This window comes from Xanthomonas sontii (genome assembly GCF_040529055.1).
GTDB classification, from domain to species: domain Bacteria; phylum Pseudomonadota; class Gammaproteobacteria; order Xanthomonadales; family Xanthomonadaceae; genus Xanthomonas_A; species Xanthomonas_A sontii.
The window spans coordinates 4,165,150-4,221,082 of sequence record NZ_CP132342.1 but is presented as its reverse complement, the minus strand read 5'-3'; the positions used below and the strand labels follow the sequence as shown (position 1 = coordinate 4,221,082).

The following is a 55,933-nucleotide window of genomic DNA, read 5'->3' as shown; positions in this document are numbered from 1 at the left end:
ACAGGTACGTGTAGAGAGCGTGAGGTCCGTTTCACGTTTCTTGACCGTAGCATGAACAAATCGGAAAAGTAACGAAAAATTTGCGTTACATGACATGTTTTTGAAGTGGGCTTGCTGTAAAGGCGGTCGCTGCGGCAGGCGCACCTGGACGCCACGTGATGCAAGCCCTTGTAGCCGCGGCGTTTGCGCCAGGGCGAGCCCGTTTCGCTCCGCGCTCGCCCTGCGGCCGGGGTGTGCGGCGGCGGCTGGCGGCAGCCACCGCGCATGCGCGCGAATGCTGCGCTGCAGTCATAATCGGAGACCGCCGCGTCCGCCTGCGTGCCGCCGCGGCCAGCCTTCCAGGGGAGATCGGGCGCATCCATGAGCGAACAGGTTCAGCTCTACAACCAGGCCATCGCGGCGCTCAATCGCAGCGACTGGCCGCACGCGCTGCGGATCGCGCAGCATCTGCTGCAGGACTTGCCGCAGCATCCGGGCGTGCATTTCGTCGCCGGCGTGGCGGCGCTGGAGTTGCAGCAGATGCAGGTCGCCGCGGTGCATCTGCACCAGGCCGCGACCCTCAATCCCGAACGCGCCGACTACGCGGCGCAACTGGCGCGGGTGCTGGCGATGGGCCGGTTCCTGCAGGATGCGCACCGTTTCGCCGATCAGGCGATGGCGCTGCAGCCCACCGATGCACATACCCTGGACACGCTGGGCGTGGTCTACAGCCAGGTCAACGAACACGCTGCGTCGTTGCAGGCGTTCACGCGTGCGGTGCAGGCGGCGCCGCAGCAGGCCAGCTTCCGCTACAACCTGGGCACCTCGCTGCTGTTCTCCGGCAGGCTGCAGGAGGCCGAGGCCGAATACCGCGCCTGCCTGGCCCTGGAGCCGCGCTACTGGAAGGTGTATCTGTCGCTGTCGCAGCTGCGCAAGTGGACGCCGGAAGAGAACAACCTGGCCCTGCTCGAGGCCGCGTTGGCGTCGGCCGGCGACGATCCGGACGCGGTGCTGCACCTGAACCTGGCGCTGGCCAAAGAGCACGAAGACCTTGGCGACTACCGCGCGGCGTTCCGCGGTTATGTGCAGGGCAAGTCGGTGCACAAGCGTGCGCGCGGCTACACCTCCGAGCGCGATGCGCGCCTGTTCGAGGCCCTGCATCGGAGCTTCCGCGTCGACGATGCGCCGGTGGCGGGCTTCGAGAGCGAGGAGCCGATCTTCGTGATCGGCATGCCGCGCAGCGGCACCACGCTGGTGGACCGGATCCTGTCCAGCCATCCGCAGGTGCACTCGGCGGGGGAACTGCAGAACTTCTCGGTGGTGCTCAAGCGCCTGACCGGCACGCCGTCGCCGGAGATCCTCGACGAAGCCACGCTGAGCCAGGTGCAGGGGCTGGACTGGCGCGCGCTCGGCCGCGGCTATGTCGAGTCCACGCGGCCCGGCACGGCGCTGAAGCCGCGCTTCGTGGACAAGCTGCCGCACAACTTCCTCTACGCCGGCCACATCGCGCGCGCCTTGCCGAAGGCGAAGATCGTGTGCCTGCGGCGCGACCCGATGGATACCTGCCTGAGCAACTTCCGCCAGTTGTTCGCGCTGTCCTCGCCGTACTACGACTATTCCTTCGACCTGATGGACGTCGGCCGCTACTTCCTGATGTTCGACCGGCTGATGGCGCACTGGAACGCGGTGCTGCCGCAGCGCATCCTGCAGGTCGACTACGAGGATCTGGTGAACGCGCAGGAGCCGACCACGCGCCGCCTGCTGGAGTTCTGCGGCCTGCCGTGGGACGACGCCTGCCTGCATTTCGAGCAGAACCAGGCGCCGGTGGCCACCGCCAGTGTGGTGCAGGTGCGCACGTCGATGACGCGTTCCTACATGGGGCGTTGGCAGCGCTACGGCGAGGATCTGCAGGAACTGAAGGCGCTGTTGTCGGCGTTCTATCCGTAACCACTGGGCCGGCCACGCGGCCGGTCTCTACCGCTCCGTGATCGGTCGCTGTGGTATCCGGCGCGCACGCTGGCGCGTGGCGCGTGGCGCAGGCGTGGTGCGGAGCGGTGAGCGCTGCGCACTTCTTGCGTGGCGCTCCTGTGTGCCGCGGCATTGCCGCACTGCGCGTGGCTGGCCTCGCCTAGTCCAGATCGGTCTGGATCCAGGTCGGCGAATGATGGATGTCCAGCGTCTGCAGACGGCCAGGACCCAGGTTCTCGAACCGGTGCGGCACGCCGGCGGGACCGAAGACCACGTCTCCGGCCGCCGCCTCGAGCGTGCTGTCGCCGACGAAGAACCGCGCGCGTCCGACCTGGACCACGAAGGTTTCGTCGTACGGATGGACGTGGCGCGGCGGGCCGTCGCCGATCGCATCGGTGCCGTAGGTCAGGACGGTGACCGCACCACCCAGGGCTGCGCCGGCGACGACGCCGTGCCACGGCGGCGGCGTGTCCGCATCGAACAGCCGTGCCTGGGTTGCCGGCCGCCCATCCGCGGTGAAGGTGGCAGGATCGAAGTCGCGACGCGGCATGTCGGGTATCTCCACTGGATGCATTGCGGCATGCGGCGACGAGGAGGGGCGTGTCGGCGGCGACGGATGCGCTGGGCGCGATTACAGCATGGGCTGACGGCGCCAACGGCCACGGCGGCGGAACGCTGTCGTGCGCAAATCATGTGTGCTTGACCAATCTCGCCGACGCGCAGCGCGGGCAGACGCCTGCAATGGATGGAATGACCGGGCAGGCCGCGAATGCGAGGCCAAAAAAAAGCCCACCCTTGCGGGTGGGCTCTGTGAGGACCTGCGTGTCGGCTTACTTGCCGAACGAGTAACGCATTTCCAGGTAGTACGCACGGCCGTACACATCGAAGTTGTATTCGTTGTACGCCCACTGCGCGCTGCCCGGGTAGGACTTGTCCAGCGGCGGCATCTTGTTGAACACGTTGGTCATCATCAGCGACAGCTCCATGCCCTCGAACGCCTTGTAGGTGACGCTGGCGTTGTGGGTGATGTGCGACGGCAGCTTGCCGGCGCGCGGTGAGGCATAGCCGGCCGGTGCGACGGTCGCCGCGTAGTTCGGGGTCTTGTCGAACCAGCTCGCGTACCAGGTGGTCGAGAACTTGCCGATGTCCCAGGTCAGCGACGCGTCGGCCTTGCGCTTCGGGTCGGTGCTCCAGTACGGATCGTTCAGTAGATCCACCGGCGTATCGCCCGTGTAGCGCACGTACTTGTGGCGCAGGTTCTCGCTGTAGCTGGCGATGGTGCTCAGGTCGCCCCAGCGACCGAAGTCGTAGCCATAGCGGAACGAGGCGGTGACCGCTTCCAGCTTCTGGTTGGAGACGTTGATCTTCGGCGTGTAGATGTTGGTGATCTGGCCGGCCGCATTGCGTGTCACCTGCGACGCTGTCTGCTTGCACAGTGCAGAGTTGGCGTCGTCGATGCCGGCGCGGCAGCGGTAGTCCTGCAGACTCAGGCCGTCGGCGCTCTGCTGGGTGACCTCATCGCTGATGTCCCAGTTGAGGTAGTCGACGGTCAGCGCCATGCGGTCCACCGGCGACCACACGAAGCCCGCGCTCCACACGTCGGCGTTGATCGGCTTCAGGTCCAGGCTGCCGGACTGCGTGCCGCGGAACTGACGGCTCGAGTAGGCCTGCGGGCAGTTGTCGGTATTGCCCGGCAGATAGCCGCGCTGCGCGCACTGGTAGTAATCGACAACGCTGCTGTAGTAGCCGCTCTGGCCCTGGTACAGGTCGGACAGGGTCGGCGCGCGGAACGCGGTGCCGTACTTACCGCGCAGCAGCAGGGTTTCGAAAGGACGGTACTCCAGCGAGATGCTGTAGGTCGGCTTGTCGATGGTGCGGCCGCTGGCCTTGAACGCGTCGTAGCGGCCGGCCAGGGTGATGGTCAGCGGGTCGAACACCGGCATGCGCAGTTCCGAGGTCAGCGCGTAGCGGTCGCGCTGGCCGCCGCCGGCCACCGAGGTCAGACCCCAGACTTCGCCGTTGAGGATCACCGGATCCGGATCGTAGTCCCACTTCTGCTTGCCGTACTCGCCGACCACGGCCAGGCCCGCGTCGCCGCCAGGCAGGCTGAACAGCTTGCCGTTGGTGGCCTGCACGCGAATCATGCCGTCGGAGGTCTTGCTCTTGTTGGTGGCCTGGCCGGTGAAGCTGGCGAAGTCCGCCTGGCTGATCGGCGAGTAGAACGCCGCGTAGTTCGGCGAATACACCGGGTAAGCGCCGTAGTTCGGGTCCAGGCCGAGCTGCGGGCCCAGCACGCGGTTCACGAAGAACTGGTCGATCGCGTTTTTGTAGCGGACCAGCTGGCGCTCTTCCAGCTTGTACTGGGTGTAGGTGACGCCGGCATCGTAGTCCCAGCTCGACTGGCCGAGCTGGCCCTGGGCGCCGAAGGTCACGCGCACCGAGTCGCTCTTGTTGCGGCTCATCGTGTCCTTGATGCCGTTGATGCCCATTTCTTCCGGGGCGAACGAGCGCTGCAGGTTCAGCAGGTCGCCCACCTGCGGATCGTAGTAGTAGCCGAAGTCGGCGGCGGTACCCCACCAGATGTAGTTGGAGCCGGCGTTGTACTTGACCTCGTCGTGGCTGTAGAGCACGTCGCCGTACAGCTGCACGTTGTCGTTCAGGTCATGGGTACCGTGCAGGTAGGCCTGCAGCGACTTGGTGCCGCTGTCCAGGGTGCGGTAGCCCGGGGTGTACTTGGAGCCGCAGTAGTACTCGTCGCCGAAGCCGCGGCGCTGCTGCTTGGCGATGGTGCCGCCGAACAGGCCGGACACGTTGTTGCAGTTGTTCGGGTCGAGGAACTTGTAGCTGGTGAACGGGCTGTAGACCAGGAAGTCGCGGCTCGGCAGCTGGGCGTTGTAGCCCTGCGTGTTGAACTGCTTGGTCTGGCTGCGCTGGTAGGCCCAGATCGGATCCTTTTCTTCGTACTGCAAGCCGCCCAGGATGCTGGTGCGGCCATCGGCCGAGGTCCAGCCGTCGGCGAAGGTGGTGCGGAAGTTGCTGCCGCCGCCCTCGGAGTAGCCGCCGCCGCGGATGCTGAACACCGCGCCGTCCATCTTCTTCTTCAGGATGACGTTGATCACGCCGGCGATCGCATCGGAGCCGTACAGCGACGACTGGCCGCCCGGCAGGATTTCGATGCGGTCGACCAGGTCGATCGGAATGCCGCTGATGTTGTTGAACGTGTCGCTGCCGTTGTACAGCGCCGGGTAGTTCGACATCGGACGGCCGTCGATCAGGTACTTCACGTAGCCCGGCGGCAGGCCGAACAGGCTCACCGTCTTCGCGCCCTGGGTGAAGGTACCCGAGCTCTGCCCGCCCTGCACGCCGCCGGTGGCGAACGAGCTCTTCTGCAGCACGTCGGCGACGGTGCTGAAGCCGCGCGCCTTGATTTCTTCGGCGTTGATCGTGGTGACCGGGGTGGCGGTCTCGATCTCGGTCTGCGGGATCAGCGAGCCGGTGACGGTGATCTTGTCGAGATTCGTCGCTTTATCGGTCTTGTCGTCGGTCGTGGCGTCCTGCGCGAAGGCGGCGAACGCGGCCGGGACAAGCATGGCGGAGGCCAGCGCGGCACTCAGGTGGCTGTGCTTGAAACTACGAGTATGACGGACAGTCATCTTTCTCTTCCCCGAAAATCAATCGATAAGGCGAGGGGCCTCGTGCCGCGACGTGTGCCTTGAAAGTGGGATCGCATCCTGCGATCAACCCAAACGTAACACGGACTTAACGCGGTTTGTACATGGGTGTCACTTTTTTCGTCTACCAACAAAAACTGCGCCGATCAGGCGGGAAATGTCGGCGAACGCCGGGCCGCGGCACCGGTGTAGACAAGTTTCGCGTTGCTTTGCACCATTGCGGGGCATTCGTTGTATAGGTTGCTGAACGGATGTGGGGCGTGGCGGGCCGTGCCCCTGAAGGCCTGCGACGACTGGGCGATCCCGATACCGCCGGCAGCGCGGCCCGGCTAACGACGCACCATTTCGGTGAGCGCGACTCGCCATCGTGGGGCGTGCAAGTGCGGGTGATCGCCGCATCGGCATGGCGCGCCGCGATCCCGGCGTCTGCGCGGGCCGGTGCCGAGGCGCGCGATGACGGAGCTGAAAGGTCGGTCGCAGGCCGTGCCACGCGGCATTTGCGCAAAATCCGCCAGCGCTCGCGCCGCCCGCGGCGCGGGACCGTGCGTCGGTGCACTTGTATAGTCATGTGTCTGTGCGGCCCGCGCCGCTGCCGCTGCCCGCGGCGCCGTGTGCGGTCCATGGTTTCCTTTCCGTCGCGCGCATGCCTGGCCTGCGTCGCCGACGCTTTCTTGTTGAGTTTTCCGATGACCGATCGCCCGCGTCTCCCCGCCCACGCCGTCCAGCCCAAGCTCGCCCCGCACCCGCGCATCCGCAACGTCATCGCCGTGGGCTCCGGCAAGGGCGGGGTGGGCAAGTCCACCACTGCCGTGAACCTGGCCCTGGCCCTGCAGCGCCAGGGCGCGCGTGTCGGCGTGCTGGATGCCGACGTCTACGGCCCCAGTGTGCCGGCCATGCTCGGCCTGAGCGGACGCCCGGACAGCCCGGACGACAAGAGCATCGAGCCGATGCGCGCCTTCGGCATCGAGGCGATGTCGATCGGGCTGCTGGTGGACCAGGACACGCCGATGATCTGGCGCGGCCCGATGGCGACCTCGGCGCTGACCCAACTGTTCGCCGACACCCTGTGGGACGACCTGGACTACCTGCTGATCGACCTGCCGCCCGGCACCGGCGACATCCAGCTGACCCTGGCGCAGAAGATCCCGGTGGCCGGTGCGGTGATCGTCACCACCCCGCAGGACATCGCCACGCTGGACGCGAAGAAGGCGCTGAAGATGTTCGAGAAGGTCGAGGTGCCGGTGCTGGGCATCGTCGAGAACATGGCGGTGCACACCTGCAGCCAGTGCGGCCATGTCGAGCACCTGTTCGGCGAGGGCGGCGGCCAGCGCATGGCGCAGCAGTACGGCGTGCCGCTGCTGGGGTCGCTGCCGCTGGCGATCGCGATCCGCGAGCAGGGCGACGCCGGCACCCCGGTGGTGGCCGCGGCACCGGACTCGGCCGCGGCGCAGGCCTACCTAGCCACCGCGCAGCGCCTGACCGAGGAACTGCGCAAGCGCCCGCGCGCGGCCATCCCGATCTCCGCGGCGTTGGGCTGAGCGGCGCGCGGCGCCTGCCGCGAACGCCCCGCGACCGGCTAGAATCGCCGGTCATTGCGGCCGGCCCCATCGGTCGGCCGCGTTCCCGGCGCGCAGGCTGCGGCCGCCGCCACCGGCATCAGGAACCCCCATGAGCATCAAGAGCGACCGCTGGATCCGCCGCATGTCCGAACAGCACGGCATGATCGCGCCCTACGAGCCGGGCCAGGTCAAGCAGGTCGACGGCCAGCGCATCGTCAGCTACGGCACCTCCAGCTACGGCTACGACGTGCGCTGCTCGCGCGAGTTCAAGGTGTTCACCAACATCAACTCGACCATCGTCGACCCCAAGCACTTCGACCCCAAGAGCTTCGTCGACATCGAGGCCGACGAGTGCATCATCCCGCCCAACAGCTTCGCGCTGGCGCGCACGGTGGAATTCTTCCGCATCCCGCGCGACACCCTGGTGGTGTGCCTGGGCAAGAGCACCTATGCGCGCTGCGGCATCATCGTCAACGTCACCCCGCTGGAGCCGGAGTGGGAGGGACACGTGACCCTGGAGTTCAGCAACACCACGCCGTTGCCGGCGCGCATCTACGCCAATGAAGGCGTGGCGCAGATGCTGTTCTTCCAGTCCGATGCCGACGACGTCTGCGAGACCAGCTACAAGGACCGCGGCGGCAAGTACCAGGGCCAGACCGGCGTGACCCTGCCCAAGACCTGATCTCCCACTCCCTTCTTTCCGACAGCACAAGGAGCGCGCAATGAACGACCCCAATCCCTACCAGGCCCCCGACGCGGCGTTGCCGCCCGCGCTGCCGGGCATCGCCGACGGTGAGACCCTGGCCGGACGCGGCGAGCGCCTCGGCGCGGCGCTGATCGACGGCGTGATCTCGCTGGCGACGTTCCTGCCGGTGGCGGCGCTGACCGGCTATTTCGGCAAGGTCATGGACGCCGCGCGCAGCGGCGTGCAGGTGCCGTTCCTGACCACCCTCGGCTACGGCGTGCTGGGCATGGTGATCTTCCTGCTGGTGCAGGGCTACCCGCTGGCCAAGAGCGGCCAGACCTGGGGCAAGAAGCTGCTGTGGATCCGCATCGCCGACCTGGACGGTGGGCAGCCGCCGTTCTGGCGCCTGATCGCGCTGCGCTATCTGTCGACCCAGGCGATCTCGCTGGTGCCGATCGTGGGCGGCATCTACGCCCTGGTGGACGCGCTGTTCATCTTCCGCCAGGACAAGCGCTGCCTGCACGACCTGATCGCCGGCACCCGCGTGGTCAACGTCCGCCGCTGAGCCAGCGGCCGCGACACTGCGCCCCTGCGTTTGCAGGGGCCGCTTCCGAAAGAGGCTAGCGTCACGGAGACGCAGCAACTAAGAGTGGGGGATCGCTCTAACGAATCCCCACTCCCAAATCCTCAATCCCGGCCCCACCTACTTGCCGCGGCCGAACAGCATGCCGACGCCGACCGCGACCAGGATCGCCGGCCACCAGGTGGCGATCAGCCGGCCCAGGCTCAAGTTGGTCCAGCCCAGGTTGTTGGCCAGGAACACCAGGCCGATCACGATCAGCACGATGGCGGCGATCACATTGGATTTCATGGAGGCGCGGCTTCCGTAAAAAGGGCGCCTATCGTAGCCGCTGGCGCCACGCCGCAACACGCGCCTGCAACTCCTCGGCCGGCAGCCGCTGTGCGGCGCCATTGCCCCACACCGGGCCGGGCCACGCGGCATCGCCCGGGTGCCGCCCCAGCACGTGCACGTGCAGTTGCCGCACCACGTTGCCCAGCGCGCCGATGTTGAGCTTGTGCACGCCCGGTTCGTGCCGCAGGAGTTGCGAGAGCTGGTTGATCTCGGCCAGCAGCAGGCGCTGCTGGCCGCCGTCCAGGTCGATCCACTCGCTGGCCTCGCCCACCCGTGGCACCAGCAACAGCCACGGGAAGCGTGCGTCGTCCATCAGCCGCACCTGCGACAGCGGCCCGTCGGCGACGAACGCGCTGTCGGCCTGCAGCCGCGGGTCGAGGACGAAGTCGGCCACGCCGCGGCTCAGCCCAGGTGCTCGGCGAGGAACGCCAGGCTGCGTTCCCGGGCGAGCTCGGCGCTGTCGGCGTCGTAGTGGTTCGGGTCCACGTGGCGGTCGAAGCCGTGCCCGGCCGGGTACACGAAGGTCTGCATCTGCGGCAGCTTTTCGCGGTGCTGCTGGATCGACTCGGCCGGGATGCTGCCGTCCTGCGCGCCGAAGTGGAACAGCACCGGCGCCTTCGGCGTTTCGTCCAGGAACTGGGTGTTGCGGCCGCCGTAGTAACTCACCGAGGGCAGGCCCAGGCGCAGCGCCGACAGCAGCGCGACGCTGCCGCCCCAGCAGTAGCCCAGGGTGCCGACCTTGCCGGCCGGCGCCAGCGCCTGCGCGGCCGCCTGCACGATGTCCAGGGCGCGGTCGAAGCCCAGCGCACCGACCAGCTCCAGGCCCTTGCGCACGCCGTCCTGGTCGTAGGCCAGCTGCGCGTCCTTCTCGACCGGATCGAACAGTGCCGGCGCCAGCACCTCATAGCCGTGGGCGGCGTAGCGGTCGGCGACCTCGCGGATGTAGTCGGTCACCCCGAAGATTTCCTGGATGACGACCAGGCCGCCGCGCGGCGTGCCCTCGGACAGGGCGTGCCAGGCGGAAACCTGGCCGTGAGCGGTGTCGAGCGTGGTCCAGTGGCCCATGCGGGGAATCCTGTGGAGTGGGGGAGCGGCGGATTATCCATGGCCCAGGCTAAGCCGGGGTGAGCGGGCGTACACCGGGCCGGGCCACGTCGGCGGCCCCGGCCCGGTATACTTCGCGCGCTGTTTTTCTCCCAGGCCCCCGGACCCCGGCCCCAATGTCTCTCGCGACCCCCAAAGTCGGCTTCGTCAGCCTCGGCTGCCCAAAAGCAAGTCTATTTATACCTGTTGGCGGACGGTGCTGTAAGCGTGTCGCTGAGCATTCGTAGCGCTCTGACGAGCTGATTGCCGACGGGCTTGACGGCTGTTTGTGATTGCTCAAACGCGATAAGAAATGGTGCCGCTGGTGTTGGTTTTCGCCTAGAAACCCTATCGCAGAGTAGTGGGCCTGGCGGGTCGCTTCCCTGCTAAAGGTTGCGTCGTTCTCGAACATTTCCCCATAGCCGAATCGGGCTTCCAGGGCGTTGAGGCGGGTCGTATCTTCGGAGTGGTGGCGCCCACAGGCATGCTGAAACAGTAGCCTTAGGGCTCAACCTAGAGATCAATCGCTCCCTTCAACAGTTGCGGAAGCTTGATGCCTGCGCCCTCACGAGTGCGCGAATGTCAGCCTGCAAGCCGCGAAGGTGGGCGCTCGATAGCTACGCAGACCGGCGTTTCCAGTCACGAGGGATAAGGCCCTCACCCGACGCTTTGGTCCAGCGCTCCTTCGTCGCTGACACGTAGCGAGGATCTGACGGAAAGTAGGCATGCTCCAGAAGGAGTACTTGCAAGCCGCTGCGTGCCTCAACCTCTTTGAATAGGAAGTCGATGTGTTGTCGCATGGCCAAATAGTCCTCGTCGTCAGAAATCGAGATCTCATCCGGGCGCGATTCATCTAAGTCAGCGTCGACCTCGGCGACATCCTCATCCCCGTCGTCGTCAACTTTATCGGCATCCCGATCCTGATTGGGGAAGTAGGGCCGGCTGAGCTGGTCAAGGACGATGACGCCTGGTACGGGCCTTCGCTCGGTCTCGAAGTGTCTTTGCAGTCCAAACGCCAGCGCGACGTGAACTGCCAGCCAATTTTGATCCGAACCTAGATCCGCCATCGAGAGCACCGCACGTTCAGGTACGGCCTCAATGACAGAGATGGAAGGCTCGCGAGCCGAGAAGATAAGCTCTGCATCAACACAGGGCTCAACCTTTGGCAACTTTGAGAAAACCTCGGAGGCGTACCGTGAGACGGCCGCTTCGGCCCGACGCATGCGGATTCGTCGGCTGTCAGCGTCAACCTTCGCTTCTAGTTCGGCAATTTCATCTCGCTGCTTAGTTAGGTCCTTGGATGGTTTCAGAAGCTGGTCGTCAACGGTTTCAAGGAAGTATGTCGCTTTGCCGCGGAAGAAGGATTGGAACTGAGCAAGGTCGGCAAATTGCTTGGCCTCAGCAATCTGGCTCAGCGCGGACGCGACTCCAGCATCGAGTTCCCTTAGCAGTCCGCTGAGCTCTTCAATTCGCTTCCTCAACTGATCCGACGCCTCGCCGATCTGTGGCCTGAGACGCCCGACTGCGCTCGTCTCAGCACGAATTGTCTCGAGTGATTGCCTCATGGCGACGGCGATCTCGGCGCCAGCGTCCGTTTCGGAGTCGCAGACCGGACACTTCCTGGGCACGTCCATCAGATGGAGATGCTCGGCAATCCGGAGCTTCTGGTACTGGGTTCCTACTGCAGCTTCGTAGTCCAACGATTCCTGTTCAGTGATGGCCAGCGCTCGAAGCTTGCGTTTTGTCTGGTTCAACTCCTTCAGTGTGGCTTGGCGGCGCTCCTGCAATGAGTCAAGCTGGTCAGCCCCTGGGTACTGCAGCGGTCGAGCTGCTGGCGAAGCTGCCCTACGTAACATGGTGATAAGGATGGCTTCGTCAGCTTCTTCGGGCGTGCGCTCAATGAGTCCAAGTTGCTGCGCTTCACCCAGCAGTATCCGAGATCTCTGCTTTAGCAAGCTGTCCTTTGCGACACGGGCTTCTTCACGAGCAGTGTCGATCTCCAGAGCTCTGCGTGCCTGTCGAAGGCGACGCTCGGCTGCCGCCGTTGACCCAGTCACCACGCCCAAGAAGTAGGGCATCGTCGAGATGATGGGGGGGGCTTTGCGGTTGTCGTCAAGCCCGTGAAGCAGCACCGTCTCGCTATCGATCACCTCCTTCGTGACGAACATGTATGGCGTGAACTGGCGAATTGACGGTCTGTCAAGTGAATTTCTTTCGGGCTGCTCAGAGTCTTCTGCAGGCATCGTCTCAATGCCGAAGGCCTCTCCCAATCTGGTCTTGCTGACTGCAACCAGTCCTCTGCCTTCAAACTCCTCCACAGAGTGAGGAACCTTTAGGTTTCTTCCCGTAGTCACATACATGTAGGAATTTGGTGCCTTGCCGACAAGCGGGACTTGGCGGCACGAGATCATCTCGTCGGCACCTCTTATCCACTTTACTCCCACAGCGACGCAGCGGCGCCTCACATAGACGGGAAGCTGGCACTTTGACGATCCCAGGCAATAGTCCAATGCTTTGATGATCGCCGACTTGCCCGTTCCAGATGCGCCAGTGATGATGTTCACACGGTCAGCATCCAATTCGATGATTCGGAAAGCGCCTTCCTCACCGATAAAGAAGACGCTGGCGATGTTCCATCGTTTCATACGGAAACTCCTAATACTTCCAAGACGGACCTGGGCGAGCCCATGCCGGCCATCCAAGTCCCCAGCAGGCGCGCCCGCTTAAATGAAGCACCAGTCAGGCCGGTTGTCACTGCTGCAGGTAACGTTTTCCGAGTACTCTCAACGCTGCCGTCCGCTGTGAGTTTGAAGATGCCGGCGATGCAGCCAAAGCGAATGGCGATGGTCGTGATTTCTAGCGTCGAGTTGACCTTCTTTGCCAAGTCGACTGAAATCGTAGGGTTTCGGCTCATCCATAGGGTGAGCCCTGTCTCATGGTTACAGCCATCAAAGGTTGGCGCCAAGTCTTCCGAAATTGCTAGGGGCACGACTAGGTAGACCAATGCGACTGCCGGGCGAACGTCAGGCCGTGCCGCTTGGTAGGATAAGCAAAACTGTGTTAGCACCGCGCCGCAGAATGCTGGATTTGTCTCGGCGAAGACATCGCGAGCAGCGATCATGCACAGCCCTTCAATAAAGTCACGTAGTCAGGGTGCCATCCAACGCTTTGCTCAACCGCTAACACTTGATAGCTGCCGCGCACGTAGTAGGAGGAGTTCCAGTTTTGAGCGAAAGGATCGACTTCCCTGTGGGCTTGGAAGAATGACCACTTAAAGATCCCCAACCCAGCAGCGCGCTTCTCGTTTTCCGCGGCCAAATGATGCTGCTCGGCCATCGGCTTGTGTCGGTATCTCCATTCCTGCACCAGATATTTGTCGTATCGATCGATACGTACGGCCATGTCCATTCGCTCAGTCATCCATTTGTGGCGCTGGGACCTTGCCTTCCATTCTTCGTGTTGCGCTGACTGAATCTCTGACATAGTGCAGCCCACGAGTTCTAGCTGCGTGGCGATCATTGACGGCGGATTGTGGTCATCGGGTGGGAACTGGAACTGAAAGTCGGCGAGCAGTTCTTCGCGTGCCAGTTCGCCGGCAATCTCGAGCAATCGCTGTAGGACCTCAAGTCTGGTGATGAATCGCTCCCTCTTGCCGCAGAACGAGTAAACGATCTGCAGGTCCCACCACTCCACGAGGCGCTGCGAAATTGCTTCACGCTGGTCCGGAGGGAAGTTCGTAAGCGCGCTAGTGATGTCGAGTTGAATCTTATTGATGTCGTGCGCAGCAGGTTGGATTGTCGCCCTCGATAGGAGCTTGTTGCGGGTCGTCTCCGGGAGAGCGAGAAAGGCAGAACAGCCTGGTAGTCTCTCGACGTGCGGCAAGGGGTTCTTGCCACTTGCCTCAGCTGCAGCGTGCTCATCTATCACTCGTTTGGCCTCTGCTTCCAGACATTTCAAGAGATCGCTGCGTGAGCTCTTTTCATCAAGCAGAGGCGCTAGGACGCTCCCGGGCGGCAAAGGCGCCACAGTGACGAGTTGGAAGCGCGTATCGTCAAGGCTTAGCTTTGGTAGCACGTCGATCCATGCTCTGAGTGTCTTCCAGAGGGCCACGGAGGCAAGGCTCACTCCCTTCGGCTTTTTGCTCAGGGAGTGCTTGAGCTGAACCAGTAGCGATTTTCCGTTTAGGACAATCTCCACATCGTCTAAACGCTCCAAACACACAGTGGCGTCGTCTTCAACAGCTTTGACAGCGGCTAGCAGTCCATATAGCGATTGATAGTAAAACCCCAAAGCCGCATCGATAGCGGAGTGATCATTTCCTGTGATTTTAGTCCCAGAACTCATGTCTTCCCCCTGACACGACGCCCTCTCAACGTGGGGCATGCTATTTGAGCATACCTTAATGAATCGCCCCAGGATTCCAAGAGGCTGTTTGGTTTAAGTCAGACCACGGCCTCGATGTTCTGAATGGCGAGTTGCCAGTAGCAGTTTGCCTCGGCTTCTGCTAGGGGGATACACCCGATGGCTTCGCCCTAGAAGTACTCCCACCAACCCCGAGATGGGACTGCTCGCTCGATGTCAAGACGCCTGCTGCCGTAGGAGTGGTCATGGCTGCTCCGCTCCTAGTTTTGCCTGGAGCGCTTTCTGCTCATCCTCATCAATGCTTTCCAGACGGGCATAGCGTGCCTTCCTGCGTGCTGCCATCGTCGGATACCACCCGGTAGGGCACCCCGGCGACTGGCATTAGCCATTCGTCATGGAGGTTCAGTTCCATTAAGAGTGGCTCTTGTTTCAGAGTCCTCCACCGGCAGGGTCACTCAAAGTTTGGGCGCTTCTTGATTAGTGTCCCAGAGCCAGAAAGTTTCGCCGTAGGAACTGCTTTCGATGATGGGCATGACCTCGCCTGCCTTGAAATAGCGGCGGCTGCCCATTCGGGCCGGGGTATGCCACCAGCCGGCCTGGGGGCAGGGCTGGCCGCCGGGCACACGACCCGCGCTGCCTTGGAGTCCGAAGGCCGAGGCGCCGGGCTTGAGGCGTGCAATCGAGTCATTGGCTCGCGCCCAATCCGCCAAATCCTTGGGGTAGAGGATGTGGTCACGGAAACTGCTGTCGTCGATGCCGTTGATGACGCAGACGGCGGCGGCCTCGAAGGACCAGTAACCGTAATAGGGCATGTACTGCCCCTCGACGCCCTTCAGATGGCCATCATGCCAAGGGGCACCCTCGAAGCTCTTGTACCAGCCGTCCAGGTACTCTTTGATCTTCTTGCTTGCCTCAATGGGCTCTTCGTCCAGATAAAGCGCGTCGATCAGTGGATCGTATGGCTTGGTGTGGAAGTATTCCCCGGTTTCACTGGAGTCAGGCAGCGCGGGGTCAATCAGAAATTCATAGAGCAAATCGGTGTGACGATAGCTTTGGGTCCATTTCGCAACCTTTCTTAGGGCATCGCCATCACCTAGCAAGACGCCCAGACTTACCACTTCCAGTGCAATCTGAAATTGATAAAGATCCTCGAATTCCAATGGCGTTCCTCCATCTAGGAGATCATCGCCGGATTCGATGGCTAAGATTCTGATGTATTCGTCATATGCCTCATGCCATGTGCCGAAGGCCTGGATGATGGTCGCATAGAGCGGCCTGAGTTCCTCAATAGGGCGACCTGCCGTGTAATGAAGTTTGAAGAGCTCAAGGTTTCTATCGAAAATTCCTCCCTGGCCAAGAGGTTCGAAATTGTTCTGAGCTCTTAAGCGATCTATCGCTTGAACTTGGAGCTCAAGTCCCTCAGATAGATCTTCCAGATTAAGGTGGTAATACTGGATGTCTAGGAATTTTTGTCTGCGTTTTTTGCGAAACTCTTCTGCATTCATATCGTTGGCTCAATTGGTTAAATTGTGCTATTTGTTTTTTCGTGGCGGGGGTAATCTGGTCGTTTTATTTCCCGGTTTTTGGTCGGTATTTTTATTTGTTCGGGCGCGTTCCCGGCGGGCGCGGTCGCGTGCCTTTACCACTGCATCAATGTCTGTGGCTCCCCACTCTTTTGTAATTCCGTGGGTGGGATGTGGATGTTTTTCTGATGCTGCCTTCTCTGGCAGGTAAAGATCGGCCAGAGCTTGAATGTGATCGAGGGCGCCGTCGGATTCGAGTGTGACAAATACTACTCGCCGATCTGCCGCATAACTTTGTAGGGCATTCTTGGCGGCCTGATCCATCTTTTCTCCGGTGGCCCGATTAGCTACCCATTTGCTGGACATCTGCACCATTCGGTATTCCGCACCTCGCTCGTCGTCGCTGTCACTGAGCAGGTAATGCAGCAGTTCCTGGCTGGGGTTCAATCCCGAAACCTGCAATCCCTTTCCACTGCGAGCAAAAGATCTCCCAAAACCATAAACTCTCCCCGCGCTTTCCCGCATCTTGGCCTCCGTCACGGTGTAGCTCTGGCCATGCTGCCAGACCGCATCGATGCCTGTTTCTGTGACTTTGGGCAGGTCGGCCTCGCTGAGGTTGACGGGACGCTGGTCCACATTGAGCTTTTTGACGTGCTCGGGTGACCAATGGCCTTTGGCGTTGTCGTGCGGCCAGTGGCCGCCCAGCCGCTTGAGTTCGTGGTAGTCGGCCATGTGCTCGCCGATCAGTCCCTTTTGCCGCTTGGCGATGTTCTGGTAGGCCTTGCGCGTGACCTGCACGGCAGCGTGAAGGGGGCCGCCGCCTTTGCGGGCATCGGATTCGGCACGGCCTCCGACTTTCTTGGCCGGCTGGCGGGCGGGGATATGGCCTCGGGGCTGGATGTCCGCCGCGTTGTGCCCCGTGCGCGTCCGCGTGCCGGGTGTGGCCGAGGCCATGGCCGCGCGTTGGCCCACGGCCATGACCACGGCGGCTGCCTGCTCGCCCAGCAGGTCTTCGAGGAATTCCCGGATCTCCTTGCTGGCCCGCTCCAGCGGCGCCTTGATCTGCGTGCGCAGCTGTCTCATGCCCGGCAGCAGGTCACGTGCCAGTTGCTGCACGGAGTCGGGAATGAGCCAATCTTTCCAGCCGCTGGCGGTAGCCATGAATTCCATCAGTTCGATGCACGCCCCCATCGCCGCATCGACTTGTAAGATAGCCGCCTGGGTCCTGGGGCCCCATTTGCCCAGCAACTCCTGGCGCACCCATCGGATGGCTCCTCCTTTGCCCAGACCCAGCAAGCCTTCCACGGCCTGCAAGCCGCTGTGGACGGCGCCCTTGGCGGCGCGGCGTTCCCGCCACAGGGGCTTGAACACCGTCTTGAAGGCGCTGCCCACTTCCGGGATGGCCCCGAATGCCGCGAATCCCAGATTGACGAGTTCATCGGTCCCGGCTTTGTTGAAGCCCCCGCGCTGGTTGATGCGAAACAGCGTACCCGTGATGTCTCGTGCATCCATGACCTGGTCGAGCACAGGAATCATCGAGATCAAGCCGCCCACGATCTGGGCGGCGAAATTCTGGTCTTCCTCGAAATCGCCCAGCAGCAGCGTCCGGAAAAAACTCTCTATCTGCCCGCGCTTACCGCTCATGGGTTACCTCCTGCCCCTGAGCCTCCATCCAGGGGCGGCTCGGTCTTCAATGCGTTTTCAATCCATTCAGCGCCTTGCTGCTGCACGGCAGGTTTTTGGAATTCAGCCTCCTCCTTGGCCAGAGGTGGAGCCTTCCAGGCGCGGGCATCTTCTCCGTACTCGACCACGTAGCTGGTGGCGGGCACCCCCTTGAGCAGCTTGTAGCCATCGGCGTCCAGGGTGCCTTCAAGCACCTCGCCACTGCTGAATGTGACCTTGTAGGTCGCCTCGGATACGGGACTGAGGTCGTCGTAGGTGTAGTGCAGCTCAAGTTCTCGTGGTGCATCACCTAGCGTGCCCACAGGCAAAGCCGGCAATTCCGCAGGACTGCTGCCCGGCCCCACGAACGTCTTGCCCGCCCCCTTGATATCCAGCAACCCCGGCATGGTCAGCGTGATGTCCGTGCCCTCCAGCACGATGGAGGTCTGCCCGGCCTGCAGCTCGATGCGCCCCTGGGCCAGCACCTGCACATCCTCGCCGCTGCTGGTGACGGTGATGCCTTCTTGGGCCGTCCAGGCCAGCGGCCCCTGATGGGCCTGCAGGGAGATCGGCCCGGCCTGGGCGATGGCCTTCAGGCCCCCTTGCTGGGCGTAGAGCCCGGCGCTGGCGCCTGCCGCCAGGGCCACGATGCGCCCGGCCGCCGCATGCCAGTCCTGCTGGCTGGTCCAGTGCAGGGCCTGGCCACCATAGAGCACGGCGCTGGCCGGCGTGGCGGCGTTGAGGCTGTTGGCCGCATCGAACACCATCGCCGCGCGGGCGAAGGCGGGCACGGGCTGGCCGCCCTGGCCACTACCCTGGCGGCTTCCCGGTGCCGCGATGCGTGCCTCCTGCCCATTGAGCGTTGCGGGCAACTGGCCCTTCTTGCCCGGATCGATATCGTCGATAAAGCCCTGCAGATCCTGCGTGGCCGCCAGAGGCAGGCCTTCGGAAGCGGCCACCGCATCGCTGATGCGCTGGGCCGTGTCATGGGCCGCCTGGAACTGGCCGGCCGCCGCGGTCGCATCGTGGATCGCCCCCTGGGCCTTCGGCTGGGCGCTCGATGAGATGAGCAGCCCCTCGCCCGCCCGCACCACGCTCCAGGCATCGCTGCGCAGCTCGGCGCCGCTGCCGCGCCAGGCGCCGCGCGTGCTGCTGGTGGGGGCCTGCTCGATCAGATGGCCCAGGTTCAGCTGGCTGGCGGCCTGGGAAGAGGCGAGGCGGGTGCGCAACTGGCCCGGCGCATCGTCGGTGAGCCACTGGTTGAAGCCGCTGCCGTCGAGACTGCTGGCATGCCAGCCGGCGATGACGCCGGGGTGGTTGGCTGGCGCATTCTCGCCGGCGCTCCAGGGTGGCAGATCCTGGGCGGAATGCAGCTGGTGGCTGACCACGGGGCGGTCGATATCGCCATCGATGAAGCTCAGCAGCACCTCGGTGCCCACGCGGGGCAGGACGCTGGCGCCCCAGTTGGGGCCGGCCAGCGGCGTGGCCACGCGCAGCCAGACGCTGGGCGTGCGGCTGGCGCGGCGCGAGGGGGTTGCTGCGGGAGCGGCATGGGCGCCATCCCCTCCCTGTGCCGCATCGGCTCCGCCCGTACCTGAGGCCTGCCCGTGCTGCTGCCAGTACATGCGCACCTGCACACGGTGGTCGCGCTGGGTATGCACGGCATGGCGGTTGTCGCCACCGGCCTCGTCGTCGCTGCCCACGACCAGGGCCAGCAAGGCCTCGGGCGCGCTGGGCTTGGCGCGGGGGCGGGGCACGATGGCGGCCCGGGCATCGAGGGCCTCGAAGCGGTTGCGGTAGCTGCCCGCCTCGATCTCTGGGCGCTGCAGCAGCTGCGCGATCTGGGCCCCGAGGTTGTTGGCCGCCTGGTGCCAGAGAGCGCAGGCGCGCAGCTGAAGATCGCCGTTGCCGCCGTCATCCTCCCCGTGATCGCCATAGCCATCGCCGTGCTGCCTGCTACGGGCCTCCTGCCCATAGCGGTCATGGCCGCTGAGGCGGAAGTGCTGGCCCGGCGCCAGATCGCGCACGCTGCCTGCGCCCTTCCAGCGCTTGGCCTGGGCCTCCCAGTGGTGCAGCCAATGCTCGGCATGCCGCTGGGCCGCATCGCCGTCGGCATGGCGCTGGGCGCTGAAGGGCAGGTGCTGCTCCAGGGGCGGCAGCTGCCCCAGCTGCAGCGCGGAGCGGGCCTGGGCTGCCGGCGCATGCAGCCGGGCATGGTCCCAGGACGAGACGGAGGCGATGTGGGGCACGCTGCGCCGTACGGCCTGCAGGCGCTCGATGCTGTCGCCGCTCTCCGTCGCATCGATGCGGTGAAACCGGATGGCGCCTGGCGGGTAGGCGGGCAGTGCGCTGCCGGAATCGAAGACGACCAGCTTGTGGCGCGAGGGGGTGGGTCTGCCGTCGGGACCATTGCCGCCCTGGCCGGACATGGCGCCGGGCCCTTCACCGGGCCCTTCGCCGGCCGCTTGACCTTCCTCCTGCTGATGCTCGAACCGAAAGCTCAGGCCTTCTTCAGCCAGCAGGCGCAGCACGAAGTCCAGGTCGCTCTCGTGGTACTGCACCCGCGTGGGGTAGGGCTTCCAGTCGCGGCGGGCCTCGATGGCGTAGTGGGCCTGGGCATAGTCGGCGAAGAGATCGGCCAGGATGTCCGGCAGGGTCTGCGCGCCCCAGACATGGCTGTCGCGGCGCAGCGCCAGGGCAGCCAGCCAGGGGCGCAGATAGAGCCGGTGGCGGGCCAGGCCGCCATCGCCGCCCAGCGCATCGCAGCCCGCGAGCATGCCGTGCCAGGCGCGGTAGCAGCCATCGGCGCACAAGAGGCGCAGGGTGAGTTCCTGGCCGATGAGGGTGCTGGGGTCGAAGCCCGCATCGGTGCACAGTGTGTCGATGTCGAAGGCGAAGAGGGCGTTGAGGGCCTCCTGGCCGCTCATGCGCTCGACGAGCAGTTGGGCTGAGGCGGAGAGCTGGTCGCCTTGCCCGTGGATCTGGAGCAGCCGGGCGTGCTGGCTGGGCAGGGCGGCGGTGAGGCTGCTGGGCCCCCAGGGGAGCTGGCTCGGGCTGCTTGGCATGGAACTCAGGTTGTGACAGCAATCAGTTCGATGTTGGGGACCTGCGATGCTGGTGGGTGTGTAGATGGACACGCTTTGAATGAGGAGCATGCGTTCGTTCAAACGGCGCAGAGCTCATGCCGATTATGCAAGGGAGGTTTGCGTCGGACATCTTGCTATTGAAATGCGGCACTCGAAGGTGTGAGCTTTCGTTACATGGCGATCTGTCGCGCCCCGGCAGACCGGCCTGGAGAGAGCTGAAGCGCAAGCGAAGCCCGGATGAAATCGCCAGAGCGCGATCAGGCTGCACAGGCTCGCCAACGCACCTATCAGGATGTATTGCAGAGCGCGAGGCAGAGGTATTACCCGACCGTCAGCAGTCAGCCACGGCGACCGCCACGTAGGGGAGTGCGCATAGTCGCGGCTGAGACACTCGGCTGTCCGGTGCGAAATGATAGAAGCGCTTTGCGTTTCTCCAACAAATTCAAGCGGGATCGTAACTTTCGCTTTTGGAGGGCTTTGAACTCTAATTGAGATGCAATCCTAATATTCGACCGCTGTCTCCGGACGCGAAGGGGGATGCGCTACCTGCGTTCGTCTGGACCTAATGCGCGCTCTCGCTGTAAGCGCGTGCCGCTTGTCCCTCAACGAGGGGCACGTTGGGCTAGCCAGATCCCTTCGACAACAAAGGAGAGCTTCATGAAAAGCGTGGTTACGGTCGTGATGTCAGCATTGTTGGCCATTGCCCCCTGCATCGCTTCTGCGACTGACCAGCACGGCAATGGGTACCAAGGTCCCGATGCGATTGAAAGGTCGCAATCGGGTCCCGACTGGATGGAAATCTGCGCGAATGTGCCAATCCCCAATGGTTGGGTTGTCACATCGATTCGGCCGGGGTGTGGCACGGGCTTTGGGCTCTATGAAATACGCAAAGTAGATCCTGTTCTTCGGCCGTCCATGTACATGTGCGCCATGACCGCAGTACCTACCAACTGGGTGGTTACTGCCATTCAGGGCAGTTGTACCTCCGGCGTGGCGAGATATCAGGCCGATTACGTGGCTCCCAACTCCACGCCGCGCTCGATGTGCAACGTCCCGGCTTCCAGCGTACCCACAGGATGGATCGTGAAGCAGGTCGGGCAAGGCTGCGGATTGCCCGGCTATCAGTACTGGCAGATCCAAGAGGCTCGCCCGGAGTACGGCATCCTGGAGGTATGCAATGTTGCACCGATCCCGTCCGGCTGGGTCATCGTGGGGCAGCGCCCGGGGTGCATATCCCCGAATTCTTTGCTGACGATCAGATACATGCCGTAGTTGATTTCGCAAGGTTTGTGAGGGAGCCTCCGTCTGGCTCCCTCCTACGGACTGCAGCAAAGAGGCTAGGGCGCGTCACCCGAGAAATTGTTACTGTCTTCAAGCATAGAGATAGCGCGCGCTCTGCGGACAACCTCGGCGCTTGTTGAGACGTTGCACTTGCATGGCCCATGACGTGTTAGATCCATCTATGAAGCTCCTCAAACCGCTAATTTTTACTGCCGGCATTGCACTCTCTGTATTTTCAGTCCAAGCCCAGGTTTACCGCTGCGCTGAAAAATCCGGAAAAACGACTTACTCTGATCTGCCCTGTCCGGCGAACCAACCTGGAGAGTTGTTGGAGCGCCAGCGAAGCCAAGATGAAATCGCCGGAGAGCGCGATCAAGCGGCACAAGCCAACCAACGAAAGTACCAAGACCGAGCTGCAGAGCGCGAGGCACAGGCATTTCAGGACCGTCAGCGTTCAACCACGGCAGTGAGCACGCAAGGCAGGGCGCAAGCAGCTGCGGCCGATACACCCGCCTGTCGGGCTGCCCAGAAGGAACTCGACTTCGTGTCGAGCATTCGTACTCTGTCACTGGATGAGCGGCGTATCCGTACCAATGCCGCAATCGTGCAAGTCAATGCAAGCTGTGGCACCACGACGCCTCTGATGCAGGAGCCGCCAAAGGTGATTGCTGCTCCCGTCTCCCCGATTACCCGTTGCGATGCCGGCTTCTGCTACGACGAGACGGGGGCAATCTATAAAAAATCCGGGCCTGACACCATTGTTGGCCCGACTGGGCGTTCATGTAATCGCTCTGGGGGCACATGGATTTGTCAGTAATCCAAGCCAGTCCACATCGCGTAGGTCGCTCGCCTCTGATCGTCGTAAACAGAGATCGCCGGCACCCGTGGGAGACGGGTTCTCGTTAGTCTATGCATCGAATCGCCTGCTGAGGCGCATTCGATCAGCAATGCATCTTCCGAACCCGCTGTGCGAAATTCCTCCTGGGCTGGCACTCAAGATGAATAAAGGTTTGGAGACGACGCGCATCTTCCCTTCTATACAAGGGCCACATGTCTGCGGATCAATCGATCGCGCACCCGAGTTCTTGACTACTTGCCTCCACTTCGCTCGCTCGTTCCTGAGCAAACTGCGAACGCGACCACGGTTCTTTCATGCTTTGTTAATGGGTTTGCCGTAAGTGCGGAGAAAGCCCTTGCCCTGGAGCATGTTGCGGTAGTTGTTGAGCGCCACGGCTTCGGCTTCACTAGCCACCTCAGCGCCCGCCGCAATGACCTTTCCATCGGCATCAATGATGGCCAGGCGGGCGCGTTTTCCATCCACGTCCACCACCAAGCCCTCATGCGAGGTCGCGTGCATCACGACGCCGGGAAGTCGGCCGGTGCGCTGGTTGCCGATCATCGCCGGATCTCTCCATGCCGCGCAGGGTCCGCGGTCGCGCGACGTGCGGCAAGTGGGGGATTGGTGTTCTCACCTCGGACATCGCGTGCATCGATAAGCGTAGTGGCGCCCGAAAGCACTGAGTGACCGGGAAGTGCTTCCTGGAAGTGGCGTGCGATAGGGGGGAGAGGGCGACGACGAACCGGCACGTGAAGCTCCTAGTGCGTGTATTCCGTAAGTCGAACGCATTCGTAGCTGCGAAGCTACTAGAAACACGGTGGCGCCTAGCCCCGTATTCCTGGCTGGTCAGAGGTTGCTCACTTCGAGGAGAAGAACAGCCAGCACTCCTGCGATCTCAACGCGGCGAATGCGCGCAAGTTCTTCGACGCTGGTGCAAGCTTGGCGCAGTCGAACGCGAAGGCGCCGCCACAGCAAGATGGCCAGTGCGTACAGAAGGATCCGCCAAGCCATGAAGTAGCCCGCGTGCGCCTTGATCCATCGCTCCCAAGCGTCGGCGCCACCGACGGCCCGAATCCCGAGCACGTTTAGCGCGACCGCCATGCCGATCAGAAGGCCCACCCAGATCGATGCGCGACCCAGGGATCTCACGACCGACTTCGCGCCTCGGCGCTCTGCAGGCCTGGTCACAGGCTGTTCCTTTCGCACAGCGCCAGGTCGGAGGAACAGCCACCGCCGGGCTGGTCATCGAAGAACAGCGCGTACTGGCGGCCGCCGCGCGCGGTGCGACACCACTGCACCACGCGCCGGATGCCCGAGTACTGTCCGGGGCGGTCGGCATCGGTAGGGTCCTTGCGTACCGGGAAGAAGGTGGCGGCATGGCGTTTGTTCGCAGCTGCGACGACGCGTTCCCAGCGCTCAATGCGATCGACGTGTTCCGGGAAGCGTTCAGCAATCGACCTGAGTTCGGCTTTCCGAGTGTGGATGCAGGGCATGCAGCCGACGCGGCCCATGCCCATGGCGTAGAGAGGGTTGGGCGTGAGCCCGTGGTCGGCGTGCATTTTCCAGACCTGCTGCACCGTCCAGTCGAAGATCGGCCGCCAGAGGTAGCAGCCGGATTCGTGGCGGTTGAGGCGTGGCTGCAGGGCGCGATGTCGGCTTTCCTCCGCTCGGATGCCGAGCCACTGAATGACGGGCCCGCGCCGGAGCATCGGGAGGACCACCTGTTCGGTGATCGGCAGTTCCTTCAGCTCGGAGGTGCAGAACTGGGCCATTCTCGACGGAAAGCGCCCTTTGGTGATGCAGAGGTCGAGGAAGGGGTTGCCTGTGGGCTCGTGCAGTTCCGCAGCCTCGCGCACGAGCGCATCGGGGATGCCCATCTGTGGCCACCGCTCCAGCACATAGGCCTTGTGCTTCGCCATCCTCGCGCGGAAGTCTGCCTTCACCCACTCGATCACGGGGCCACCCGTGCGCTCTGGCAGCCGCTGCACGAATTCGTAGGTGAGCTCGTGCTCGTTGCCGGTGTCGGCGAAGACCGCACGAAAGTCCCGTCCAGACTCCAGGGCGAGCAAGTAGGTCGCGGTGGAGTCCTTGCCGCCAGAGACGTTGACCAGGTGCTGCACGCGCCTGACGCCATTGCTGGCGCTCATTGCGTGCTCCGCGGCTTCTGAATCTCGTGGACTCGGTCCCGGGTTGGATCGCCCTGGTAAATGCCGCGCGAGCCGGCGGCGCGGGTGCTGTAGCGCTGGATCAGCGTCATCGGCGAGTTGCCAGCGAGTTCACGGCGCAGTTCGAGCTCGGTCTTCAGGTTCTGGATCTCCTGTTCCAGTGCGCCGCTCTCCTGGTCCACGGCCTTCGTCGCGAGTTCGTTGGCCGCGACGTTGGGCTCCTTGCGGCCCGTCAGTAGCGTGCGCTGCAGCAGAAGGGCCTTCTCCATCACCGAGGCGAGCGCGACCTCCGACGCTAGGCGCTTGCCCAGCAGATCCTGGTCGGGCTCGTCGCGCAGCGCTTCGATGACGCCCCGCGTGAGCGGCAGCGAGGCACTGCCTGCGGCGTCCAGGTTTGCCGCGGTGGTCGGCTTGGCCCCGGACACGAGTTCCTGCAATGCCTTGAGCTTGGCCTCGTACTCTTCCTGGATTAGCGGCGTCAGGCCTACGCCGGGTGTGGTCGAGGTCTTGGTACAGGTCTCGCAGGTTCGTTGCTCCCGCTCGCCCAGCACCCTCGTTGCCCACGTGGCCGCCGCCTGCGGCGAACTCCACGTCTGGCACGACAGGCGTCCGTTGCACTCGTTCGCCGAGATGGAAGACGTGTCGGTGGCCCCGCGCCCGTTCAGCAGGTTGTAGCCCGCACGCGTGACGTCCCCGACGATCTTGATCGAGGACTGGCCCGAGCCGCCCGCGCTGCCTCCGCCGACCCAGGGCACGCCGTTGTTGCCCTTATTTGCCTCCGCGCGCTCGATGGCCGATACCGCGTCCGTGCTGGAGACCGTCTGCTTGAGGGCCATGCCTTCGGCCAACTGGTCCCAGCCGGTCTGCCCGCCCGCCATGTCGGCCATGCGGCTCGCGATCGCGCGGCATGTCATCTTGGAGCGGTCGAAGTCCAGCCGGGCTTGCAGGATGCCGTTCGTCAGCAGGTTGTAGAGCCCGGGATCGGCGCGCTGGATGATGAGCGCAGGCAGCGAGGCGACCGCACTCGTCGCGGACTGGATCACGTTGCTCATGATCGACTGAAAGCCGTTGCTGATGCCGTTCAACTGGTTCTGCAGCGTGGTGGTGATGCTCATGTCGCCGCAGATCAGGTTGCTGTTCCAGCCCATGCCGACGCCGATGCTCTGCATGTTCCCGGCAGGGCTCATCGAAACCGCGCGGCCGCCGCCGATGCTGTAGAGCACGTCGCTGCCGATCACGTTGCCGCTGGTGCGGATGCCGTCCTCGTCGATCCGCGTCTGCGCACCGGAGTTGCTGCAGAGGGCGGCGAGTGCGGCGATGGCGATCAGGCTGCGCAGGCCTGTCCGTGGAGAATTGCGGGGGGATGTCATGTCGTCCACAGGTGTCTCCATCAAAAGTCGGTGCTGCCGAGGAAAACCTGGCCGCGCCGCTGGCAGCAGCTGTACGGGCGCCAGAGCGCCCAGGCGTAGTCGCCCTGCTGGGCTTGCAGGTGAGAGGCGCGGTTGGGGAAGACCGCGCATTGGCTGGAGAGGGTGGGCGTCAGCTCCTGCCACTTGCCCGAATCAGCATTGCTTTCGACCAGCGGGCCGGCGGGCCAATAGCCGGCGCTCGGGCTTGCAAGGAGAGGCTGGTACACGTGCGGCTGGCCCGTGCGTGTCACCACATCGCCTGCCCGCTGCGCGACCACGGCGCCGCTGAAGTAGTCGTCTGTCTGGTGCAGGAATCCGCCTCGTGGATAGACGTTGCCCCAAAGGTCCGCCGACAGGCGCGATCCGATCTCGCGCATACCGGGTGTCAGCGACTCGGGGTACGCCAACTCCGGCAGGTTGTAGCGCCACGCCAGCGTGTCGTAGGTGCTCAGCAGATACGGCATGAAGGGGGTGCCTGCACCCTCGCAGGTGTAGCCGGAGCCACTGGCGAACGCGGAGAACGCTTCGCCGGCAGGGTGTCCGATCACGTCCGCGTTCTTGAACTTGGCGAGGTTGTTCTCGTGGCTCTGGTTGGTGGTTCCGTCGCCCCCGGCCTGTGCCGTGGGATTGGGTACGCTCATCGCGCGGACTTCGACCCAGGGGTTCGCCCCCGTGTTGCTGTAGCTGGAGACGACCGCATCGGGAACGTAGTGCCGCACCTTCACCGAGGTACGCACCGTGCAGCCGCTCCAGGTGCAGTACAGCCAGTAGCAGATGCCGGAGACCCGATACGCGAAGCAGTCGGGCGAAAAGGCCGACGCCACGATGGTCGCGGTATCCAGTGCATACGAGGGCACCGTGGCGGCGAACAGGACGCCGAAGGTCGCGGCGCGGAGCTTCTTCGAGCGCATCACTGCCCGGTCCTCCGGTACGCCGCGATGCGGCCCAGGGCGCGGCGTGTGTCGGCGTCGCCATACATGACGTAACGCCCGTCGACCACGACGGCGGGCAGCTTGGCGACACCGAGCGAATACGCGTCTGCCACCCCCTGGTAGGCCAAATCCAGCTTCTTCTGCCTTTCGGCGAAGCCTGGACTCGCCAGACGCTGGCGCATCATGGCTTCCGCACGCTGCGGATCCCGCGGCAAGCCCGCGCTCAGGTCCGAAACCAGGCGGGCAGGTGCATCCAGTTCGATGATGGTCGCACCGGGCACGGCTGTGACCGGGTGGGCCTTGTCGGTGAAGACTCTTACGTCATCGGCGAAGGCCGCGGCGGAAGCGGTGACGGTGAAGCCGGCTGTCACCCTCGCGATTAGGACGAGGCTCGGGCGCGTGGAGAGACGGTGGACGTGCACGTGGGGACCCTGGATGTGTTCACGGGGTTCCAAGTCGAACGCAGGTGCCCAAGCGCGGCCAGGGAAAATGGGCAACCCCCGCTGCCGTGTTGTTCGGCGAAAAGAGGACGCCCCATGGCTGGGGCGTCTTGGGATCACAGCAGGCCGGCTTCGGCAAAGGAGAAGGGCGTGCCCGAGCCGACGATCACGTGGTCTAGTACGCGGACATCGATCAAGCCCAGCGAAGCGCAGATGCGCTCTGTGAGAGCCCGATCAGCATCGCTGCTCTGGGAAACGCCCGACGGGTGGTTATGCACGAGGATGACTGCGCAGGCGTTCAGATCCATCGCTCGCTTGACGATGACGCGAGGGTAGACCGCGGCCTGGTTGATCGTTCCTTGGAACAGGGCGTCGAAGGTGATGGCTCGATGTTGGCTGTCAAGGAAGACAACGCCGAAGACCTCGTGGCGCTCACCGGCAAGCTTCAGCCGCAGGTAGTCGTAAAGCGCTCTGGGACTTGGAATTAGCGCCTCCCGTTGGAACATGCGTCGCTCCAGCACATGGAGCGCGCGGTGGACCAAGCGGGTTTCCTGGGCGGTGAGAGTAGGGCAGGGTGTGGTGCTGGGTTGCAGCACCTCGGACGTGGCAAGTTGCGGCATTTGGAGCCTCCGGCTTTCATACGAAGAGGAGCCGCACGCCCACTGGGGAGTGAAGGCCCCGTGGGTTGACGATGATGGGCATCAGTCAGCGATTGCGCGCTGTTCGTCCGCGGTTCGGATGCGGGGCGGACTGGTGCGATCGGCGCATGCGCGCCGCAGCCTTGAAGATCACGGCTGCCTGGGAAGGGAGGATGTCGTCCTCCACTACCTGCGATCAATACTGGGCATTCGGAGCACGGAAGCCCAGCCGGAATCTGGGCTGGGAAGTGATCCCTTTTGAGGTGCTCTGCACGAACAGAGCGCGCCGGATCGTGGGGACTTGTTCAGCGTCACTGCGGCAGGCATCCGTCCCGGACCGGTGGAGCCGCCAGAGTGGCTGACCCAGATCCGTGGTCAATGTCGTGCGTCGTGCGATGCCAGCATGTCCAGAGCGGACATCAGCGCATCAGCCGGCACCGCCCCGCTGAGGCGCATTTCATTGCCGCTGGCGCGGTCCCGTAGCTGCAGTGTCGGCGTTCCGCTGATTCCAGTGCCGGACGCTTGCAGCGATTGTTGTATGACGGTGGCTTCCGACTTTTCGCCTTCCACGCACGCCTGCATCTGAGGCGTCATGTCGGGATAGCGAGTGCTTTCCGACACGCCGCGGCCTTCGGCGCGCGTGTGTGCGTAGATCCAGTCCACCGTGTGCCAGAAGCCTGCATGGCCGCGTTCGTTGCCGGCGCATTCGGCGAGCCGGGCCTCCTGGCTGGCCGCCGGCTCATGCGCCTGGAGCGGGAGGTGATGCCACTGCAGGTTGACGTCGGGCATCGCTCCGACCCAGCGCACAAGCTGGGGAACGTAGTCCCGGCAGTACGGGCATTCCAGGTCGGCATAGATGGTGATGGTGAAGCGCGCATCCGATCGGCCGAGCGTCCAGGGCGGCCCTGGGGGCAGGGGCGGCGCCGGTTGGGCTGGCTGAGCTTCTGAGGACGCTACCTGCGGCGCATCCGGCCAGATCGCGATCGCGAGCGCAGCGGTCAGCAGAACAGCCGCTGCGGCGATCGGCCACTCGATGTTGGAAAGCGCCGTGCGCCAGCGCAGGAGTCGGGTGATGGTGGGTCGCATGGGGGGGGCTCCATATTCAGCCCAGGGCGTGGTGCGGCAGCGGCTCGATGCCGCGTGCGCGATCGATGCGCTCGGCGACCAGGATGGCGGCGTCGAGCTCGTGGATGCCTTGCTGCTGCATCAGCGCGAAGCGTTCGGCTTTCTCTTCGGGTTCGGTCATGGCCATGGCGAGGTACAAGCTGGGCGGTACGGCCCGAAAGAGGAGTTCCATGGACTTGGAGAGGATGACGCCCTCGGTGAACTTTCCTGCCTCCTTGCGCGCCGACAGCATCAGGGCCTTCTGCGCCGGGTTCAGTTCGCGGAAGCGCGCGATCTTCTCCACTTCGTCCGGCGGCATGGAGAGGCAGATCCACCATTCGATCATGTTGAGCATGGGCTCAGCGGCCTTCGGCAGATCGTCGAGGTTCTGGGTCGCCAACCAGAACCAGGCGCCGAGCTTGCGCCACATCTTCGTGATCTTGACGATGTAGGGCGCTAGCAGCGGGTTCTTGGTGATGATGTGGCCCTCGTCGGTGACGTTGATGATGGGCCGGCCGAGGAACTGGTCGCGCTCCGCGATGTTGTTGACGGTGTTGATGAGCGAGATGTAAGCCACCGAGAGCTGCGCGTTGTAGCCCTCGCGCGCGTAGGTGGCGAGGTCTACGATGGTGATGTCGGCCTCGGGCCAGGGCGTGCCGGCGCGGTCGAACATCTCCCCATCGGCGCCCTGGCAGAACATGTCCATGGCGTCCGCCATCTCCAGCAGCCGGGCGCGGCGCATCTCTGGCAAGTTGGTGTCGCCGGCCCGATCGCGCAGCGCGTCGCGCACGTCCCGCGTCAGCACGGTGCGGCCTGCGGCCGTGCATCGGCGGGCGGCATCGAGGATGCATTGCCGGATCAGGCTGCGGTCGGCGCGCGTCATGCGCGCCTCTTCCTTGTCTTCGCCGCCGGTAATCATGAGGCGGGCGGTGATCTCGAGTTCGCCGAGCACGTCGCGTTGCTCGTCCCCGTCGGAAGCGGAGCCGCCCGCATCCGGCGCTTCATCGAGCGCGTCGGCGTCGAGCGTGCGGACCTGGCTGGGTGTGTCCACCAGGCGCCGCGCATCGGCGAAGGGAGCGAGGCTGACGCCCGCGCCCGGGGCGAGCCGCACGCGGTTCACCGTGAGGCCGAGGCGGGCGGCGAAGTCGCCGAACAGCCCGAAGGAGTTGCCGGCCTCGACGATGAAGAGGCGAGGGCGGTACATCGCCGTCACCTGGTTGAGCAGGTTGTTGAGGGTGGCGCTCTTGCCGGATCCCGTGGGTCCGAACAGGAACAGATGGGCGTTCATCTGCCGGTCCAGCCGGTTGAGCGGGTCGAAGGTGATGGTGTCGCCGCCCCGGTTGAATAGCGTGATGCCGGGGTGGCCCGTGCCGCGGCTGCGCCCCCAGACCGGCGCGAGGTTGGCCGCGTGCTGCACGAACATGAGCTGCGTGTACCACTGCCGCGTGTCCTTGGCGGGGTCGAAGACGCACGGCAGCCAGCGCAGGTAAGTGTTGAGGGGGGCGACCTCGTCGTCCTCGCGCACCGGCTGTAGGCCGGCGCCCAGCATCACGTTGGCGAGCTGCACGCCGCGCTCATCCAGCTGGGCGAGATCCTGTCCGCGCAGGTAGAAGGCGAGTGCGCCGCGGTAGAGCTTGTGCGCGCTGCCGATCAGTCCGCGTGCCTCCTGCACGTCGCGGCGGGTCTGCTCGGACGCCAGCGTCTCGCCCACGGCCTTGCGCGCGAGGTGGTTGAGATGGGATTCGAGTACGTCCTGTGGCGTGGCGACCAGGGTGAGGCACATCACCGTGTCCTCCGGCATCTGGTCGAAGAGCGCGTTGATCGCGTCTCCCTTGCGCGTTTCGCCCGTGAGGTGACCCGTGCCCGGCGCGTTGCGCAGACGGTCCATCACCACCGCGCGGTGGGGCATGCCGTCGAACCACCAGATGCCGTTGTCCACGTCGGAGCGCGGCGGGCCGAAAAACAGCCGCTGGGCGAAGTCGGTGCCGCTCGCAAGTTCGATGTCGCCTTCCTCGGCTTCTTCGGGATAGCGCGTCAGGTCGTAGAAGCGTTCCCTGTCGAGCGCGGTATCGCCGAGCAGATGCGGCTGCGGGTTGAACCAGCGCAGCAGCCATGCGTGGATGTCCGCTGCGCCCAGACGTTCCGCTCTCACACCGGCATTAGCCAAGCCGCCCTGCAACCGGTCGCAGATGGTCGTCAGCGCCTGCTCGGGCGACAGGCCGCGGCGCTGGCCGGAGGCGTCGCCGAGGCGCCGGTAGACCACCATGCGTACCCTCCGGGCCTGGCCGCGCCAGGGCAGGCGCGTCACGGCCGTGTCCTCGAACAGGCCGCCGGGCTTGGCGATGGCGCGCAGGTGGTGGGCGAAGAAGCGCTGGTAGAAGGCGGTGAACGCGGTGTCGCGCGCCCGCGGCTGCACGTAGGCGTCCAGGCCGCGCAGGTAGCGTTCCCAACTGGCCTCGTCCTGGGCGTAGAGCTGCACCACCCATGGGTGATCGTCCAGTTCGTCGAAGGCATCCTGCAGCGCATTCTCCAGCGCATCGCGCGCCTGCCACAGCCACGCCATCTCGCGGCCTTCCGTGCCGATGGGCACGAGTTCAAAGAATGCCGCGACGGACACCCCGTCATCCAGCAGCATGCTGCGCGACTCGGGCAGGTACTCGGCCCAGGGCAGCATGTCCACGAAGGAGGGCGATACGCCGTAGAGGGCGGGCTCGTCGTCTTCGGTGGCGCGCGGCCGGCCCGGCGGGCGCGCGTGCGTGCCGGGCGCCGGAATGCCGTTCTCCGCGAGCCGGGCGACGTGTTCGTCCCAGGCATCCGGCGGGTCCGCGGCGGGGTGGTCCGCGGCGACCGAACCCATCGCTGCGACACCGCTGCGCAGTCGATGCAGCGCGCCCGCGGCGCGCTCGGACCAGCGCCAGCGCGGCCGCCGCGGCATCAGTAATCCTCCACGCGTTCGCCGGGCATCGCGTATTGCACGCGCTGGTACAGCGGGAACACCGTGCTGTAGCCCGGCACGGGAACGGGATCGGTGCCGGCGAGGTGGGGGAAGACGTACATCACCAGATCGGGGTTGGGCAGCCGGCGGAACTGGCGGTAGATCTCGTTCTGCGCCGTCCGGGTGTAGGCCGCGTTGTCGGCGGGGATGGCCTGGACGTCGGCTGCCGTCAGGGGGCGGCGCAGGACCTGGCGCGCGTCCATCAGTTGGCGTGCCGCCGCGCCGCCGACCTGCGCACCGGGCACGCTGGCGCCGGCGGTCTCCTGGTCCCAGATGTCGCGCATCGTGCGATCGCCATGCGACAGCAGGTCGTCTTTGTGCGTCGCGCAGCCAGACAGCAGCAGGGCGATGGTGGCAAGCAGGCTGCGCAGCGCCCCGCGACGCTCAGTCCAGGTCGTTCGCATGGGTTCCTCCGGTGGTGTGGCGGACCTTGCGGCCCTGGGCTTCGTAGTCGATCTGCACGGGTTGTTCGAGGTGGACGGCGACCTGGGCGCCGGGTGGCACGTACACCGCGGCGAAGGCCTGCCCGTAGAGCTTGTTCACCCACTGGGACATCTCCTGCACGCCGCCAGCGAGGATGCGGCCCATGGCCTCGTTGCCGGAGATGCCCACGGTGCCCAGCGAGCCGTTGCCGTTGCTGACCACCGCCACGCTGCCGCTGTCGCTCTTGATGAGCGATGCGGCGCCGGCGCCAGCCGCGGTGATGAGGGCCTGCGATCCGAGATATTGCTGCGCGTTGCTGCGCCGCTCGCCGCTGACACAGGGGATGCCGTGTGGGTCGCTGATCCAGCCGAGGCCGCCCAGGATGGAGCCCTGGCCATCCGCGGCGTTGCCGTTGCCCGAGCCGCCGCGGCTGCTGCCCGCGCCGCCCTGGGCCTTGTCGTCCGGGATCGTGCGGATCGTGCCGTCGCGGAACACGAAGGTGACCGAGCGGATCTGGCCGCGCACGCACGAGAGCGTCCAGTCGCCCGAGGCGGTGCCGCTCACCACGGCGCCCGCCACCTCCGGCAGATCGATGCCGTTGGCCGTCAGGTTGTCGGGGCCGATGAGGACTTTGAAGGGATAGGGGTCGTTGACCGTGCCGTCGATCGGCACACGCCCGATGAGGGCCGTCATCGCGACGGAACCCATCAGGGTGGCGTTCGTGGGCAGGGTGTAGACGGGCTTGGCGGGCTTGGCCTCGGTGGCGGGCGAGGTGCCGGCCGGCGTGGCGGATGCGGAGCCGCCGCCCGCACCGCCATCGGCGGGGCCAAAGCGCATCGGAAAGCGATCGGCCTTGCCCGGGCCGCCGGGTGCGGTCTTGCCCGCATCGGGCCGCGCGTCGTCGGGTTCCACCCACCGCACGCCCGATGCGCCAGCGGCGCCGAAGCCCTTGCCGTCGCCTTCCTCCAGCCCCAGCCCGACAGGCAGGTCGGCGGAGCCGCCCTTGGCGCCCAACTGGTCCAGCTTGTGCTGCAGGTCCTGCAGCATGCTCTGGGTCTGCTGCTTGTCGCCAGCGACCTGTTCGTTCTCCTGGTGCTGGCGGTTGCGCTCACCGTCGATCGCGGCCTGGATGCGCTGGTCAATCGAGTTGTCGCGCTGGCGCAGGCGCTCGTTTTCCGCGCGCTGGTTCCTGTTCTCGCCGACGGCGGTCTGCAGTTCGCCGCGCAGTTGCTTGACCTGCGCGACCAGGGTGGCCACGGTGTCGCGCGGGGTGTCACCGTCGATGCCCAGGGCCTTCATTTCCTCGGGCGTGAGCTGCGCGGTGCCACCTTCTGCGGACTTGTCCGGTCGCGAGGAGGTCAGATGGATGCCGAGGAAGACCAGCAGCGCGACCACCGGGATCATCAGCCACTTGAGCAGACCGTTACTTTTCATGGGCGGCTCCCGAAGGCTGGTGTGGAGCGGCCGGCGTGGCAGCTGGAGCCACGGCGGCGTCGAGGGCCGGCGGTGGGAGGTTTTGCGCGGCGTCGATGCGGCTGATGCGCGGCAGCAGCGCGTCGCCCAGCCCGCGTCCGCGCGTGACGAGGTAGAGCACCGTGGTATCGGTGGCGTCGCCGGCCGGCCCCAGGCCCGGGTGCTGGAAGGTCGCGGCGACGAAGTCGCCGATCAGCATGCGGGGATCGAGGTCCACCCAGCGCGGCGAGGTGTTGGTCAGGCGTACCGCAGTCACCCACTGGTCTTCCATGCGCCACGCGGCCAGGGCCTGCGCGCGCACGGGCAGCGACGGCGCGAGCGCGTCCAGGTTCAGGCCGCGGCGCAAGTTCGCCTGCGACACGCCTATGGCTGTTTCCACCGTGCGCAAGGGGGCATAGAGGCTCTGCGCGGCATAGCGGGTGAGCACCACTGCGACCGGCGTCTCGTGGCGCGCATGGGTTCCCGATTCGGCGGACCCGGACGCCCGCACGTCGGCGGGACGCTCATCGGCGCCTGCGTCGCTGTCCGGAGTTCTGTCGCGGGCGCCGTAGCGCTTAGCCGGCGTGTCGCCTTCGACAATCCGCACGGGCTCCAGCGTGGCCTGGCCTTCCTTCGGCGCTTCGGCCGCGATGTCGATCAGGATCAGCGCGCCGCTGTCGGCGTCCTGCAACTGCAACCGGGTCGGCTCGATCGCTTCGCTGGCCCGCAGGTAGATCGCGCCGCCAGCGCTCTGCACGCGCAGGCGATCGGCGATGGTGGCGGGCACGCCCACGCGCACGTTCCGATCGATGAAGACCACGCGCTCTTCCCCGACGCGCAGGGGCACAGCCAGCGGCATGCGTTCCCAGCGAAGGATCTGTAGTGCCTGGGCCGCGGGAGCGACGCCCAGCCAAAGCATGGCGCCCAGTGCGAGCGCGCGCAGGGCGAAGGGGATGGGTCGGTTCATGGCGTGCCTCCAGGCAAGGGCGCGGCGGGCGCGGATGGGTTGCCCGGTGCGGTGGTCGCTGGCGCCGCGGCGGGCAGCGTGATGCGCTGCGGAGCACCGCTGTAGCAGTCGAGGGCCAGGCCGAACGGGTTCCGCTCGGGATCGACATCGAGGCGGACCACCTTCAACGGGTAGCGCACGAGCGCCCGCTTCACCTGCTCTCCCGCGTAGTACTCGTCCGCGGCGACGTCGAGCGTCACGATCCAGTCGCGCTCGGACAGCACCTTGACGCGCGTGGTCGGGTCTTCGCCGTAGCTGCGGCCCGGGATTTCGTAGAGGCCGCGCACGCGCTGGCGCAACTCGCCGTTGGTGCGGCGTGTCTCGTAGTCCTGCTGCAGCAGAGCTTGGCAGGACGGGGTGAGGTAGGCTGACAAGGCGCGCAGGTTGCGGGGGTAGTCCTCCTCGCCATTCGTCGGCCAGCGGTTGAGCTGCTGGAAGATGTAGTAGCCGAAGGCGTACACGTTCTCGGGCGGCACGTCCCACCACTTGCGGGTGCTGCCCGAGCGCAGATCGGGGGGCACGTGGATGGTCAGGTGGCGCGGCGCATTTGCCCAGCCGATGCCCAGCAGCACCGCCAGTGCGAACAGCGCCGCGCCCACCCGGCGCAGGGTGCTCACGTGCGCCTGCAGGTGCGCCACCTCGTTGCGGAAGCGGCTCATGGCCGGCCCCGGGGATGCAGGTGGCGTGGATGGAAGCCACGGTGGCCACGCGGGCGGCGAACGGGCGCAGTGCGGCGCGTGGTCCAGCAGCCCGAGCGCGTGACCAGCCCCTGGCCGCCGAGGCGTGCGGCCCACAGCGGATGGCGCAGGGCCAGCCGCCACTGCATCTGGCGGTACAACCATGTGTCGGGCCGGCCGCGTTTCGCGCGCCGCAGGATGCCGCCTCCGATGAAGACGCCCGCGGCAATGCCCGCCACGATCATGGTGGGCACCATTGCGATGCTGCGCGTGATCCACGCCAGCGGCAGCCCCACAGCCAGTCCGGCGGCGGCGGATGCGCCGGCGCAGACCCAGAGTTCGTCGGCGGTGAGGCCGCGCACCACCACGGGCTGGCGGTTGAGCCGGTGAGGGAGGAAGGCGACGAGCCCGTCGCGTGTCGTGTCCTGGGGGGCCATGGGCACGCTGCTACAGGATGGCCGTGGCCTTGGTGAGCAGCCAGATGCCGACCACCAGCAGCATCGCGCCCACGGCCACGGTCAGGCCGAACTGGCCCCAGGTGGCGCGGCCGGTATGGATTTCCGAGTAGCGCGTGTAGGCGTGATAGCAGACGCCGACAAACATGGAAGCCACGACGAGCAGCGCGACGAGCAGCACGATGTCGTAGCCGTAGTTCTGCAGCGTCTGCAGGATGCCCTTGCCGGCTCCGCGCGACGGGTCTTCCATCGTGGGCAGGCCGACCGCGAATGCGGGTGTCGCTATCGCCAGCAGGGTGGCCGTCGCGAGGATGGGAGCGGTACGCGTGGCGCGACGTCGGGGGAGGGTGGATGCTTGCATGGCAGGTCCTCGGTTCATCGGATTTCTCAGGAAAGGCGGGATCAGCGGGAAAGCAGCAGGAACGTCAGCACGAGGTAGAGCGCGAGGAAGCGGACAACCACCGCGAGAAACTGGCGCTGCGACAAGCGCTGCTCGGCCCAGCCCGCGTAGGCGGCGCGCATGGCCCACACGCCCCAGAGCAGCAGCACGGCGAACACGAAACCCAGCACGACATCGGCGACGGCCGAGGCCGGGAACCCGCCGTTGGCCTGGAAGGCAGCGAGCTGGTCCGCGGTCGCGGTCATCGCCGCTGCTCCGCAGGTGCCGGTCTCGGCGCGCTGTCGCGCGTGTACTGGCCTGCCAGTGCGGACGGGTCGCGCGGCTGCGCGCGCACCGGGACCAGATAGCTGGCGACGCCCGCCTGCATGCGGCGCACGTCGTCGTGCAGGCGCGCGTAGTCGAAGTGGTATCGGGACGGTTCGGAGGCAGCGGCAGCAACTGCCATGGCGGCGAGCCGGTCTGCCTGGTCGAGCAGACGCTGTGCCCCTGCCAACCGCTCGCGTTCGAGGGCGCCGTCGGCCCGAGCCGATGTCGTGCCGCAAAGAAGTGCCACGGCCAGCACGCCGGACAGGGGGAGGCGAGGGGATGCGGCGTGGCTGGCCGTGGCACGCGAGGTCATGTCGGTCTCCTTGCGATGGGGAGACTCGATGCTGCGCAGGCGGACGGATGGCCGCCGCCATCAATGAGGACGTGGCGCACACCGCATTGATGGTCAGGACGCGATGCAGTGGCTGCGCGTTCCTGGACGTTGGGCAAGGGCGCCCTGAGAAGGCATGCAACCGCGTGTCCGGACGTCCCGCACCGAAGGGGCAGGGCTTCTGACCCTGCCAGCGAATGCGGTGGCGCAGTTCGCGGGAGCGGAGCCGGATGGAAATACGTTCTAGGGATCTATCGTTATCACTTGAATAACGAATGTGTTGCCCACGCCAACCGCCCTCGATGGCGCTCTGAAATCTAGGGAAAAAGGACGCTGGAATGCTGGAACGGTGTCGTTTGACACGGGCATCAGCGACAAGAAAAATAAATGGAACCGCACTTCAGGAACAACATTCAAGGAGGACCAAACGATGAGACACACGTGGCTTTTCGTCGCAGCCTGCGCAATGGCGCTGTCCAGTACCGCCCAGGCCCAGGATGCCAAACCATTGAACCAGTTGGAGGTCATCTCCCGAAGCTACGCAAAGGACAATCACGTGGCTGAAGCGGAAGCCTCGCGGCGCCTGGAGCTCAGGCAGGTGCTTGCCCGGTCGGAGATCGAGGCTTTCAAAGCGGACTACGCCGACCGTCTCGATACCTCGTATTGGGACGATAGCCGCGACGGGTTCAAGCTCGTGCTGCGACTCAAGCAGGGTCCGCTACCCGCTATCCATGAGTTGTCCACGGCGCACGGGACCATCCCGGTGAAGTTCACACTGGTGTCCGGCAAGACGCTGGACGAGATCAGCGCCATCCTGGCGTCGAACCAAGCACACCTACAGGAGCAGGTGCCCGGCTTGCAGGGCACTGGTATCGATGAGGTGGATGCTGCGATCGTGCTTTACGTCTTCGTCCCTGCGGAGGAGCAAGCTGCCTACGAAGCCGAGAACGCAACGCTGAGTCGTCAGCTCGGCGTGCCTGTCAGGTTCAAGTTCCTGCCGGGCCCCATGGAATCAGAACCACAAGAGTCGCCCGAGCCATCGTCCAGATCAACGCTGCCGACACAGAGTGCGCCAATGGCAACGACCCAGTCCCCCTATGTGCGGGGCGGCTCCCAGATCCTCAATCTGGACAATGAGCACCAGTGCACTGGCGGCTTCATCGTTCGGAACAAGGACAACACCAAGTGGGGCCTGGTCACCGCGGCGCACTGTGGCAAGAACCTCATGTACGGAAACTGGTCGGATGCGGCGAGCGGCGCACAGGTCACCGCGAAGCTGACTTACGAGGACCGGCTTTTCGACGCGACACACGACTTGGCATGGTTTTCTTTCCCAGTTCTGGGCTACCGCCCACTTGGAGAAGTCTTTGCGAGGGACACCTGTTCCAGTTGCGGCGTGGCGATCCTCTCCGCCGCAGCCGCCGTAGCTGGAGATCGGGTATGCCACAGGGGCTCGCAGACCGGTTGGACGTGCGGCGTCGTGTCGAGTAGCACGGCGAGCTTTAGCAGTAAGGAGTGCAACGGACAGGTCTGTGACCCCCTGGCCTACAAGGTGGTCGTAGGGGACGACTTGGCGTGCTTTCGTGGTGACAGTGGCGGGCCGGTCCACTATGGAAATATTGCCTATGGCATCGTCAAGAGCGCTTCCTATGCGGGCGTCGAACCGGGCCGGTGCGGCGCGCTGGTTTTCAGTCCGATTGGCAAGATCGTGGACCTGGGCCTACGGCTGTACTGATTCCGGTATGCCGCACGTCTACCGGCTCTACCACTAGCGCATCGCGCGCAGATCAAATTCGTTCAGCCGGCCTAGACGTCGTGCATGAACCACATGCCCCGCAGCAGTACGGTCAACAGGAAGCGCAATGCAGGTGCGCGTATGCATCGTGTTGGATCAAACGGCACGAGCCTGCGGCCTTCCTCGCGGCACTGCTCAACGGCCAGCCGATGGGCTTCTACTCCGCGATCCAACTGGTGCAAGATGCCCGGCGCCACGGCGTGGAGGTGCGCCCGGTGGACGTGATGTACAGCGATGCGGAAACTTCGCTGGAGGACCTTCCGGATGTGCCCGCCGTGCGGCTGGGGCTGCACATGATCCGCGGCCTGCAGGCCGCCAGCGCGCAGCGCATCATGGATGCGCGCCGCGCCGGGCCGTTCGACAGCGCCGAGGAACTGGCGCGGCGCGCAGGGCTGGCGCAGCACGAGATGAAACTGCTGGCCGCCGCAGGCGCCCTGGCCACGCTGTCGGGGCACCGCCGGCAGCAGGTGTGGGATGCCGCGGCGCTCCATGCCGCTCCTGAACTGCTGAGGGATGCTCCGGTCGACGAGGGCTACTTGGAAATGCCCCCAGCGCCGGAGGGCGAGGACGTGGTGTGGGACTATGTGTCCACCGGTCTCACGTTTCGCAGCCACCCGATGGCGCTGCTGCGCAGGCGCCTGCGTAAGTACAAGCTCAAGACCTCGGAGGAACTGCGCCGCATGCCCCATGGCCGAATGGTACGGACGGCCGGCATCGTGACCCTGCGGCAGCAGCCGGAGAGGGCCAAGGGGACGATCTTCGTCTCGCTGGAGGACGAACACGGTGCCACCCAGGTCATCGTCTGGCGCGGCGTGCGGGAGGCCCAGCGCCGGGTGCTGCTGGCCGTGAAGGGGCGCTGGCAACGCGAGGAAGAGGTGTGCAATCTGGTTGCGGACCGGCTCGCGGATCTGTCGCCGCTGCTGGGGCGGCTGGCGACGGAGAGCCGGGACTTCAAATGAGGATGAAGTGATGCAGAAGCAGTTGTTCGGAGAGGAGCCGATCCGGTCGTCGATCAACGGACTGGTCTACCAGGAAGAGTTTCTGAGCGAGCAGGAGCAGCAGGAGCTCATCGACATCATCCGGTCGCTGCCGCTGCACGCCGCCCAGTACAAGCAGTACTTGGCGAGACGCAAGGTGGTGAGCTTTGGTGGATCTTATGACTTCGACGTCAACCGGCTTCTGCCAGGAGTAGCCCTGGACCCACGGCTGCTGTGGTTGCGCGAGAGGGTGGCGCAGTGGATCGATGTTCCTGCAGAGGAACTGGTACACGCGCTGTTAGCCGAGTATGCGCCGGGCACGCCGCTCGGATGGCACCGCGATGTGCCGGACTTCGAGACCATCGTGGGCCTGTCGTTCGGCGGACGCGCCACGTTGAAGTTCCGCCCGCACCCCGACGAGCCGGCAACACGGAAGGTCGTGCAGTTGGACGTGGCGCCGCGATCGATCTACAAGATGACGGATGAAGCACGCTGGGATTGGCAGCACTCCGTGACCCCCACAGCTGAACTGCTGTGGTCCATTACCTTCCGCACTCGCAGGAGCTAATCGCGGATGAGCACGCGAGGTTGCTGACCTCGCTTGAGTATTCGTTAGGTACAGCGCTTGGGAGATCAGGCGATGCGTGCGTAGGTTTTTCCATCCAAGACTCGTTTCACTTGGTCCACATCTTTCGCCCCAATGCGCACGTAGATTTCCTCGGGCGTGTGGTTATTGGCTAGCTCGCGTATTGCTTTGACTTGGACCACCGATAAGCGCCCGTCCCGCCCGCAAATCTGCGCAATCGCCCAGTCGTTGTCCTTCCACTTTTCGGCGACCCATGGGGCTGGTAATCCCAACCGGGGATGTTCACTCAGCCACTTGTGCAGAATCTCTTGTCGTTCATCGGGCAGAGGAACGATGCCTTTCGAAAGCAATCCATTTTCGCGCAGGTAGCGCAGGCCGCTTTTTCCGCCCGGCACCATGTTGAGCCGACGTTCGTCATCCCAATGCCCTTCCACCAGGAACTCTTCCGCCTCGTAAAGCTGCTCTAGATCGTCGGTGATAGCCATAACCTTGTGGTGCATGTAGGTGAGACGCCCGGCATCCGTCTCCTCTCTAAATCGGCGATGGAAAAGCAATGGACTGCCAGTCTCAATCGAGCGACGGTGCTCCGACCAGCGCTTTTGCCAGCTACGGGTGGACACACCCACATAAAAGAACCCATCGTCGGGATACGACGCACCAGCGCCGAAGATGTGCTGGTAGAGGACGTATGCGCGTTCGGGGTAGTGCTTTGGCGATAGTAGGAAGTGCGCGGGCACCGAAAACACAAGGCTAGGGCTCCTGATGGTGCTTTCGTCAATCTGCGTAGCTCCGCGCATGGCCGCAGTCAAGAAAGCGGGGTCAGTAACGAATTCCACCGAAATCGTAGGCTGGACAGCAATCTCGCCTTCGTCCAGGGCGCCGAGACCGTACTCTGGGTTGCGGTCCACAGTTCTGTGCCCATCCATGAGCTTACGGAATGGAGAGATGAACCCCGGACGGTTGCCAATGAAAATCATGCGCACAACGGGTATCACTTGGCCTGGCTTAAGCCTAAATATGCCGTGGGAATTCGCAGCCACCCGCGCCCACTCCCGCGCGTAGTCGGAGGATCCCACGAAGTCTTCAAGCAGCTGCTCAACCTCGCGACGCCGTCCAATCATCGACTTCGGCGCCAAGTGCTCCCACCATCCCTTGTTTAGCTTCATCGCGTCACCGATGTGTTTGAATTCTCGTGAAATGTAGAATTTGGAATTGCATCGATGTCCGGCTACCCATTAATACTATCATCGGAAAAAGGGCTCTGCGGCTTCTTCTCCTGTGAACGAGTCAATGACTTATGAGATCCAGTTAAGTCTTTGCTCTTGCTTGTGTCGCGCGCGATGATTTCGCGATTTTGAGCGGTCATTTTGTCGCCGGAAATTCTGAATTGATCTGCTAGCCATAGAATATAAGTGCGTAAAAAATCGGGAATCTTACGTATCTCGCTCATCTCTATTTTTCCAATAAATTCTGCATTTGGATCTAACTCATCCTCCTGCCAATTTATTGCTATATAAAAAAACATGAATGGTAACTTGAAGACCGCGAAGTAACGATGGGGGTCATCAAAGAAACGAGTGTCTTGGGCCCCGGTCATCCGATCAAGAAGATACGTAATTTGGACTGGCAGCTCGTAGAATGGCGGATCTCCATAAAATGGGGCAATATAAATCCGTGTTGTTACGAGCTTATTTCTTATCTGTTCCTTGGCGGAAGATAGGAACTTTCGCAATGCAATATCATCTTCCTCTGTTCGATCGCTTTTCCGTCCTAGCGTGGTGACCAATGCCCTCCAAAATATCGAAAGAACGGCAATTCGCATCTTGTCAGTTATGCGGATCTCATCTGCTTGCCGGCGATAGTTGGCGATCTTCTTAAAAAGCTTCTCGGCGAGCTCGGTTTCAATTTTTGAGAGGTCTCCTTCACAGACGTCGCAAAGAAGATAATCCTTGGGTCCATCCTGTTCACGAGAATTGATATTATCGCTGCTGCGCAGGTATGGAGTGGAGCTGGTGTCTTTAATCCATTGATAGACGAATTTCGGAATGCTATGCGATTCCCGGAGCGTAACGGCTGGGGTGTCGCAGAGAGCGCAAGTGCCGATGTGATCATCAATGTTTCGGGTTTTACTCATTTTGACTTTCCTGGGAATCTCACAATCTCTAATGGAAGCATCGTTCTTGCAGCGGTGCCTTTTGCTGGGAATCCCTCGGCGTCATCGATTTTGCATTCGCAGCCTTGGCTTTCACAAATATTTTTTAAAGCTCCCGGCCGCGACATCCGTAGCCACCCCCAGCAGCACCGCCGCCGGCAGCAGGATCGCCACCGGATGCACGCTGACCGGCAGGGCCAGGTAGGTTACCCAGGGCAGCACCGCGAGCGGCACCAGGCTGGCCCGTGCGCGGTGGTACAGGAACCCGGATTCGCGCCCCGCGCCGAACCGCCGGATGTCCCGGCGCACCAACCCGTCTACGAACCCGGCGAATGCCGTCAAGAGGAAGAGTGGCAGCGAGAGGCACAGCACGAGCAGGCGCACCATGAACACCAGCACGGTGTAGCCTGCGGCGATGAGGTAGTCCTGCGTGTGTGTGGCCGCGCTGCCCAGCACCTTCTGTAGGCTCCATGCGTGGCCGGCCGCGTTCGCGCGGGCCTGGCGCGAGGCGTCCCGCATCCATTCGAGCAGGCCGCTGCGCACGAATACCCACTCGTAGCCTTGCTGCACCCAGTGGTGCGCGGTGCGCCCTGGCTCCTGCACGAGCGCGCTGCGCACGAAGTAGTCGGACAGCTGGTCCAGCTCATGGCTCAGCATGGCCTGTGCGTGGCGCCATCCCTGGTCCGGCCAGAACAGCGCCATGCCCACGCATTCGACCACGATGCACAGCAGCAGCGATCCGCACAGCACGCCGAAGCAGCGGAACGGCAGCGTGATGAGGCCGACGATGAAGCCCTGCTGGCGGACCTGCTGGCGCTGGGCGGTGGCGGCGACATCGCTCATGGCATGCCGGCCCCATCCATCCCGCCCTGGTCGGCGGGGTCGTCTGCCTCGGTCGTGGCGAACGCGTCCTGCAGCAGGTCGCCGGGCAATCCGTCATCCCGAGGTCCCGCGGCGCCCTGACCGTCCCACCAGCTTCCAGCGTCCATGACGTAGTGCAGCCGCATGCCGGCGGCCAGCTCCTGCAGGTCGCGCGGCATGGCCTCGTCAGGATCGGGCGCGGGCAGGGGCATGCGCACCTTCCACAGGTTGCCCCCTTCGAGCAGCGCGAAGGCCTGGCCCTTGGGCAGCGCGACGACGTGCGCAGGCTCGATCAGCGGCACGCTGGTGCTGGCGACGCGGTCCTGGGTGTTCGAGGTGAAGGCGGTGTTGCCCGTGGGATCCGAGCTGTCGGTGGCGCCGCTGGTCACGGACGTAGCGAAGACCTCTACCTTCGGCAATTGGCGGGTGAGCAGTTCGGCCGTGGCCGTCTCCCTGACGCGCAGCATGACCAGGTTGTTGAAGTTGCCCACCACCTGGCCGGCCTTGGCGCGGTTGCCGATGCGCGCCTCGATGTCGGAGAGCGTCTGCGTGTACGCCGTGACCTGCACACCGGCACCGCCGCCCTTGTTGACCATGGGAATGAACTCGTCGCCCATCAGCTCGTTGAACTCGTCGGCGTGGACGTTGATCGGCACCTTGCTGCTGGCGTCGGCGCCGGGCAGCCCGTCGTCCACGCCGAACTTGTAGATGTGGCCGGCGACCGAGACGAGGTCCGAGAACATGGAATTGCCCACGGCGGCCGCCACTTCCGCATCCGAGAGCGCGTCCAGGCCCACATACACGATCGCGCGCTTTCGGATGACCTGCATCCAGTCGAAGATGGGCCGCGGGTCGGCCAGGTCCGAGTAGTTCGGCGCCAGCAACTGGGCGATCTTGCCCGTGGTGAGCTTCTCCAGCAGCGGAAGCAGGCTGGCGACGATCTTGTCGAAGTAGGTCCGGTCGTAGCGCACCGCGCTGCGCAGGCCGTCGAGAACGGGGTCGTACACGCGCACCTGCGCGAGGTACTGCTCGATCGCGATCACGCGCTTCTCGCGCCCGATCATGTTGCGCGGGATGTTCTTGTCGTTGAGGCGTGCTTCGAGCTGGACGATGATCTCCCAGGCCTTGGGCTCCGTGCGCGCGAAGAAGTGCGCGGCGTACTCCATGAACAGTGCATCGATGTTGATGACGTGGCGCTGGATCAGCAGGTAGTCCGGGCGCTGACCCAGTTCCACGAGTGCCCGCGCGATGATGTTGACGAACCGCCACGCAAACTCGCGGAAGGCCGCGCTGTTGCCCTCGCCAGACAGCTGCCCTGCGATGCGGGTGGCGACTTCCGAGATGCGACCGAAACGGCCGACCGCGTTGTAGCGCGCGCTCAGGTCGGGCCAGCCCAAGTGGAATACATAGAACTCGCCTTCGCGTCCGGCGCGGCGCGCCTCCACGTACATCCGCTTGAGCAGATCCGCATCGCCCTTCGGGTCGAAGACGATCACCACCTCGTGCCCGCCGTCCGCGGCACGGCGGCGGATGTCTTGCGTGATGAACAGTTCGGCCAGGCGCGTCTTGCCGACGCGCGTGGTGCCCAGCACCAGGGTATGCCCGACCCGCTCCCCCAGCGGCAGGGTGACGTCCACCTCCTGCGGCTCGATGCCGTGCAGGCGCGGCAGCCCGCCGACCGGCGGCAGGGGCCGCACGGGGTTCAGCGGGTGGTCCCACGCCGTCCAGCACGCCAGGCGCGCGAACGGTGGCGGTGCGAACTCCAGGCGCTCCTCGCACCGCCGCGCGAGCCGGTAGAGCGCTGTGGGCTCCACGTAGCGACGGAATTCGGGCCGGTAGGTCTGCATCAGCCGGTGCGTGTGGCGCTGGTCCCAGCGGAAGCCGCGGCCAAGGAACAGGCGCTGCTGGCTGACCGGGACGTCGCGGCTCGTCATCACGTAGCGCGGCAGGCGGCGGATGTTGCGCCGGTAGCGCAGGATGGCGTGGGCCTGCCGCAGGCGGATGCCGCCGAAGGCCGCGAAACCGAGGGCGCTGGCGAACCCCAGAGTGGGGCTCAGCGCGAGCGACCACGGTGCCACCACGCACGCCAGCGCGGCGCCGGCGCAAACCGCAACGGTGTATAGCTCCACCGCGGGGCGCAGCAGCACCTCGACTGCATGCGCCTGGGCCATGTCACTGCTCGATGCCCGTGGCGGTCAACAGGGCAGGGTAGTGGCGAAGCCCCAGCCTGCGGGCCAGATCGTCCCCCGAGGCCGGCGAGAGCACCAGGCCCGGCGCCAGGGCGCGCAGCTCCTGCAGCGCCTGCGGCGACGCGACATTCACGACGAGGCCGGCGGCGCGCAACTGGCGCAGCGTGCCGACGCGCTGCTGCAGCCAGGCCCTGGAGCGCGCATCGTCACCGACCAGGAAAAAGGGAGGCAGCCCCGGCGCCTGTAGCGGGCGCGGCTCTACCACGCCCGGGGACAGTAGCGTGGAGCGCACTGGCAGGCCCACCGCCACGACCGGGTCGACGGGCGCCGTGGCCTTGGCTGCCCCGCTGGTCGAAGGGGCGCCGCTAGCGCGCAACGGGGGAAGCCCGAGCTCGTCGTAGTAGGGCTGCGCCGATGCGCCTCCCCGGTCCTCGACGACGATCAGGCCGGGGCGGGGCGACGGTGCGGATGCCGCGGGTTCCGCACCCAGGCCCAAGGACGGCAGGCACGCCAGCACGAGCAGCCACAGAGGCGCGCACGGGCGGAATCGCAAGGCGGGGAGCTTCATGGGGTGGTTTCTCGACGCGGGTTCAGTGAGGCCATCGCCTGCGGGTTGCCCAGCACGCGCACGAGGTAGCGCTGCACGGCGCCGCGGTAGCGCGCTGCGGGCGGGCCGCCTGCGGGGCGGTGGTAGCGGCCCACCGCGGCCAGCCAGTCTTCGCCGGGCCGGTGCTGCTCATGCAGAATCTCCGCGGCGATACCGAGGTTGCGGTAGGGGTCCAGCAGCGCGCAGGGTCGCTGCACGCGGTGCGCGTGGTAGCCCGCATTGACCTGGCCGAGCCCGACGTCGATGCGTTCGGCGGGGGTGTCCCGCAGTGCGCTGCGCAGCGCAAGGCAGGCGTCAGCGCGCGTGGCGTGCCGCTGCGGCGTGCCGGCGACGTTGAGCGTCCACGGCCAGGGAACCAGCCGGCCGCGCAGCCGGGTTCCACTTTCCTGCAGCGCGACTGCGTACAGCACGGACGAGGGCACGCCCGATTGCGCCGCGGCGATCTGGTAGGCGGGCGGGGGGAGCTCCTGGGCGCGGGCGGGCACGGCGCTCCATGCGGCCGTGCCCAGCGCGATCGCCGCGCGGAGCGCAGCGGCGCAGTGCGGCGTAATCACTGTCGCTGCCATTGACCACCCACCTCGCGCATGACCGCCGGCAGATCGCCGGACGCGCCGAGCGACAGCCAGCGTCCGCCATCGTGGTTGAGCGTGATCGTCCGCGCCCGAACCTTGGCGGGATCGACGCCCGCTCGCCGCGCCCACCGGCGGATGCGTTCGTCGTCGCCGCGGCTCCCGATGAGGTACACGTCCACCGGTGTGCCGGCGGACTGCAGTTGCTGCACGCGTTGGTCGCATGCGGCGCAGTCCTCCTTCACGAACAGGGCCAAGCGCCCCGTTTCCGCGGTACCGCTGCTGCCGGCCGCAGGGCCGGCCTGCAGTGCCACGCGCTGCTGGTTGGGATACAGCCGCTGCCACGCCGCGTCGTATGCGCGCTGGTAGTCCAGGGTCCTTTGCACGCGGCGGGCTTCGGCCTGCACCTGGAGCTCCGCATACCGTCGCCGCTCCTCATCGCTGCGTGCCTCGATGCCGAGTGCCGTCAGCGGATCCAGATTGGGGGAGTAGATGCCGAGAGGCCCCTGCATCAGCGTCCGGTAGCGCGACCAGTCCTCCGCGCGCAGGCCCCATTCGCGCGCCCGGGCCTCGTCGTCGTGCGCATCGGCCAACGGCCGTGCTGTGCTCGCCGTGGTGCGGGTCTCACTGACGCGCGCCGCCTGCGCCTGCGCTACGCCGGGCGCACCCAGGCCCAGGATGCACAGGCTTACCGCAATGTGTACTGCGATGGCTGAAGGGCTTTCCGCTCGCATGTTGGTCGCCTCAGCGCTCACGCAGCGGCAGCCGGCGCACCCGGTCTCCGACCGAGAACACGGCGGCTTGCGGCTCGATCACTTCCAGCCGCCACCCACTCTCCTGCTCGCTCTCGCGGAGCAGCCGAACCTGCGAGTTCGACCCCGGCCCGGATGGAACGACCGCCAGGAAAGGCACCCCGGCCCGCATCTCGCTGCCGAGCACGGTGAACGGGGGCGGGGAGGGCGCGCGCTCGCGGGTCGCCGCGGACTCCGCTGCACGCGCCTTGCGTGGCGCTGCGGCCGCCTTGCGGGCAGCGACTTCGGCCTGCAGTGCGTCGATGCGCGACGACAGGGCCGCCAGATCCTCGGCCCGAGCCATGCCCTCGCGTGCGTGTTCGAGCGCCGTGAGCCGGTCGCCGAGTGCCTTCTGTGCCGTGGAGAAAGCTGCTTCGCTGACGGGCGCCGGTTGCCGGCGCGCGGCATCGAATGCTCCGCGCAACTGCGCCACGCTGCTCGCCAGGCTCTGCATTTCCGCATCGACGTTCGCCTGCTTGGCTTCCTGCGCCATGCGCGACAACTGAGCGGTGTTGTAAGCGGTCACCCCGCCCACGACCATCAGGGCGATGGCGCAGGCCCAGAGTGTCCAACGAACGCGGGGGCGTCCCGTGGGCGGGTGCGAGATCACCATGGCTGTTTCTCCTTCGGAAGCCAGGCCGGCTCGATCGCCGCGGCGCTGGCGCCGGACCGGTGAAAGCAGACCATGCGTGCCGTGTCGTCCACCGAGAGTGCCCAGGCGTCGCCGGCCATGGTCTGGAGCGCATCGCGCAGCGTGATGGGACCGAGACGCACATGTGCCGCGGGCAGCGGCAGGGCATACAGGGTGCTGCTGTCCGCGTCGGGCGGGCACAGCCGGTAGCCCGACTGCCGCAGCAGGTACTGCAGGCCGTCCTGGACCGTGGCCCCTTCGGCCGATGGCTGCGTGACGTTTATGACCTGCATCAACAGATCGCGCTGCCCAGCCTCGGCGCCGAGCTCGACCAGGGTGTAGCGGCCCTGCCGTGTGACCGGAACTGGCGAAGGTCGGTCCGCGTCAACCCCGGCGGGTGCCGACGCCGTGGGCGCTGGACTGGGGGCGGCGGCCTCGTAGGCAGGTAGTTCGCCGGCGCATCCGCCCAGGAGGACTGATGCGACCGCGGCGGCCACCGGGGCGAATCCCCAGCGGCGGGGGGCGGGCGAGGGGTGTGGCTGCATGCGGGTCGTCCCGGTAACTTGGGTGATCGAGACGATGCGCGCGGTGCCGTGGTCGAGTCAGGCAACAATCGGGATCGCGGCGTGGCGCTTTGCCGGGCCGCCGGCGTTCACGCCGATAACAAATCGAAATGCAGGGGGAACTTGAGCATGGAGTCCAGCAACCAGCCCATTCCGTACGCCGCGCGATGCGAGCGGCTTCCGCCAGCCGGCACCACTGCCCTGGTGTGGCCATTCGCCAATGTGGCGAAGGGTGAGGGGCCGTACGAGCTGTTCCTCGACACCAACGCGCTCGCGCGCACGGAATGGGCAGAGCAGATCCAGGCTGCGGATCGCGTGCGCTACACACTCAATCCGTGGCCGGCGCTGATGGAGCAGTGGATGTCCAACCAGAAGCTCCGCGAGAGCCCCGACCCGGCCGCCTGGGTCAACGACAGGTTGGCGCCGCTGGCATCGCAGGGCTTCCTGTTCCGTGAAAGGTTTGCCCAGCAGCAGGTCGCGCTGCTGAGAAAGAACGAATCAGCGCTGCGCACCCAGTTCAGCCTGATCTTCCCGTACGTCGCGCTCATGCGGTCGCTGCTGTCGCAGAAGGTGCCGCCGGAGGAGGCGCTGGCGAAACTGGACGCTCTGATGCAGGCCGATGTCCCACGCTTCACCGGCATGGCCATGCTGCTGGCCCTCAGCGTGCTGCTCAAGAGGCGACAGTCGCTGAAGCTCGATGGGGACCCGAAGCCCGCGTACTCGTATCTCGAATCCTTCCTGAGTTTTCAGCCCGGCAAGAAGGACGAGGCCGACCACATCACCCTGCCGTACCTGCGCAATCGCGCCGGCGACCTGAACCTGTGGCTGAGCGTCCCCATGCTGCGCCAGGCCGGCTACGAGTTCGTCGGGACGCCCGCGCTGGTGACCGAAGACAAGGCCTTGCACCGCGTCATCCTGCGCACGCTGCCTCCGGTGCTCACCCCCAACCGAGCGATGGGCTTCTGCGTGGATAGCAATGGCCTCGATCCGGAAATCTGCCATCGCATCGTCATGGCCGTCGGACCTCTGGTGGTACGTGGCGCCGTGACGTCGCAGGAGAAGGAGGAGCGCCTGGGCCGCCTGTTCGCGATGGCGGGGGCGGCGTGCACCAGGCCGGAGGAGACGGCAGCGCTCGACGAGGCATGGTGGACATGGTGCCAGCCCGGCATGCACGAGCGGTTCGTAGTTTGAGTAAGTCGATAGATGGCGCAGAAGGATGCATCCTCTGCCGCCCCGTACCCCTGAAGAGGAGATTGCAGAGATGGCAGGTGACGAAAAATCGAAGGACAGCGCGAAGGAGGGGCTGCCCCATCTCAGCCTGATGGAAAAGGCATGGGATGCTCAGTGGGTGATGCGGTTCGTGTGCATCGTGCTCTTTGTCGATGCGGCGCTGGTTTTTAAGGGCGGGAAAGGGATACTTCAGTGGTCGACATCTGCCGACATGCTTTGGAAGGACCTCGGCTTTCTCGTCGTGTCGGCAGCGACCTTCGGTCTCTTGGTCAGCTTTGTACTGCCGCTGCTGGGCGCTGGGGTGCGTTGGTTCGTCTTCCTCTTTCCCGGGGTCGGCGTCGATTCGTCAGACCGGGGTTCGGAACGGTATGGCGAAGTGTCGGCTATGAAGCTCCTTGATCTCGCGTTGGAACGCGAGAGCGATTTCCTACTGCGGATGCACGATGGCGAATGGCGAAATTGGAAAGATAGACTCTCAGAGGATGGACGTCTGGGCGACCTCGTTTTCGCGACGTTGGCCATGGCTGCTGCCGACTGCGCGCTCGCCTTTACGCATGTGGGCGGTCGATCCCTTGTCCTGGACTTGATCCTCCAGCTTGGGGACGCAGGAATCCTTCTTGCTGCCTTGCTGGTTTGGGCCGCGTGTTGGATGCTCCGCAAGACTTGGTTCGCGCCCTTGCCCTCTCTGCGGGTTTACTACCCACCGCTTTATCGAGAGCTGCGGGAGAAGGAGCTTCGACGCAAAGATGAGTAGATGCTCGAATGGCGATGAGTGCGCGATCAGCTCGGTAAGCGCATGCGATAGCTGGGCCAACGTCTCATAGCCGACGCTTCGCCAGACTGAAGCGCGCAGCCAAGCAACTGTCTACCTCACGCGCCGACCACGCTTGTAGAGTGGCGCCCACACGCCACGGACCGGTTGGAATGGCAGCGGGGAAAGACATCGCCAAAGGCGCTCTGCTCAGTTTGGGCTACTGTGCCTTCTTCCTGCTGGCTTGGCGCTGTTCGATGGATCAGTGGTACCTGCCGGCGGGGCTGCGCGCCGCGACCTTGCTGTTCCTGCCGTATCGCCTCTGGCCCTATCTGCTCGCCGGTGATGCAGCCGCGTTGCTGGTGATCCGCGTGCCGATGGTCGAGCGCGGCGCGAGCCCGGTGTGGGCGTACGCCAGTCCCTTCCTGCTGATGCCCTGCGTGGCGCTGGCCGTGCATGCCGCACGGCGTCAGCTGCCGCGGCTGGTGGACCAGGAGTACCTGCTGCTGCCGCTGGCCTTGATGCTTGCGCTGTGGAGCACCTTGTGCAACATGGCATTGAATGCGCTGTTCAAGGGCTATACCGCACTGACGCCGCTGGAAGCGCTCACGCGTTATTGGCTGGGCGACTACCTGGGCATGCTGATGTTCACGCTCCCAGGGCTTCTGTGGCTGCGCCGGGAGGAGCCGATGACCGCCCGCCCGCGGCTGCCGAGGGATGGCATGCTCGGGTCGGCAGCCGTGGTGGCGCTGTTCCTGATCTCCGGCATAGCGCAGGATCGCCTTTCGCACCAGGTGCTGATGTCCCTGATGGTCGTTCCGTCGGTGGTGCTCACGCTGCTGCACGGCTGGCGTGGTGCCGCTGTCGGCGTCGTGCTGGCCAACGTGGCGATCGGGATCATGCTGCCGGATGTCATGACGCTGGCGTCGTACCACGCCGAGGCATTCCGCGTGCAGATCGCGCTCGCGGCTGCGGCCACCGGCCTGTTCGTATTCGGGTCCCGGTTGTCCGCGGCCTTCGAGCACGCCAGCTACTTCCGCCACCAGCGTCAGGAGGCCTGGCAGATCGCGCAGGCGAGTTATCTGCAGGCGGAACGCACGCTGCGACGCCGGGTGGTGGAGTACAGCGACATCACCGTCCACATCAACAAGCTGCGCACGGACATCGTCGCCCACCTCCGCTCGCGGGGACAGCACGCCGCGGCCATGGAGATGACGCGCACGGGCGTGATCCAGGCCCAGTTGCTCGACGAGTACGTCACCGCGCTGTACCCGCTCGGCATCGAGACGCATGGGCTGTACGCCATCCTGCGATCGGTCGCGATGAGCAATCTCTGCGATACCGAGTTCCAATGCCGCCTGCGGGGCGATCCCATGCAGCTTTCTCTCGGGCTGCAGCTTGTCGCGTACCGATGCGCGCTCAACGTGATCGAAACACTGCCACCCGCGAAGCGCCATCTCATCAAGGGCAGGGTCTGGCGCGCGGGTGGTGGCCAGGGCATCGTGCTCTGCGTCGTCGCCGACGCGTCCCCGTTGGAACGAGGGCGTACCGTGGTCCACGACGCGGACTGGGAGTTGGCCGCCCGGCTCAAAGTGCATGGCGGCACCTGCCGGCGCCGTCATGCGTACTGCCTCAGCTTTCTCGTTTCGGAGTCGGTGGGCGAAGGCCTCAGTCTGCGGCGCTGATCTGCCAGGAGTCGCCGCCGTTGCCGCCTGGCACCAAGCGCACGACGAAGCCCGAGGTCTGGTACACCACAGACCCGCTGGTGCCCGTGCCCTTGGCCGGCAAGGTCACGCGTGCGACGTCCGCACCCATGGGCAACACCCACAGCGTGTCGTTCACCCGGCCCACGGCTGCTCGCACCGTGCCCGCCACATCGTTGATCTGCAGGTAGGTCACACCGTCGCGCGAGAACTCATAGATCCGCCACGCCGGATCCAGCGCGAGGTTCCGGGCCTTCGGCAGGCTTTCGCCCAGCCCCGCCGTGGCCGCCGGAGCCCCGTGACCGCCGTCGGGGCAGCATGCCTGTGCCGCGCCGGCACAAGCCAGCAGAGCACCTGCCAGTGCGATGTGGGTCAGCATGCTCGTCTTCGTCATCTTCATGGTCGTCCTCGTCCCCTTCGGGGAGCTATCGCCTGCATTCCAGGCCGACCCAAGGTACGTGGTCCGATGAGGTGAGCGGTCGACAAGTCCAGGGCCTGGACGGGAAATGCTGGTTCAGCTTGCTGGCTCCGCGCGATAGGCCAGACTGTGTCAAGCACCGCACGGTCGGCAGCAGCTCCGCCCGTGGCGCAGATTGAGGACGCTGAAGCGAAGACCTTGGCAAAGAACCTTCTGCAATACCGGGCAAGGCAGAGAGCCGCGCGCGAGTGCGATAAGCAAGAGCCCCGCGCGCTGGCTCGACCAGAGCTTTCCTGGCTACCGTGGAATCAAGATGGGGCACTCACTCTGAAATAGGCCTTTCTTGGGGAAGAAGATGACGCCCCGTTTCCCCTCCATCACCAGGTCGATATCTGCCAATTGATATCGGAGGTCAAAGAAGACCAGATAGTCAGTGCTCCTGTCCTCGCCGAATCCTAAGAATCTAGGCCTAATGGAGATTCGTCCTTCCCGCGATTGGTGCGAACCAAAGTAGAACTCAGACAGATGGTCCTCAATAGGTCCGACCCTCTTGAGTTTGACGGCCTTGCCATCGCGCAGAGCATATGCTTCCAGGCTGGCCGCCCTGGACAAATTCCAGGGCATGAGGGATTCATCAAGCTTGAAGGGCGCGCCATTGTTCACTGCGCGGATTGTGAGCTCATCCTTGGAATCACAGGCGACTGAGGCGTCGAGTTGCAAGACGTTCTTCGACAAAGCCTGTCCTTGGATGGCCATCAAAAGCAGTGAGGGCAGGATCAACTTAGTCACTGTATCCATAGGTGCCGTTCTTGATGGAGGGGATGGCGAGGTTGGTGATCTGCTTGATTCGTCGAATGATTGCAGCCTTGCACTTCGCATCGCACTGCGAATTCTTGGCAGTGAGTTTGCCGCGCAGGCAGTCCAATTCTGCGGCATGGGCATAGAACTCGGAAATATCAAGCTCGCTGTACTTCTGACCTGGCGCGGGAGTGCCGGGAAAGGTGACCGCTTTCGGCGGTGCGCTTATGCCCATCCACTGAAGCGGTCCTCGCTGGCAAAGATTGGGGTTGGAGCGATTGGCGTCTGCCACGTGCGACATCTCGTGCGCGGCAACGCAGTCGGCAACGTCGGAGCACTGGCGATAGTCGTCCGGCCATTGGCTGTAGTTGTAGTAGGGCTTAACAATACCATCCACACAATAGATGCTTCCAGAAGGGCGGCGATTCTCGGGTGGTACGTCGATCAAATACGCGGCTAATCCGCTTGGATCCACCGCTACAGCCGGCGAGAGGCCTGCGTACGCAAACGTGTTCGGACCGCCAGCCAGTCCGATCGGATCGCTTTGCACATATCGGCCGGTACCAGGGTCATAATCCCGGAAGTAGTTCTGGTTGAGGCCGCTCTGCGCGTCATAGCGCTGGCCGGGAAAGCGCAGATTGAACACGAACGCACTACCGTCCTTGTCCGGATCCTGATCCGGAGCCGTAGTGCCGAATGCCTCCCCCTTCAAGTCCCATCGCCAGATCGCCACGTCGCGCACTGGATCGATCACGGCACGCGGCGTGCCCAGATGGTCCGGCTCGACGTAGCGCAAGGCGGTCTTGGCCAGAACGCCTACCGGCAGGTCGTCCAGCCAGATCAACTGCTGCACCACAGCACCGTTGTTGTCGTAGTCGCCCAGCCAATGGCCGGTATCGTCATAAACGGTGTAGGTGCTGGTCTTCGCGAACCGCCTGACCTGCTCGCCACGACCGTTGTAGCTATAGGTCATGGCTACGGTGCCGGAGCGTTTCACTTGGCTCATCCGGCCCATGTCGTCATAGATGAACCCCCTTGCCGTTCCGCCGATCGCCGTGGTGTTGCCGGCGGCGTCGTAGCTGCGCGCGGTGCTGCCGACGCTGCTCAGGCGGTGGTTGGTACCTGAATAGGTGTAGCTCTGCGTGGCTGTGTTGACCTTGGCACTGAGGCGGTTGCCCGTCGCGTCGTAGCTGTAGCCGTCAATCACGGTGCCGGTTGGGCCATCCTTGAATGCGGTCAGCCGACCCAGCGCGTCGTAGTCCAGACTGATGACCGGCGCCGTGTTACCCGGAGCGGTGAGCGCGCTGAGGTTGCCGGCCGGGTCGAACGCGAAGCCCACTGCCAATCCGTCTCCGCGGGTGTCAGTTACTGCCAGCGGGCGGTAGTCTTGGTCGAGCACGCGTTGCATCGGCCGGCCGTTGCCGTAGGTCCAGCCAGCAACCGGGCCGAATGGATGGTAGGCAGCCTGCTTCAACACCACCTGTCGCGATCCGCCTGGGGTGGTCATCCCAACCTCGGTGGGCTGGCCCTGGGCGTTGCGAACATAGTCGACCGCGGTCCCATCCGGGTAAGTAAGCCGGCTGAGCTGCCCCGCTTTGGTGTACGCGTAGCGCACCACGAACACTTTGCCATTCGTGGTCTGAACCTTGCGCACGAGATTGCCGAACCGGTCGAAGCAGTAGTCGGTGCTGCCGCTGGCATCCTGCATCCTGGTCAAGCGACCGACGCTATACGTCTCGCCACTGGCGCAGGTGGTTGGGGAGACGTCGTAGGTGTACCTGACGTTGAGACTCGTTGTCGGATAGATCACCTGGGTCAACCGATTCAACGCGTCATAGCTGTAGCTTGTCTTGACATTGCGCGCGTCGGTCTGGGTGGCGCGGTTGCCGGCGGTGTCGTAGGTGTAGGTGATGGCGCCCGTGTCCGGACTGGCCACCGCCGTCATGTCGCCCAGGCCGTTGTAGACGTA

Annotated in this window: 52 protein-coding genes (1 of these 52 cut by a window edge); 12 read left to right on the top strand and 40 right to left on the bottom strand. The window is 64.8% G+C overall.

What is annotated here, in order from left to right; translation table 11 throughout:
- Nucleotides 1–360 precede the first annotated feature (360 nt).
- Nucleotides 361–1,926: a sulfotransferase gene (locus tag RAB70_RS17740; protein ID WP_148829070.1), complete on the top strand. Its 1,566-nt coding sequence runs from the start codon at nucleotides 361–363 to the stop codon at nucleotides 1,924–1,926.
- Nucleotides 1,927–2,107: 181 nt separating this feature from the next.
- Here RAB70_RS17740 and RAB70_RS17735 read toward each other — a convergent pair whose 3' ends face one another.
- Complete coding sequence (locus tag RAB70_RS17735) at nucleotides 2,108–2,497, bottom strand: cupin domain-containing protein (RefSeq protein WP_148829071.1); 390 nt, start codon at nucleotides 2,495–2,497, stop codon at nucleotides 2,108–2,110.
- Nucleotides 2,498–2,777: 280 nt separating this feature from the next.
- Nucleotides 2,778–5,537 (bottom strand): TonB-dependent siderophore receptor, encoded by a 2,760-nt coding sequence (locus tag RAB70_RS17730; RefSeq protein ID WP_148829138.1) that lies wholly within the window; start codon nucleotides 5,535–5,537, stop codon nucleotides 2,778–2,780.
- 767 nt (nucleotides 5,538–6,304) lie between these two features.
- Here RAB70_RS17730 and apbC point away from each other — a divergent pair.
- The 3 genes from apbC to RAB70_RS17715 all read left to right on the top strand — a co-directional run bounded on the left by apbC (nucleotide 6,305) and on the right by RAB70_RS17715 (nucleotide 8,427).
- Nucleotides 6,305–7,156, top strand: a complete 852-nt coding sequence (apbC, locus tag RAB70_RS17725) for an iron-sulfur cluster carrier protein ApbC (RefSeq protein ID WP_148829072.1) — start codon at nucleotides 6,305–6,307, stop codon at nucleotides 7,154–7,156.
- A 130-nt stretch (nucleotides 7,157–7,286) separates the two neighbouring features.
- On the top strand, nucleotides 7,287–7,859 hold the full coding sequence (gene dcd / locus RAB70_RS17720) for a dCTP deaminase (protein WP_010340509.1): 573 nt from the start codon (nucleotides 7,287–7,289) through the stop codon (nucleotides 7,857–7,859).
- A 40-nt stretch (nucleotides 7,860–7,899) separates the two neighbouring features.
- A complete protein-coding gene (locus RAB70_RS17715; RefSeq protein WP_017909118.1) occupies nucleotides 7,900–8,427 on the top strand; it encodes an RDD family protein in 528 nt (175 codons plus the stop codon).
- Nucleotides 8,428–8,565: 138 nt separating this feature from the next.
- Here RAB70_RS17715 and RAB70_RS17710 read toward each other — a convergent pair whose 3' ends face one another.
- From RAB70_RS17710 to RAB70_RS17670, 9 genes are all read right to left on the bottom strand, one after another.
- Nucleotides 8,566–8,733, bottom strand: coding sequence for a LiaI-LiaF-like domain-containing protein (locus tag RAB70_RS17710; RefSeq protein WP_003467495.1), 168 nt, complete (start codon nucleotides 8,731–8,733; stop codon nucleotides 8,566–8,568).
- 28 nt (nucleotides 8,734–8,761) lie between these two features.
- On the bottom strand, nucleotides 8,762–9,169 hold the full coding sequence (locus RAB70_RS17705) for an HIT domain-containing protein (protein WP_148829073.1): 408 nt from the start codon (nucleotides 9,167–9,169) through the stop codon (nucleotides 8,762–8,764).
- A gap of 8 nt (nucleotides 9,170–9,177) precedes the next feature.
- A complete protein-coding gene (locus RAB70_RS17700; protein ID WP_148829074.1) occupies nucleotides 9,178–9,840 on the bottom strand; it encodes a dienelactone hydrolase family protein in 663 nt (220 codons plus the stop codon).
- A 635-nt stretch (nucleotides 9,841–10,475) separates the two neighbouring features.
- Nucleotides 10,476–12,503, bottom strand: coding sequence for a DUF3732 domain-containing protein (locus RAB70_RS17695; RefSeq protein WP_148829075.1), 2,028 nt, complete (start codon nucleotides 12,501–12,503; stop codon nucleotides 10,476–10,478).
- Nucleotides 12,500–12,979, bottom strand: coding sequence for a three component ABC system middle component (locus RAB70_RS17690; protein WP_148829076.1), 480 nt, complete (start codon nucleotides 12,977–12,979; stop codon nucleotides 12,500–12,502). The genes RAB70_RS17695 and RAB70_RS17690 overlap by 4 nt, the downstream gene beginning before the upstream one ends.
- Nucleotides 12,976–14,202 (bottom strand): ABC-three component system protein, encoded by a 1,227-nt coding sequence (locus tag RAB70_RS17685; protein ID WP_148829077.1) that lies wholly within the window; start codon nucleotides 14,200–14,202, stop codon nucleotides 12,976–12,978. The genes RAB70_RS17690 and RAB70_RS17685 overlap by 4 nt, the downstream gene beginning before the upstream one ends.
- 473 nt (nucleotides 14,203–14,675) lie before the next feature.
- Entirely contained in the window at nucleotides 14,676–15,725 is a 1,050-nt protein-coding gene (locus tag RAB70_RS17680; protein ID WP_148829078.1) for a PoNe immunity protein domain-containing protein, read from the bottom strand.
- Between the two features lie 27 nt (nucleotides 15,726–15,752).
- Nucleotides 15,753–17,387, bottom strand: coding sequence for a hypothetical protein (locus RAB70_RS17675; protein WP_148829079.1), 1,635 nt, complete (start codon nucleotides 17,385–17,387; stop codon nucleotides 15,753–15,755).
- Nucleotides 17,384–20,560 carry a type VI secretion system Vgr family protein gene (locus RAB70_RS17670; RefSeq protein ID WP_148829080.1) on the bottom strand — a complete coding sequence of 1,059 codons (3,177 nt, stop codon included), beginning with the start codon at nucleotides 20,558–20,560 and terminating at the stop codon, nucleotides 17,384–17,386. The genes RAB70_RS17675 and RAB70_RS17670 overlap by 4 nt, the downstream gene beginning before the upstream one ends.
- 588 nt (nucleotides 20,561–21,148) lie before the next feature.
- Here RAB70_RS17670 and RAB70_RS17665 point away from each other — a divergent pair.
- Together RAB70_RS17665 and RAB70_RS17660 are read left to right on the top strand one after the other, a co-directional pair.
- Nucleotides 21,149–21,763 carry a hypothetical protein gene (locus tag RAB70_RS17665; RefSeq protein ID WP_225851647.1) on the top strand — a complete coding sequence of 205 codons (615 nt, stop codon included), beginning with the start codon at nucleotides 21,149–21,151 and terminating at the stop codon, nucleotides 21,761–21,763.
- A 190-nt stretch (nucleotides 21,764–21,953) separates the two neighbouring features.
- On the top strand, nucleotides 21,954–22,589 hold the full coding sequence (locus tag RAB70_RS17660; protein ID WP_148829081.1) for a DUF4124 domain-containing protein: 636 nt from the start codon (nucleotides 21,954–21,956) through the stop codon (nucleotides 22,587–22,589).
- A 333-nt stretch (nucleotides 22,590–22,922) separates the two neighbouring features.
- Here the strand turns inward: RAB70_RS17660 and RAB70_RS17655 are convergent, their stop codons facing one another.
- The 17 genes from RAB70_RS17655 to RAB70_RS17575 all read right to left on the bottom strand — a co-directional run bounded on the left by RAB70_RS17655 (nucleotide 22,923) and on the right by RAB70_RS17575 (nucleotide 37,325).
- Nucleotides 22,923–23,171, bottom strand: coding sequence for a hypothetical protein (locus RAB70_RS17655; RefSeq protein WP_148829082.1), 249 nt, complete (start codon nucleotides 23,169–23,171; stop codon nucleotides 22,923–22,925).
- A 285-nt stretch (nucleotides 23,172–23,456) separates the two neighbouring features.
- Nucleotides 23,457–23,729 (bottom strand): hypothetical protein, encoded by a 273-nt coding sequence (locus tag RAB70_RS17650; protein WP_225851648.1) that lies wholly within the window; start codon nucleotides 23,727–23,729, stop codon nucleotides 23,457–23,459.
- 65 nt (nucleotides 23,730–23,794) lie between these two features.
- The gene (locus tag RAB70_RS17645) at nucleotides 23,795–24,757 is read right to left on the bottom strand and encodes a phosphoadenosine phosphosulfate reductase family protein (protein WP_148829084.1); all 963 of its coding nucleotides are present in this window, start codon (nucleotides 24,755–24,757) and stop codon (nucleotides 23,795–23,797) included.
- Nucleotides 24,754–26,145: an integrating conjugative element protein gene (locus tag RAB70_RS17640; protein ID WP_148829140.1), complete on the bottom strand. Its 1,392-nt coding sequence runs from the start codon at nucleotides 26,143–26,145 to the stop codon at nucleotides 24,754–24,756. Before RAB70_RS17640 ends, RAB70_RS17645 begins: the two co-directional genes overlap by 4 nt.
- Before the next feature lie 20 nt (nucleotides 26,146–26,165).
- Nucleotides 26,166–27,095 carry a TIGR03756 family integrating conjugative element protein gene (locus RAB70_RS17635; RefSeq protein ID WP_148829085.1) on the bottom strand — a complete coding sequence of 310 codons (930 nt, stop codon included), beginning with the start codon at nucleotides 27,093–27,095 and terminating at the stop codon, nucleotides 26,166–26,168.
- A complete protein-coding gene (locus RAB70_RS17630) occupies nucleotides 27,095–27,487 on the bottom strand; it encodes a TIGR03757 family integrating conjugative element protein (protein ID WP_225851649.1) in 393 nt (130 codons plus the stop codon). Before RAB70_RS17630 ends, RAB70_RS17635 begins: the two co-directional genes overlap by 1 nt.
- Before the next feature lie 185 nt (nucleotides 27,488–27,672).
- Complete coding sequence (locus RAB70_RS17625; RefSeq protein ID WP_148829087.1) at nucleotides 27,673–28,176, bottom strand: RadC family protein; 504 nt, start codon at nucleotides 28,174–28,176, stop codon at nucleotides 27,673–27,675.
- Nucleotides 28,177–28,569: 393 nt separating this feature from the next.
- Nucleotides 28,570–29,280, bottom strand: a complete 711-nt coding sequence (locus RAB70_RS17620; protein WP_148829088.1) for a thioredoxin domain-containing protein — start codon at nucleotides 29,278–29,280, stop codon at nucleotides 28,570–28,572.
- 16 nt (nucleotides 29,281–29,296) lie between these two features.
- A complete protein-coding gene (locus RAB70_RS17615; protein WP_148829141.1) occupies nucleotides 29,297–32,155 on the bottom strand; it encodes a conjugative transfer ATPase in 2,859 nt (952 codons plus the stop codon).
- A gap of 77 nt (nucleotides 32,156–32,232) precedes the next feature.
- On the bottom strand, nucleotides 32,233–32,697 hold the full coding sequence (locus RAB70_RS17610) for a TIGR03751 family conjugal transfer lipoprotein (RefSeq protein WP_148829089.1): 465 nt from the start codon (nucleotides 32,695–32,697) through the stop codon (nucleotides 32,233–32,235).
- On the bottom strand, nucleotides 32,678–34,150 hold the full coding sequence (locus tag RAB70_RS17605; RefSeq protein ID WP_148829090.1) for a TIGR03752 family integrating conjugative element protein: 1,473 nt from the start codon (nucleotides 34,148–34,150) through the stop codon (nucleotides 32,678–32,680). The genes RAB70_RS17610 and RAB70_RS17605 overlap by 20 nt, the downstream gene beginning before the upstream one ends.
- Entirely contained in the window at nucleotides 34,140–35,135 is a 996-nt protein-coding gene (locus tag RAB70_RS17600; protein ID WP_148829091.1) for a TIGR03749 family integrating conjugative element protein, read from the bottom strand. The genes RAB70_RS17605 and RAB70_RS17600 overlap by 11 nt, the downstream gene beginning before the upstream one ends.
- Nucleotides 35,132–35,833 carry a PFL_4703 family integrating conjugative element protein gene (locus tag RAB70_RS17595; RefSeq protein WP_148829092.1) on the bottom strand — a complete coding sequence of 234 codons (702 nt, stop codon included), beginning with the start codon at nucleotides 35,831–35,833 and terminating at the stop codon, nucleotides 35,132–35,134. Before RAB70_RS17595 ends, RAB70_RS17600 begins: the two co-directional genes overlap by 4 nt.
- Nucleotides 35,830–36,288, bottom strand: a complete 459-nt coding sequence (locus RAB70_RS17590) for a TIGR03750 family conjugal transfer protein (RefSeq protein ID WP_148829093.1) — start codon at nucleotides 36,286–36,288, stop codon at nucleotides 35,830–35,832. The genes RAB70_RS17595 and RAB70_RS17590 overlap by 4 nt, the downstream gene beginning before the upstream one ends.
- A gap of 10 nt (nucleotides 36,289–36,298) precedes the next feature.
- The gene (locus tag RAB70_RS17585) at nucleotides 36,299–36,667 is read right to left on the bottom strand and encodes a TIGR03745 family integrating conjugative element membrane protein (protein ID WP_148829094.1); all 369 of its coding nucleotides are present in this window, start codon (nucleotides 36,665–36,667) and stop codon (nucleotides 36,299–36,301) included.
- A gap of 41 nt (nucleotides 36,668–36,708) precedes the next feature.
- Complete coding sequence (locus RAB70_RS17580) at nucleotides 36,709–36,951, bottom strand: TIGR03758 family integrating conjugative element protein (protein ID WP_148829095.1); 243 nt, start codon at nucleotides 36,949–36,951, stop codon at nucleotides 36,709–36,711.
- The gene (locus tag RAB70_RS17575; protein WP_148829096.1) at nucleotides 36,948–37,325 is read right to left on the bottom strand and encodes an RAQPRD family integrative conjugative element protein; all 378 of its coding nucleotides are present in this window, start codon (nucleotides 37,323–37,325) and stop codon (nucleotides 36,948–36,950) included. The genes RAB70_RS17580 and RAB70_RS17575 overlap by 4 nt, the downstream gene beginning before the upstream one ends.
- A 298-nt stretch (nucleotides 37,326–37,623) precedes the next feature.
- On the opposite strand from RAB70_RS17575, the gene RAB70_RS17570 reads away from it, so the two are divergent.
- From RAB70_RS17570 to RAB70_RS17560, 3 genes are all read left to right on the top strand, one after another.
- Nucleotides 37,624–39,078 carry a S1 family peptidase gene (locus tag RAB70_RS17570; RefSeq protein WP_225851650.1) on the top strand — a complete coding sequence of 485 codons (1,455 nt, stop codon included), beginning with the start codon at nucleotides 37,624–37,626 and terminating at the stop codon, nucleotides 39,076–39,078.
- A gap of 209 nt (nucleotides 39,079–39,287) precedes the next feature.
- Nucleotides 39,288–40,097 carry a hypothetical protein gene (locus RAB70_RS17565; RefSeq protein ID WP_148829097.1) on the top strand — a complete coding sequence of 270 codons (810 nt, stop codon included), beginning with the start codon at nucleotides 39,288–39,290 and terminating at the stop codon, nucleotides 40,095–40,097.
- Between the two features lie 10 nt (nucleotides 40,098–40,107).
- On the top strand, nucleotides 40,108–40,683 hold the full coding sequence (locus RAB70_RS17560) for an alpha-ketoglutarate-dependent dioxygenase AlkB (protein ID WP_148829098.1): 576 nt from the start codon (nucleotides 40,108–40,110) through the stop codon (nucleotides 40,681–40,683).
- A gap of 65 nt (nucleotides 40,684–40,748) precedes the next feature.
- On the opposite strand, the gene RAB70_RS17555 is transcribed toward RAB70_RS17560, so the two are convergent.
- From RAB70_RS17555 to RAB70_RS17515, 9 genes are all read right to left on the bottom strand, one after another.
- On the bottom strand, nucleotides 40,749–41,867 hold the full coding sequence (locus tag RAB70_RS17555; RefSeq protein ID WP_148829099.1) for a hypothetical protein: 1,119 nt from the start codon (nucleotides 41,865–41,867) through the stop codon (nucleotides 40,749–40,751).
- A gap of 62 nt (nucleotides 41,868–41,929) precedes the next feature.
- On the bottom strand, nucleotides 41,930–42,835 hold the full coding sequence (locus tag RAB70_RS17550; RefSeq protein ID WP_148829100.1) for a hypothetical protein: 906 nt from the start codon (nucleotides 42,833–42,835) through the stop codon (nucleotides 41,930–41,932).
- Nucleotides 42,836–42,946: 111 nt separating this feature from the next.
- Nucleotides 42,947–43,696, bottom strand: a complete 750-nt coding sequence (locus tag RAB70_RS17545) for a TIGR03747 family integrating conjugative element membrane protein (RefSeq protein WP_148829101.1) — start codon at nucleotides 43,694–43,696, stop codon at nucleotides 42,947–42,949.
- Entirely contained in the window at nucleotides 43,693–45,885 is a 2,193-nt protein-coding gene (gene traD / locus RAB70_RS17540) for a type IV conjugative transfer system coupling protein TraD (protein ID WP_148829102.1), read from the bottom strand. Before traD ends, RAB70_RS17545 begins: the two co-directional genes overlap by 4 nt.
- A gap of 1 nt (nucleotide 45,886) precedes the next feature.
- Nucleotides 45,887–46,471, bottom strand: a complete 585-nt coding sequence (locus RAB70_RS17535; protein WP_148829103.1) for an integrating conjugative element protein — start codon at nucleotides 46,469–46,471, stop codon at nucleotides 45,887–45,889.
- On the bottom strand, nucleotides 46,468–47,076 hold the full coding sequence (locus RAB70_RS17530; RefSeq protein ID WP_148829104.1) for a transglycosylase SLT domain-containing protein: 609 nt from the start codon (nucleotides 47,074–47,076) through the stop codon (nucleotides 46,468–46,470). The genes RAB70_RS17535 and RAB70_RS17530 overlap by 4 nt, the downstream gene beginning before the upstream one ends.
- Nucleotides 47,061–47,813 carry a TIGR03759 family integrating conjugative element protein gene (locus RAB70_RS17525; protein WP_148829143.1) on the bottom strand — a complete coding sequence of 251 codons (753 nt, stop codon included), beginning with the start codon at nucleotides 47,811–47,813 and terminating at the stop codon, nucleotides 47,061–47,063. The genes RAB70_RS17530 and RAB70_RS17525 overlap by 16 nt, the downstream gene beginning before the upstream one ends.
- Before the next feature lie 10 nt (nucleotides 47,814–47,823).
- Nucleotides 47,824–48,483: a hypothetical protein gene (locus tag RAB70_RS17520; protein WP_148829105.1), complete on the bottom strand. Its 660-nt coding sequence runs from the start codon at nucleotides 48,481–48,483 to the stop codon at nucleotides 47,824–47,826.
- Nucleotides 48,477–49,046 carry a PilL N-terminal domain-containing protein gene (locus RAB70_RS17515; protein WP_148829106.1) on the bottom strand — a complete coding sequence of 190 codons (570 nt, stop codon included), beginning with the start codon at nucleotides 49,044–49,046 and terminating at the stop codon, nucleotides 48,477–48,479. The genes RAB70_RS17520 and RAB70_RS17515 overlap by 7 nt, the downstream gene beginning before the upstream one ends.
- 147 nt (nucleotides 49,047–49,193) lie before the next feature.
- Between RAB70_RS17515 and RAB70_RS17510 the strand changes: the two genes are divergently transcribed.
- From RAB70_RS17510 to RAB70_RS17500, 3 genes are all read left to right on the top strand, one after another.
- Nucleotides 49,194–50,255 carry a hypothetical protein gene (locus RAB70_RS17510; protein WP_148829107.1) on the top strand — a complete coding sequence of 354 codons (1,062 nt, stop codon included), beginning with the start codon at nucleotides 49,194–49,196 and terminating at the stop codon, nucleotides 50,253–50,255.
- Between the two features lie 25 nt (nucleotides 50,256–50,280).
- Nucleotides 50,281–51,048 carry a hypothetical protein gene (locus RAB70_RS17505; RefSeq protein WP_225851652.1) on the top strand — a complete coding sequence of 256 codons (768 nt, stop codon included), beginning with the start codon at nucleotides 50,281–50,283 and terminating at the stop codon, nucleotides 51,046–51,048.
- Between the two features lie 170 nt (nucleotides 51,049–51,218).
- A complete protein-coding gene (locus RAB70_RS17500; RefSeq protein WP_148829108.1) occupies nucleotides 51,219–52,730 on the top strand; it encodes an MASE1 domain-containing protein in 1,512 nt (503 codons plus the stop codon).
- Here the strand turns inward: RAB70_RS17500 and RAB70_RS17495 are convergent.
- From RAB70_RS17495 to RAB70_RS17485, 3 genes are all read right to left on the bottom strand, one after another.
- Nucleotides 52,714–53,148: a hypothetical protein gene (locus RAB70_RS17495; protein ID WP_170268158.1), complete on the bottom strand. Its 435-nt coding sequence runs from the start codon at nucleotides 53,146–53,148 to the stop codon at nucleotides 52,714–52,716. The genes RAB70_RS17500 and RAB70_RS17495 overlap by 17 nt on opposite strands.
- A 315-nt stretch (nucleotides 53,149–53,463) precedes the next feature.
- Complete coding sequence (locus tag RAB70_RS17490) at nucleotides 53,464–53,955, bottom strand: hypothetical protein (RefSeq protein WP_170268159.1); 492 nt, start codon at nucleotides 53,953–53,955, stop codon at nucleotides 53,464–53,466.
- A protein-coding gene (locus RAB70_RS17485; RefSeq protein WP_225851653.1) for an RHS repeat-associated core domain-containing protein crosses the window boundary here: on the bottom strand, nucleotides 53,948–55,933 show its final stretch. It continues 2,772 nt past the right edge of the window; 1,986 of the gene's 4,758 nt are visible here — the last part of the coding sequence; the start codon falls outside the window, past its right edge — the gene reads right to left on this strand; it ends in the stop codon at nucleotides 53,948–53,950. The genes RAB70_RS17490 and RAB70_RS17485 overlap by 8 nt, the downstream gene beginning before the upstream one ends.

Coding starts and splice junctions, on each gene's coding strand:
- RAB70_RS17740 (WP_148829070.1), top strand. CDS start 361: ATGAGCGAACAGGTTCAGCTCTACAACCAGGCCATCGCGGCGCTCAAT.
- RAB70_RS17735 (WP_148829071.1), bottom strand. CDS start 2,497: ATGCCGCGTCGCGACTTCGATCCTGCCACCTTCACCGCGGATGGGCGG.
- RAB70_RS17730 (WP_148829138.1), bottom strand. CDS start 5,537: ATGCTTGTCCCGGCCGCGTTCGCCGCCTTCGCGCAGGACGCCACGACC.
- apbC (WP_148829072.1), top strand. CDS start 6,305: ATGACCGATCGCCCGCGTCTCCCCGCCCACGCCGTCCAGCCCAAGCTC.
- dcd (WP_010340509.1), top strand. CDS start 7,287: ATGAGCATCAAGAGCGACCGCTGGATCCGCCGCATGTCCGAACAGCAC.
- RAB70_RS17715 (WP_017909118.1), top strand. CDS start 7,900: ATGAACGACCCCAATCCCTACCAGGCCCCCGACGCGGCGTTGCCGCCC.
- RAB70_RS17710 (WP_003467495.1), bottom strand. CDS start 8,733: ATGAAATCCAATGTGATCGCCGCCATCGTGCTGATCGTGATCGGCCTG.
- RAB70_RS17700 (WP_148829074.1), bottom strand. CDS start 9,840: ATGGGCCACTGGACCACGCTCGACACCGCTCACGGCCAGGTTTCCGCC.
- RAB70_RS17695 (WP_148829075.1), bottom strand. CDS start 12,503: ATGAAACGATGGAACATCGCCAGCGTCTTCTTTATCGGTGAGGAAGGC.
- RAB70_RS17690 (WP_148829076.1), bottom strand. CDS start 12,979: ATGATCGCTGCTCGCGATGTCTTCGCCGAGACAAATCCAGCATTCTGC.
- RAB70_RS17685 (WP_148829077.1), bottom strand. CDS start 14,202: ATGAGTTCTGGGACTAAAATCACAGGAAATGATCACTCCGCTATCGAT.
- RAB70_RS17680 (WP_148829078.1), bottom strand. CDS start 15,725: ATGAATGCAGAAGAGTTTCGCAAAAAACGCAGACAAAAATTCCTAGAC.
- RAB70_RS17675 (WP_148829079.1), bottom strand. CDS start 17,387: ATGAGCGGTAAGCGCGGGCAGATAGAGAGTTTTTTCCGGACGCTGCTG.
- RAB70_RS17670 (WP_148829080.1), bottom strand. CDS start 20,560: ATGCTCCTCATTCAAAGCGTGTCCATCTACACACCCACCAGCATCGCA.
- RAB70_RS17665 (WP_225851647.1), top strand. CDS start 21,149: ATGAAAAGCGTGGTTACGGTCGTGATGTCAGCATTGTTGGCCATTGCC.
- RAB70_RS17660 (WP_148829081.1), top strand. CDS start 21,954: ATGAAGCTCCTCAAACCGCTAATTTTTACTGCCGGCATTGCACTCTCT.
- RAB70_RS17655 (WP_148829082.1), bottom strand. CDS start 23,171: ATGATCGGCAACCAGCGCACCGGCCGACTTCCCGGCGTCGTGATGCAC.
- RAB70_RS17645 (WP_148829084.1), bottom strand. CDS start 24,757: ATGAGCGCCAGCAATGGCGTCAGGCGCGTGCAGCACCTGGTCAACGTC.
- RAB70_RS17640 (WP_148829140.1), bottom strand. CDS start 26,145: ATGACATCCCCCCGCAATTCTCCACGGACAGGCCTGCGCAGCCTGATC.
- RAB70_RS17635 (WP_148829085.1), bottom strand. CDS start 27,095: ATGCGCTCGAAGAAGCTCCGCGCCGCGACCTTCGGCGTCCTGTTCGCC.
- RAB70_RS17625 (WP_148829087.1), bottom strand. CDS start 28,176: ATGCCGCAACTTGCCACGTCCGAGGTGCTGCAACCCAGCACCACACCC.
- RAB70_RS17620 (WP_148829088.1), bottom strand. CDS start 29,280: ATGCGACCCACCATCACCCGACTCCTGCGCTGGCGCACGGCGCTTTCC.
- RAB70_RS17615 (WP_148829141.1), bottom strand. CDS start 32,155: ATGGGTTCGGTCGCCGCGGACCACCCCGCCGCGGACCCGCCGGATGCC.
- RAB70_RS17610 (WP_148829089.1), bottom strand. CDS start 32,697: ATGCGAACGACCTGGACTGAGCGTCGCGGGGCGCTGCGCAGCCTGCTT.
- RAB70_RS17605 (WP_148829090.1), bottom strand. CDS start 34,150: ATGAAAAGTAACGGTCTGCTCAAGTGGCTGATGATCCCGGTGGTCGCG.
- RAB70_RS17600 (WP_148829091.1), bottom strand. CDS start 35,135: ATGAACCGACCCATCCCCTTCGCCCTGCGCGCGCTCGCACTGGGCGCC.
- RAB70_RS17595 (WP_148829092.1), bottom strand. CDS start 35,833: ATGAGCCGCTTCCGCAACGAGGTGGCGCACCTGCAGGCGCACGTGAGC.
- RAB70_RS17590 (WP_148829093.1), bottom strand. CDS start 36,288: ATGGCCCCCCAGGACACGACACGCGACGGGCTCGTCGCCTTCCTCCCT.
- RAB70_RS17585 (WP_148829094.1), bottom strand. CDS start 36,667: ATGCAAGCATCCACCCTCCCCCGACGTCGCGCCACGCGTACCGCTCCC.
- RAB70_RS17580 (WP_148829095.1), bottom strand. CDS start 36,951: ATGACCGCGACCGCGGACCAGCTCGCTGCCTTCCAGGCCAACGGCGGG.
- RAB70_RS17575 (WP_148829096.1), bottom strand. CDS start 37,325: ATGACCTCGCGTGCCACGGCCAGCCACGCCGCATCCCCTCGCCTCCCC.
- RAB70_RS17565 (WP_148829097.1), top strand. CDS start 39,288: ATGGGCTTCTACTCCGCGATCCAACTGGTGCAAGATGCCCGGCGCCAC.
- RAB70_RS17560 (WP_148829098.1), top strand. CDS start 40,108: ATGCAGAAGCAGTTGTTCGGAGAGGAGCCGATCCGGTCGTCGATCAAC.
- RAB70_RS17555 (WP_148829099.1), bottom strand. CDS start 41,867: ATGAAGCTAAACAAGGGATGGTGGGAGCACTTGGCGCCGAAGTCGATG.
- RAB70_RS17550 (WP_148829100.1), bottom strand. CDS start 42,835: ATGAGTAAAACCCGAAACATTGATGATCACATCGGCACTTGCGCTCTC.
- RAB70_RS17545 (WP_148829101.1), bottom strand. CDS start 43,696: ATGAGCGATGTCGCCGCCACCGCCCAGCGCCAGCAGGTCCGCCAGCAG.
- traD (WP_148829102.1), bottom strand. CDS start 45,885: ATGGCCCAGGCGCATGCAGTCGAGGTGCTGCTGCGCCCCGCGGTGGAG.
- RAB70_RS17535 (WP_148829103.1), bottom strand. CDS start 46,471: ATGAAGCTCCCCGCCTTGCGATTCCGCCCGTGCGCGCCTCTGTGGCTG.
- RAB70_RS17530 (WP_148829104.1), bottom strand. CDS start 47,076: ATGGCAGCGACAGTGATTACGCCGCACTGCGCCGCTGCGCTCCGCGCG.
- RAB70_RS17525 (WP_148829143.1), bottom strand. CDS start 47,813: ATGCGAGCGGAAAGCCCTTCAGCCATCGCAGTACACATTGCGGTAAGC.
- RAB70_RS17520 (WP_148829105.1), bottom strand. CDS start 48,483: ATGGTGATCTCGCACCCGCCCACGGGACGCCCCCGCGTTCGTTGGACA.
- RAB70_RS17515 (WP_148829106.1), bottom strand. CDS start 49,046: ATGCAGCCACACCCCTCGCCCGCCCCCCGCCGCTGGGGATTCGCCCCG.
- RAB70_RS17510 (WP_148829107.1), top strand. CDS start 49,194: ATGGAGTCCAGCAACCAGCCCATTCCGTACGCCGCGCGATGCGAGCGG.
- RAB70_RS17505 (WP_225851652.1), top strand. CDS start 50,281: ATGCATCCTCTGCCGCCCCGTACCCCTGAAGAGGAGATTGCAGAGATG.
- RAB70_RS17500 (WP_148829108.1), top strand. CDS start 51,219: ATGGCAGCGGGGAAAGACATCGCCAAAGGCGCTCTGCTCAGTTTGGGC.
- RAB70_RS17495 (WP_170268158.1), bottom strand. CDS start 53,148: ATGAAGATGACGAAGACGAGCATGCTGACCCACATCGCACTGGCAGGT.